The following is a 43,494-nucleotide window of genomic DNA, read 5'->3' on the forward strand; positions in this document are numbered from 1 at the left end:
GGGTGGGGGCGGGGGGGGGGCCCCGGCCGCCCCCCCCCCCCCCCCCACGTCCGGGCTCAGTTCCCCGTACGCAGCCCGGCCAGGAGCTGGTAGACGGTCTCGGTGCCCTGCCGCAGCGCCTCGACCCCGATGTGCTCGTCGGTGCCGTGCATGCGCTTGAGCATGTCCCGGTTCACGGTGAACGGGTACATGCCGTACACGGGCACCCGCTGTTCCCGGAACGGCACGGCGCTGGTGACGGCCTCGAACTGGCAGGGGGTGGCCCGTACCCCGGGATGGGTCCGGCGCACGGCGTCCTGCCAGGCACGGAAGACGTCCGTGTCGTGGTCGGAGTCGGGCGTGGCCAGATAGCCGCGCAGCCGGTCCAGGGCCTGCTGCTCGCTCTCGCCCGGGTTCCCGACGACGGTCAGCGTCGCCCGGTTGCCGATCAGCGAACGCAGTTCGGCGACGGTGCGTCCGGGGTCCTCGGCCCCCGGCAGGAAGGCGGCCCGGAAGTCCGCGGTCGCGGTGCCCGGCACGATGCTCGGGTAGTACCCGGACTGCGCCGCGGTGAAGGCGAGCGTGGTCCGCAGCATCGCGTTGTGCAGCTCCGGGGTCTCGCTGAGCCGCACCACCGCCTCGCCCGCCCGGTCCCGCTGCTGCTCCGTGCGGGCGTCGAGCATCTCCCTCAGCGCCTCGGCGAAGGGCCGGTCGGTGGTGGCCTCGGCAAGCTCCGCGAAGTACCGCCGGGACAGTGCATTGGGGCGGATGTGGGCGCGCCACTCCCCCAGCAGGTCGAGCACCTCGCCCAGCCGGACCACCGCCTGTCCGGTGAACGGCTTGGAGGTGTGGGTGGCGTAGGAGGAGGTCTCCAGGCGCAGCAGCAGGGAGCGTTTGTCGTTGCAGGTGAGCGAGGCGATCATGGGCGTCGTGCCGTCGCGCTGGTTGAGCACCCAGCCGCCCTCGGTGACGACCGCGCCCGCCGTCACCCGGCCGGGGTGCTCGGTGAGGAACCAGCGCACGCCGTAGGGGCCCTGTTCCTCGTCGCAGTCGGACCAGAAGACGATGTCGCGGTCGAAGGCCGTGCCCTCGCGGACGTGGCGCAGCAGGGCGGCGACGAAGGCGGCGTTGACGCCCTTCATGTCGAGCGAGCCGCGGCCGTACAGCTTGCCGTCCTCGATCGCACCGGCGAAGGGGTCGGTCCTCCAGGTGTCGCCGATGGCGGGCACCACGTCGGAGTGGCCGAGCAGGACCAGCGGCTCCTTGCGGGCCGGGCCGCCGGCGGGCACGCGGGCGAAGAAGTGGACGTTGCCCTCCTTCGGGGTGGGCACGATCTCGGTGTCGACGCCGGCGGCCCGGAAGAGGTCCTGGAGCATCCGGGCGAGCGGCAGGGTGACCGCGCCGTCACCGGGGTTGCTGGTGTTCTGCCGGATCATGGCCACGGCCAGGTCCACGGGGTCGGTGGGGTCGCCGTCGAAGGCGGCGCCGCCCGTCGTGGTGGCGGTGGCGGCCCGTGCCCCGGACGGCACCGACGCCACCGCGCCGATTCCCAGCACGGTGCCCGCCACCGCCGTCGCCCCGGCGCCGAGCACCGAGCGGCGTGACGGTCCGCCTCCCGGCAGGCCGTCCAGGCAGGCGGAGACGACCGCCGCCGGGTTCTCCCGGTGGGCGTAGTGGCCGCCCTCGACGGATGCCATGGTGCACGTGCCGCGGGTCCACTCGGCCCAGCGGCGCACGGTGACCTCGGGCACGTGCGGGTCCTCGGTGGCCCACACCGCGCGCAGGTCGACCTGCGGCTGGGGGCCCCGGCGGCCGTCGTACCCCGCGGCCAGCCGGAGGTCGGCGATCACCGGCGGCAGCAGCACCTCCTCGAACTCGGGGTCCGCCAGCAGCTCCGGGTCGGTCAGTCCGGTCCCGACGACGAAGGCGCGGGCGTCCTCGACGGTGACGTCGTGGCCGTGGCCGTCGAAGTCGCCGGGGCACTGCCCGGCCACCGCGCACAGCCGCGCGACGGGCACCCCGGCGTCGAGGAGCCGACGGCACGTCTCGTACGCCAGCAGCGCCCCGAGGCTGACGCCGATCAGCACCAGCCGCCGTCCGTCGCGCAGTTCGCGGATCCCGGCCGCCACGGCGTCCGCGTAGACCGTCATGTCGGTGACGGGTTCCTCGTCGACGCGGCTGCCGCGGCCCGGTGGTGTGACGAGCACGAGGGCGGTGTCCTCGGGGAGGCGGCCGTGCCATGGCGCGAACGAGGAGCCGTGGGCGCCGGTGGGTGCGAAGCAGACGGCGAGGGTGGTGGCCGGGGTGGACCGCGACCGCTCGTCCGGCATGCTCAGCCAGGGGTTGTTCATATCTGCTCCTCCTGCCGGATCTCGCGGCACAGGGCGGCGATGGCGGTGACGGTGGGCGCGCCGAGAATGCGGCGCAGCGGTACCCGGCGGCCCGCCGTGCCCGCGAGCCGGTTGGCCAGTCGCACGGCGAGCAGGGAGTGGCCCCCGGCGTCGAAGAAGTTCTGGTCCGCCGAGGCGGGCGGTGCGCCGAGCAGTTCCTGCCAGAGGGCGGCGACGGCGGCCTCGGTGTCGTCGGCCGGGGTGAATCCGCTCGCCCGTTCCTGTCCGATGCCCGCCACGAGCGTGCGCAGGGCGGCGCGGTCCAGTTTGCCGTTGGTGTTCAGCGGGAGGTGCGGGAGCTGCTGGACGCGGGCGGGCAGCATGTAGTCGGGCAGCCGGTCGCGCAGGTACGCGCGCAGGGCGGCGGGGTCGGTCTCCTCGTCGGAGGTGAGGCAGGCGACGATGCTCGTCCCGTCGTCCTCGCTCTGCGCGTACGCGCCCGCGTCGGTGACGCCGGGCGCCTTGCGCAGGGTGGCCTCGATCTCCTCCAGTTCGACCCGGTAGCCGCGGATCTTGATCTGGTTGTCGGTGCGGCCGGTGATCTCCAGTGCGGAGTCCGGGAGCAGGCGGCCCCGGTCGCCGGTGCGGTAGTGCGTCGTCCCGGTGTCGTCCGTGACGAACCGGCCGTCGCCGTCGCCGCCGACGTAGCCGAGGGCCAGGGGCGGTCCGGAGACCCACACCTCGCCGGTCACGCCGGGCGGCAGCCGCCGGCCGAGCCGGTCGCGGACCGAGAGCGAGGCGCCCGCGACGGGGCTGCCGACGGGGACGCGTTCGGCGTCGGCCGGCAGTGCGGCGGTGTCGTGGGCGGCGACGTTGGAGGCGGTCTCCGTCATGCCGTAGAGGTTGAGCAGGGTGGTGCCGGGCCAGACCTCGCGGAAGCGCAGGACGGTGGCCACGGGCAGGGTGTCGGCGCCGCTGGTGACCAGTACGGGCCGGTGTCCGCCGGGGCGTTTCGCGCTCTCCTCCAGGAGTCCGGCGATCAGTTGCGGGGTCAGGAAGAGGTGGGTGATCCGTTCCTCCTCGACGGCGGCGGCGAGCAGCACCGGGTCGAGGAGTTCGTCGGTGCCGAGCACCACGGACGGGACGCCCTTCAGCAGTCCGCCCAGCAGTTCCCAGGGCGAGGCGACCAGGGCGAGGGACTTCTGGACGGCGAGCACCGAATCCGCGGGGAAGGGATGGTCCCGCCACATCCACTCCAGCCGGCCGCGGACCGAACGGTGACTGATGCGCACGCCCTTGGGGTTCCCGGTCGTCCCCGACGTGTAGACGACGTGGAACAGCGCGTCGTCGTCGGGCTCCTGCTCGGGTGCCCGGTGCAGCGGCCCCTCGGTGACGGGGGCGAGGGTGACGCGGGGGGCGTCCAGGGTGGGGAACCGATCGAGTCCGGGTTCGGCCAGCACGCAGTGCGGTCCGGTCTCCTCCACCATCCGGCGCTGTCGTCGCACGGGGGTGGCGGGGTCCAGGCCGAGGTAGGCGGCGCCGGTCCTCAGCACGGCGAGGACTCCGGCGACGGCGGCGGGGCCGCGCTGGGCCGCGAGGGCCACCAGCGAGCCGGGGCCGGTGCCCCTGGCGACGAGCCGGGCGGCCAACCGGGCGCTCCACTCGTCGAGTTCGCGGTAGGTGAGGTCGGTTCCGGCGTGGCGCAGGGCCACGGCCCCGGGGCGGGCCTCGACCTGTTCGGCGAAGAGTTCCAGCAGGGTCGGCGGGGTCATCGGTGATCGTCTCCGGGCAGCAGATCGAGGGAACGGACGGTGGTGTGTCCCGCGCGCTCCGGGTCGGTGAGGGCCCGCAGCGCGATCAGGGTGGATTGCAGTACGTTGCGGGCGGCCGGGGCGTCGAGCAGTTCCCGCTGGTAGGCGTACTGCAGCAGCAGGCGGTCCGGGCCGTGCGGCTGGACGTAGAGGGCGCAGTCGTACTTGGTGTAGCCGGTGTCGAGTTCGACGAAGCGGAAGGTGACGTCCGACGCGGTGGTGGCGCGTGCGGGGTACGGCAGCATGTTGAGCATGGTCTGGAAGACCGGGGTCGCCGACGAGCTGCGCGTCGCGGCGGGCAGCCGTCGCAGCGTCCAGCCGAAGGGGTGGTCGGCCGCGGCGTACGCGTCGTACACCGTCTCCCGCACCTGTGCGGTGAACTCCGCCAGGGTCGCGGCCGGGTCGACGCGCAGCCGCAGCGGCAGCATGGCGAGCACGAAGGCCGGCACCTCGGCGGTCTCCGGCCGTTCCCGGCCCGCCATCGGGGCGCCGACGACCACCTCGTCGGTGTCGCCGTAGTAGCCCAGGGCGAGCGCGTAGGCGGCCAGCAGCGGTACGAACGCGGTGGCGGACGCGGCCAGCGCGGTGTCGCGCAGCCGCCGGGACAGGGGCTCGTCGAGGACCGCCTCGGTGATCTCGCCCCGGTAGGTGGGTGCGACGGGCCGCTGCTTCTGTGCGATCCGCAGCGCCGGGAGGTCCCCGGAGAGCCGGTCGAGCCAGTACTCCCCCGCCTCGGCCACCTCCTCGGTGGCCAGCAGCTCCGTCAGGTGGTCCAGGTAGCGGTCGTACCGGGTGGCGCGTTCGGGGTCGGGTCCGGCGGGAGGCCGTTCGTACAGCTCGGCGAGGCGCTGGAAGAGCACGGTGGCGCCCCAGCCGTCGAGGAGCAGTTCGTGCATGGTGACCAGGAGCCGGTGCTGTCCGCCGGGCAGGCGGAACAGTTCGGTCCGCAGGGCCGGTTCGGTGAGCAGGTCGAAGGGCCGGGCCGCTTCCCGGGCGGCCTCGGCGCGGAACTCGTCCGCGGTGACGTCCCGGGGGCGGTCGGGCAGCGGCACCTCCCAGTGCGGGTAGTGGTGCACCACTTCCTGCCCGTCCGCCCCGTCGGTCTCGTGGAACCGGGCGAGCAGCAGCGGGTTCTCGCCGAGCAGCAGGTGCCAGGCCCGTGCCAGCCGTGCCGTGTCGAGGGGGCCGTCGAGTTCCAGGGACCCCTGGTAGCTGTAGTAGGGACTGAGCGGGTCGAGCCGCCAGTGGAAGTAGACCCCGGCCTGCTGCGGGGTGAGCGGACGGGTCCGCGGCCGGTCCCGGAGCGGCCCGGTGGGAGCGTCGGCCGGTTGCCGCTCCTCGCGGCCGAGGGCGGCGAGCGCGGCGGGGCTGCCGTCGCGCAGCACGTCGCGCAGGCTCGCGGCCGATCCCGTCCGGCGCAGTGCCGCGACCAGGCGCATGGCCAGCAGCGAGTCGCCGCCCAGTTCCAGGAACCTGTCGTCCCGGCCGACCCGTCCGGTGCCCAGGAGTTCGGCGACGAGGTCCGCGACGGCGCTCTCCGCCGCGCCCCGCGGCGGTGTGTACGGCCGGGTTCCGGGGCGGTCGCGGCGCGGCGGTGCGGGCAGGGCCCGGTGGTCGGTCTTGCCGTTGCGGGTGAGCGGGATGCGGGGCAGGACGACGAAGGTGCGGGGCACCATCGGCGCGGGGAGCCGCTCGGCGAGGTGGGCGCGGAGCTTCTCCTGCGGCACCTCCTCGCCGGAGGGGGTGACGTAGGCGACCAGCCGCGGCGACCGTGCGGCCGCCGGGGTGTGGGCGCTCTCCCGGGCGACCAGGGCGCCGGCGTCGTCGGGGGTGTGGACGACGACGGCGCAGGCGGCGATGCCCGGGTGGGTGCCGAGCACCGCCTCGATCTCGGCGAGTTCCATGCGTACGCCGCCGAGCTTGACCTGTCGGTCGACCCGGCCCAGGTACTCCAACTGGCCGTCCGGCAGCACGCGTACGGCGTCGCCGGTGCGGTAGAGGCGTCCGGAGCCGTCACCGAAGGGGTCGGTGAAGAAGGCCCGGGCGGTGCGGGCCGGGTCGCCCAGGTAGCCGCGGCCCACGACGATTCCCCCGACGAACAGTTCGCCCGCCTCCCCGTGCTCACAGGCGTGCCACCGCCCGTCCTCCTCGCGCAGCACGTGGAGTTCGGCGTTCCCGACGGGTGATCCGATCGGCAGGTGGCGCACTCCGTCGGCGGGCGGGCCGAGCACGGCGTGGGTGACGTCGTCCGAGCACTCGGTGGGGCCGTACGCGTTGAGCAGCCGGACGTCCGGCAGGGTGTCGTGCCACCGCCGGGCCAGGGCGGGCGGCAGTTCCTCGCCGGTGGCGATCATCCAGCGCAGTGCGCCGGGCCCGGGGCCGGTGCTCTCCCGCGCGTCGAGGAGGAAGCGGATCAGGGTGGGCACGGTCTCCAGCACCGTGGTTCCGCGGTCGCGCAGTTCCTCCAGGAGCAGGGCGCCGTCCTGGGCCCGCTCGTCGTCGAAGATCTGCACCCGGCCTCCGACGAGCAGCGGGGCGAGCATCTGCCAGACGGAGATGTCGAAGCCCAGCGGTGCGGTCTGGGCCAGTCGGTCGTCCGCGGTCAGCCCGAGGTCGTCGACCTTGGCCCACAGGTGGTTGAGCATGCCCCGGTGCTCGACGATCGCGGCCTTGGGGCGGCCGGTCGACCCCGAGGTGTAGAGGACGTAGCGGATCTCGTCGGGGGCCACGGGGGTCGTCCGGGTGTACGGGACGTCCGCCGGTCGCGGCGCCGTGACGGGCACCCCGGCCGCGCGGGCGCCCTTGACGATCTCCCCGGTGTCCGCCGGTCCGCCGGTGACCAGGGTGAGGACCGCGCCGCTGTCGGTGAGCAGGGACTCGACGCGGGCGGCGGGCCAGCCCGCGTCGACCGGCAGGTAGACCGCGCCGAGCAGTTCCAGCGCGAGGAAGGCCGTGACGACGTCGATGCCGCGCCGTCCGCCGACGGCGACGATCCGCCCCGGCGAGACGCCCTCGGCCGCCAGTCGCGCGGCGGTGCGGCGCGCGCGGTCCGCCAGCTCGGCGTATCCGACGGCCGTCCGCCCGTCGTCGATCGCGGTCCTGGCCGGGTGCTCGGCGGCGTGCCGTTCGACGTGGGAGTGGACCCCTTCGTCCAGTTCGTACGGTTCGCTGCGGGTCAGTGCCGTGGCGCGGGCGCGTTCGCGCGCGCCTTCCGCCAGCGGGAGCACCGGGTACCGCTCGGGCACGCCGGTCACCGGTCCTCCTTCTTCTCCGCGACGACGAGCAGGTACTCGACGGGCACGCCGGTGCCCCGTTCGTCGGTGGTGTGGAAGTCCTCGGTCATCTCGGCCATCTCCGCCCGCAGTTCCTTCCACCGCGAGGGCGGCGAGATGGTGTTCCGTGCCGCTATGCAGGGGCCGAAGCAGTTCTCGAAGAAGGTGACCAGGTCGTCGGCCGTGCCGAACGGGTAGAAGAGTTCGCGGCGTTCGGCCGTGACGGTGAAGCCGGGGCCGAGGAGTTCGCCGAGGTAGTCCGGCGACCCCCACAGCATGGGCTGTCCCTGGTGTCCGTTGGGCGAGGCGAAGTAGGCGGAGAGGATCGCCTGGAAGTGCGCGGTCCAGCTGCGGGCCGTCCAGTTGCACATGCCGATCCGGCCGCCGGGCCGCAGCACCCGGGCCATCTCGCCGGCCGCCGCGGTGTGGTCGGGGGCGAACTGGATGCCGTAGGTGGAGGTCACCAGGTCGAACGAGGCGTCGGCGAAGGGGAGTTCCTGGGCGTCGCCGCGGTGCAGGTCCACCTGGACACCGGCCTGCACGAACCGTTCTCGGGCGTCGGGGAAGAACTCGTCGGTGAGGTCCAGCCCGGTGACCACGGAGCCGCACAGGGCGGACAGCAGCGCGACGTTGCCGTTGCCGGTGGCGACGTCGAGGTGGGCGGTGCCCGGGGCGGGGGCGAGCCGCTCGACCAGTTCGACGGCGCCGGGCCGCAGCAGGTCGGCGACGTGCCGGTACTCGCCGTACGACCACATGGTGCGGTTGATCTCCTGGATGTTCGGATCGATCGTCACGGTTCCCCCTCAGAGTGTGAGCCGGGCGCCGATGCCGGCGGCTTCGGCGTGGGCGTGGATGCGGTCGGCCACGGCGACGTCCAGGACCGACATCCCGAACGGGTTGCTGATCACGATCTCGTCCGGGTCGCGGCGGCCCGGGTGCCCTCCGGTGAGCACGTCGCCGAGCGTGCCGTCGACGCGGCGGGCCCCGGGGCGGGCGGTGACTCCTTCCCTGGGGGTGCCGTCGGGGCCGAGCAGGGTGCCCGCCCGGTGCATCCGGCCGAGCAGCCGGCGCGGGTCGTCCCGGACCAGGCTCCAGTCGTCGACGAGCACCGTGCCGGCCGCGAGCACCGCCGCCTCGGTGAGGTCGTCCAGCGAGACGTGGCAGACGAGCGTGCCGGGCCGCAGCCAGTCCGGTTCGATGTAGCCCCGGGTCACGGTGGTGACGGGTACGACGATCTCGGCGTCCCGGACCGCCTCCCGCGGGCCGTCGGCGACCACCGTCCCGACGTCCGCCGCGCCGGGCAGCGAGGCGATGCGGTGGGCGGCGGACTTCGCGCGGTCGGGCGCCACGTCGTACAGCGTGATGCGGCGCAGGGTGGGCACGGTGCGCAGCAGCAGCGCCGCGTGTGCCTGGGCGAGCGCGCCGCAGCCCAGGAGCGCCAGCCACTGCGGGCGTTCCACCGCGAGGTGGCGCACGGCGAGCGCGGTGACCGCGGCGGTGCGCATCGCGCTGATGTAGGCGGCCTCCATCAGGGCGAGGGGGCGGGCGGTCTCGGGGTCGAGGAGCAGGGTGAAGCCCTGGGCGCGGGGCATTCCGCGTTCCGGGTTGCCGATCGAGGCGTTGATCGTCTTCATCCCGACGACCGGGGGCCGCCCGTCCCTGGTCAGGGCGCCGGGCATGGCCAGCAGCCTGGCCGGGTCGCCCTGCGGGGTGGTCCAGCCGAGGTATGCCTCCTCGGGGAGGACCGACTGTCCGGCGGCGTGCAGCCGGAGCGCCTGTGCCACCGCGTCCACGATGTCCACGTCGCGGGCGGCCTCGATGACGTCCGCGCGGGTCAGGTAGCGGAAGTGGCTGTCGGGGTAGTGCTCGAAGTCCATGGCGGGCGGAACTCCTTGGCGAGAGGGGCGGTCGGGATGGTGCGGGGGTGGTCAGCGGCCGGTGCCGTGCGGCTCCCGGAGCATCACGAAGGGGACGAGCGCGCCGAGCAGCAGCACCAGGGCGAGCGCGATCCAGCCGGCCGTGCCCAGGGCGAGGACGACCCCGGTCATCAGCACCGGGCCGGCGACCCGGTTGGCCACGGTCCGGCTGGTGTTGAACAGCACCAGGTACGCGCTGCGCGCCTCTTCCGGTGCCAGGTCGAAGGAGAGGGTCCACGAGGCACCGACCTGGAGCAGTTCGGCGAACGTCAGCAGGACGACGGCGGCGGCGAGCACCAGCAGCGCCTCCCGGGTCGCGAGACCGGGCGCGGCGGCGAAGGCCAGGGCGCCGCCGCAGAGCAGCAGTGCCGCGGCCGCGTACGAGAACCAGGCCCGGCGCGGTGTGCCGTAGCAGCGGTTGAGCGGGTACTGGAGGGCGATGCACAGCACGGTGTTGACGGCGTAGAGGATGCCCACGTAGCGCTCCGGCACGTCCGTCTCGGTGACGAGCCACAGCGGGAAGGCCACGTTGAGCACCGGCATCCAGAGCGACACCAGCGCGTTGTACGCGGTGAAGCCCAGCAGGCGGCGGTCCTTCAGCAGCGCCGCCACCCCGGTGCCGCGGGTGATCTCCCCGGCCTCCTCGCGCCGTGCGGTGGCGTACACCGCTGCCACCAGCACGTAGGCGAGCGCGCCGCCGATCAGCAGCGGCCGGAAGGCCCCGGGGGCGCCGGAGCCCAGGGCGACTCCGGCGATGAGCCCGCCCAGGCTGATGCCGAGGTTGACGACGGTGCGCTGGACGGCCATCACCTTCGCGCGCAGGCTCTGCGGGGTCCGTGCGCCCACGTACGCCTGCACCAGCGGGGGCGAGGACTGTTCGGTGACGGCGACGACGGCGACCACGAGGAGGAAGCTCCACCAGCCGTCGACCCACAGGTAGCCGACGGTGGCCAGGGCGCGCAGCAGCATCACGCCGATCAGCACCGGCTTCGGTCCGAAGCGTCCGGCCAGCCGGGCGACGGGCACGGCGGTGGCGACGGCGACGGCACCGCCGATGGTGAGGCCGGTGCCGACGGCCGAGGTGCTGAGGTGGGCGACCTTGACGAAGTAGATGGTCGAGACGGCGAGGAACAGTCCCGTTCCGGTCCACTCGATCAGCGTGGCGCCCTGCACCAGCGGCAGGTACTGCCGGTGGCCGCGGTCCGTCCGCTGTCGGTCGAGGGTGGTGCTGGTGCCCATGTTTCAGTGCTCCTGGTGCTTTCGGTCGAAGAAGAGACCTTCACTGCGCAGGTGTTCCACAGCGGCGGTGATCTCCTTTGCCACGCCCTGTTCTGTCGCCCAGTCGTCGGAGTAGAAGGTGTCGCGGTACTTGTCGCCGCCGTCGGCCGCCAGGCACACCGAGAGCCGGTCGTCGGGGCCGTCGTCCTCCCGGTCGGCCAGCATGGCCCGCACGGCGCAGCCGCTGGAGCCGCCGAGGGCGAGCCCCACGTCCTCGACGAGGATCCGGCAGACGGCGATCGCCTCGATGTCGTCGACGTGCACGGCGCGGTCGTAACTGTGCGGCGCGGCCAGGAAGGCGGACGGCCGGCTGGCCCCGATGCCCGGTATCAGGCGGCGCCCCGCGCTGCCCGCGACGGCCAGTGAGCCGCGTACGTCCACGGCGACCGCTGCGACGTCGGGCCGGTGCTCGCGCAGGTGCGCGCCGATGCCGGCGAGGGTGCCGCCGGTGGAGACCGGTACGTACACGGCATCGAGGTCCGCTCCGGCCTGTCCGGTGAGCTCGGGCCCCGTGACGCGGCGGTGGATGTCGGGGGCGGCCCAGTTCTCGTACTGGTCGGGCCAGCGGTAGCCGGGGTTGTCCTCGCACAGTTCGCGCACCCGGCGCAGCCGGCTGAGCAGGTAGCCGCCCCGGCCGTCGGGTTCGTCGACGACGAGGACCCGGGCACCCCGGTCGGTGAGCATGCGGCGGGTGGTGTGCGGGGTCTTCGGGTCGATCACCGCGAGGAAGTCGCAGCCGAGTGCGGGCAGCATCCGGGCCAGTGCCAGGCCGAGGTTGCCGGAGGTGGATTCCACCACCACCGTGCCCGGGGTGAGCGGTCGTTCGTCGTGCAGCGCCCGCAGCAGTCCGACGGCGCTGCGGTCCTTCACCGATCCGGTGGGGCCGCGCGATTCGAGTTTCAGTCCCAGACGTCGCACCCGGCCCCGGTGGGCGACGTCCAGGCGGAGTAATGGGGTCCGGCAAAGAGCCCGCGCCAGGACGGGTTCGACACGTGACACTGCTTCTCCCTGTACGGGGCGTCGTTGACCATTCCGATGGACCGGCCGGGCTCGCTGCGCGCTCCAGACCTTATGCGCGAGGTCCCGGTGCCACCACGGCACCGTCGGCACACCTCAACACTCTTGGCCAGAAGCTGGCTTGACGCTTCATCAGTCCAATTCGCCGGACCGTCGCAGGCCCGGCGCGGACACCGGCGCCAAACGGTTTCCCACCGGACGGGGCCAGGGCGCGCCCGAGGGTGGGGCCGGGGCGGGGCCGCCGAATTGGCCGGTTCGAGCGCCATGGCGCCGTGCTGCCGCCGGAGGCGTGCGGCGGCCGTGCGGCACCCGTCGTCGACGGAGGGAACGCGGAACCGTACGCCCCCTCTCCCGAGGGCCTGTTATCTTTACGTGACTTCGCGACGCAACTCTCGGTCACGCTTTGGCCCTTGCTGTGGCGGAGTCACGGGGCGCAACACACGACCACTGCACGTGCACAGGCGCCGTCGCGACGCGCGACGGGCCCGTACTGCCATGGCTGGACGGAATGACGCAGCAGAACATGTGGGGCAGGACGAGACGGGCCGCGCGAGCGGCACTGGCTCCGGGAACGGGGCGCCGCAAGCAGGCGAGACGTCCACGCGGCCGCCTGGTACGCAGGCCGGACTACCCACGTGCGGGCCGTCACGGCTGGCGGCGCTGGGTGCCCTCGTGGCGGCTGACCGTGGGTTCGTTGCTGACGTTCGTCGCGACGCTGGTGACCGTGGTGGGCATCGCCTACGCCCGTACGGAGATCCCCGAGGACCTCAACGCGTTCGCCACCCAGCAGGACACGGTCTACTACTGGGCCGACGGCACCCCCATGGCCCGCACCGGCTGGGTGAGCCGCCAGGAGATGCCCCTGTCGAAGATCCCCGACCACGTGCGGTGGGCCGTGCTCGCGGCGGAGAACGCGGACTTCTACTCCGATCACGGCATATCGACCCAGGGACTCACCCGCGCGCTGTGGCGCACGCTCGGCGACGGGGAGACCCAGGGCGGCTCCACCATCACCCAGCAGTACGTCAAGAACGTCTATCTGACGCAGGACCGCTCCTTCTCGCGGAAGTTCACCGAGATGCTGCTGGCGGTCAAGCTGGACCGCAACATGAGCAAGGACAAGATCCTCCAGGAGTACCTGAACACCAGCTGGTTCGGCCGCGGCACCTACGGTCTCCAGCGTGCCGCGCAGGCGTACTACGGCAAGGAGGTCACCCAGCTCGACGCCAGCGAGGGCGCCTTCCTCGCCTCCCTGCTCAAGGGGGCCTCGCTCTACGATCCGGCGGTCAACCCCCGCAACCGCGCGCGGGCCGTCGAACGGTGGCGGTGGACCCTGGACCGCATGGTGGAGATCGGCAGGCTGAGCCGGGCCGAACGCGCGAAGTACACCACCTTCCCCGACCCGAAGCCCCCGCACGGCCCCAGCGGCACGAGCGGGCAGAACGGCTATCTCGTCCAGCTCGCCGAGTCGTACGCCAAACGGGCCGGGCACATCTCCGACGCACGCTTCGACCTCGGCGGCTACCAGATCTACACGACGTTCGAGAAGCCCCGGACGACCGCGCTGGCCCGGTCCGTGCGCGAGGCGCGCGACGCGCTCGACCCGAAACGGCGCAAGGAGGACCGGCACGTCCGGTTCGGGGCCGCGTCCGTCGCCCCGGACGGCCGCATCCTCGCCGTGTACGGCGGGCCCGACTTCGAGCGCCAGGCCTTCAACGAGTCCAACGCGAGCACCGTCCCGGCCGGTTCGGCGTTCACCCCGTTCGTCTACGCCGCCGGCCTCCAGCACGGGATCACGCGCGATCGCAACGGTCCGCGCGTCACCATCGCCCCGTCGACGGTGTACGACGGCGACGACGACATCCCGGTCACGACCCCCGAGGGCCCCTACTGGGACCGCAGCGGGAAGACGGTCAAGGGCGAGAACGACGGCGACCGCTCCTACGGCCGCATCAGCCTGCACGATGCCATGGCCAAGTCCGTCAACTCCCCCTTCCTCCAGCTCGGCATGGACACGGGCCTGAAGCAGGTCCGCAGCACCGCGGAGGCGTCGGGGCTCCTCCCGTCGAGCTTCGGCCCGCCCGTCCCGGCGTTCGCGATGGGCAACTCGACGCCCAGCGCCATCCGCATGGCCGGCGCGTACGGCACGTTCGCGGCCCACGGCCTGCACACGGACCCGTACTCGGTCAGCAGGGTCACCCGCAACGGCACGAAGGTCCGGCTCGACCTGCCGCAGCCCAGGCGCGCCGTCCGGTCCGACGTCGCCGACGAGGTGACCGCGGCGCTCACCGGGGCCGCCGGCGGGAAGGACGGCGTCGCCACCGGACCGGTCGCGGTCAAGAACGGCACCACCGGGGACGACACCGCGCGCTGGCGCGTCGGGTACACCCCGGCCGCGTCCACCGCCGTCGTCGTGTACCGCATGGACCTGAACCGGAGCCTCGCGCCCCTGCCGCTCAAGGGGCTGGGCGGTGCCTCGGCGGGCGACCGGGACTTTCCGGCCCGGATCTGGAAAACCTACACGGAAGCCGTGACGAAGTGACAAGAGCCAGAGCGAAATCCGCGTCCCGTCGCAAACGGGACCGCCTCACCCCCCGCGTCGCCCTGGGAGTCGCCGTCTGCCTCGTGGTGGCGGGCTCCGCGGCCCTCGTCCCGCTGCTGTCCGACGACGACGGGGACGACCGGAACCCGGAACGGGACACCCGCACCGTCGCCGCACCGACCCCCACCAGCCGGGACGTCCGCGACGCCAAGAAGGAGGAGCAGGCCGAGAAGTGGGACGGCAAGGTCAGGATCCTGGGGGACGGCTCCACGTCCTACACCGGACCGCAGCCGGGCCGGCTGAAGGCGAAGCGCCTGAAGCCGGGCGAACGGCCGCCCCAGTTCGTGGTGTTCTCCTGGGACGGCGCGCTGGAGGGCGACGACCGGATGTTCTCCCGATTCCGCCGTGCGGCGAAGGAGAGCAACGCGCACATGACGTTCTTCCTCACCGGCATCTACCTGCTCCCGAAGGAGAAGCGGAACCTCTACCGGCCGCCCCGGCACGAGGCCGGGGCCGCCGCGATCTCGTACCCGACGCGCGAGCACATACGCACCACGCTGGAGCAGCTCGGCGGCGCCTGGAAGGAGGGGAACGAGATCGGGTCCCACTTCAACGGCCACTTCTGCGAGAAGAAGGGCGGCGGGGACTGGAACAAGGACGAATGGACCAGCGAGATCAGCCAGTTCTACTCCTTCGTCCAGAACTGGAAGACGAACACCGGCTTCACCGACCTCGATCCGCTGCCGTTCGACCCCACCCGTGAGGTCGTCGGCGGCCGGGCCCCCTGCCTGGAGGGCCAGAAGACCCTGCTGTCCGCCCTCAAGCCCTTCGGCTGGCGCTACGACGCGAGCTCCCCCGGGGACTTCCAGATCTGGCCGTCGAAGAAGAACGGCATCTGGGACCTGCCGCTGCAGATGCTGCCGTTCCCCGGCAAGGACTTCCAGGTGCTGTCCATGGACTTCAACTTCCTCTACAACCAGTCGAAGGGCAGCACCGAGGGCGACCCGGCGAAGTACCCGGCATGGCGCAAGGAGGCCCGTGACTCGTACGTCGCGGGCTTCGAGCGGGTGTTCCACGGAAGCCGCGCGCCGATGTTCATCGGGAACCACTTCGAGGACTGGAACGGGGGGATCTACATGGACGCCGTGGAGGACACGATGCGCGAGATCTGCCCCCGCAAGGAGGTCCGCTGCGTCTCCTTCCGCGAGCTGACCGACTGGCTCGACGCCCAGGACCCCGAGGTCCTCGCCCACTGGCGCACGCTCGACCCCGGCCAGCCCGCGAGCTGGAAGCAGTGACCGACGGGTGCGGCCGGGTGCGATCGCGCCCGGCCGCACCCGCACCTTCTACCCGGCGAGCGTCCTCTCCGCGAGCGTGCGCAGGGCCGACTTGATCTCCTCCACGCCACGGCCCCGGCCTCGCTGGTACGCGAAGAGCTCGGGCGCCAGGGGGGCCAGCAGGACGTCGACGAGGGCGTCGGGACCCGGCACCCCCGCCTCCCTGACGAGCATGCGGACATGCGCGTGCCAGAAACCGTAAGCACCGGTGGCGAACCGGGCGGAACCGGACTCGGCACCCAGCGTGAGATGGACGTGCTGCTCCAGCAGGTCGGTCATCGCGGCGTAGAAAGCGGCCAGCCGCTGCGGGGGCGGGGCCCCCGGCCCCAGGGGCGGCTCCCCGCCCAGCAACTTCTCCTGGAGCGAGCGTTCGTGCTCGTCGAGGAGCGCCGTGGCGATGGAGGGGATGTCGGGGTAACGCCGGTAGAGCGTGCCCCGCCCCACACCGGCCTCCCGGGCGATGGCATCCATCGTCACCCTGCGCGGATCCCCCGCGGCAAAGAGCCGGTCGGCCGCGGCGAGCACCTTGGCACGATTCCTTGCCGCGTCCGCGCGTTCCATGGATCCACCGTACAGGAATAAGCGGACACGATGTCCGGTTACCCTGGTCGAGACAAGCGGACACACTGTCCACTTAACGCTTCCCAGGGGGTACCCATGTCCGTACTGCTGCACATCGCCGCCAGCGCCCGGCGCGACTCCCACAGCCGCGAGCTCGGCGACGCCTTCACCGACGCCTGGCGGGCCGCGCATCCCGACGGCACGTACGTGCTCCGCGACCTGCGCACCGACCCGGTGCCGCAGATCGACGAGGCATGGACCGAGCTCTGCGACCACGTCCTGCGGCACGGCATCACCGACATCGACCGGTACGAGGAGGCGGTGCGCACCCCGGCCCAGGCACGGGCCTGGGAGGTCCTGCAGCCGCTGCTGGCCGAGCTCGTCGCCGCCGACGTCGTGCTGATCTCGACCCCGATGTACAACTTCTCCGTCCCCGCCTCCCTGAAGGCGTGGATCGACCAGGTGACGTTCCCCCGGATGTCGCTGGCGGGGCGCCGCTTCGTGATCGCCTCCGCCCGGGGCGGGGCCTACGGTCCGGGCACCCCGCGCGAGCCGTACGACCACCAGGAGCGCTACCTGCGGGACTTCCTGTCGGGGCACTTCGCGATCGACGACCCGGTCTTCCTGGCGACCGAACTCGTGAACTCCCGGATCGATCCCGCGCTCGCCGCGCGCCGCGCACAGCACGACGAGTCGCGGGCGACCGCCCTGGCGGCCGCCCGCGAGCTGGGCGGAGGTCCGCGATGAGCTGGCTGCTGCTGATCCTGGCCGGACTGGTCGAGGTCGCCTGGTCGCAGAGCATCAAGCCGACGCAGGGCTTCACCCGGCCGCTGCCGACCCTGGTGTGCGCCCTGCTCATGATCGGCGCGGTGTACCTGCTCGCCCGGTCCATGGAGGGGCTGCCCGTGGGCACGGCGTACGCGGTGTTCACCGGCATCGGGGCGATCGGGGCGATCACCCTGGGGGTCCTCGTCCATCACGACCCGGTGAGCCCGGGACGGCTGGCCGCGGTCGCCCTGATCGTCGGCGGCGTGGCCCTGGCACGGGTGACGACACCCGCCGGGTGACCGCGCGGGGCGCGTCGGAGGCGGTGAGACCCCGCCGCGCCCGGGACCTCCCGTCCGGTTCGCGCCGGGTCCCGGGTCGTCACACGATCCGGGGCCCGGCGCCGCTCAGGGATTGAGGCTGCTGACGACGTCGGCCGTGGCCGCCAGGCTGTCCTGGATGGCCGGCGCCATGCTCGTGCTCGCGAGGAAGAACCCGAGCAGGGCGCAGACCAGTGCGTGCGAGACCTTCAAGCCGTTGCGGAGAAAGATCACCGCGAGGATCAGCAGTAGCAGCACCAGTGAGATCGAAATGGCCATGGCCAACCTCCTCCGCCGCGCCGGAATGCGGCATTCGGCCGCCAGTGTGGCGCAGCGGAGGAGCCGTCCGGACCACCGGCGTGTCCGCCATCCGGGTGTTGACTGAACGTCACGTCCGGGGCGGCGCGTCCGGTGTGCCGCCGGGGCGGGCAACCCCGGTCCGGCCGTCCCGGCCATGGGTGCGCGGGAAACGCTCCGGGCCCGTCGGGTCATCGGTGTCGAGGCGGTCGGCCCCGGCGGCCGGCGGCTCCGTCCGGGCCGCCGACCGCTCCGGTCCCGGCGCGTCGGGAGCGGCCCGGAAACGGACGCGCCGGCCCTCGCGGTGGGCCGCGGCGAGGGGTGCGCACGGTTTGTCCCGCCCGGCCGCGGGGAAAGAGGTCCACCCCCGACACCCGCCTGCTGCTGCCGCTGCGGAGTCACCCGGTGGGGCCCACGGCCTCCTGCGGTACGCCCGGCCCGAAGCACTCCCGCCAGCCGACCGTGCGGTCGCACCAGCGCTCCAGCAGTACCCGGTCGTGGCCGACGGCCAGCAGTCCGGCCCCGGCCTCCCTCCGGTAGGACTCGACGACCGCCACCAGCGCGGCGGTCGTCGACGCGTCGAGCATCGCGGTCATCTCGTCGCAGATCAGCCAGCGCGGCCGCAGCACCAGCGCCCTCGCCAGGCAGGCGCGCTGCAACTGCCCGTCGCTCACCTCGTGCGGGCGGCGGCCGAGCAGTTCGGCCGTGAGACCGACGGCGGGCGCCAGTTCGGCCACCCGGTCCGGCACCTGCGCGCGACGGCCGGTGGCCCGCAGCGGCTGGGCGATGATCTCGCGCAGGGTGAGCCGGGGGTCGGCGGCGAGCCGGGGCTGCTGGAAGACGACGCCGACGGCGGTGCGCTGCGTACGCGGGGCGGCGTGCCGCCAGCCGCGTACCGGTTCGCCGTCGAGCACAACCGTGCCCGCGTACGGGCGGTGCAGCAGTGCGGCGACCCTCGCCAGGGTGGACTTGCCGCAGCCGCTCGGGCCCAGCAGTCCGACCGATTCCCCCGCCGCGATGCTCAGCGACGCCTCGCGGACGACGGGGTCGCGGGGGTCGTATCCGGCGGTGATGCGGGTGAGTTCAAGCACGGTCCGGCTCCTTCTCCTCCGCCCGCACGCCGTGGTGGCAGGCCAGAGCGCCGTCGAACGGGGGCAGTACGGCGCACCGGTCGTCGGCGCGACCGCAGCGGGCGGCGAACGCGCACCCCTTGGGAAGCGCCCCGAGCTCCGGCGGCATGCCGGGGATCGGTTCGAAGGCGCGCTCCGGCAGGGCGTCCAGGAGGCCGCGCGCGTACGGGTGGCGCGGTCCCGGCCCGCCGAAGAACCGGGCGGCGTCGGCGAGTTCGACGATGCGGCCCGCGTACATCACGGCGACCCGGTCGGCGATCCGCTCGGCCGCCGCGAGGTCGTGGGTGATGAACAGGAGCGCCCGGTCGCCGTCGGTGTGGCGGCGCAGTTCGTCGACGGTCCGCTCGACGAGGTCGCGGTCGAGGCCGGTGGTGGGTTCGTCGGCGAGGAGCAGGGGCGCGTCGCCGATCAGGGCGAGCGCGGTCGCGGCCCGCTGGGCGAGGCCGCCGGAGAGTTCGTGCGGGTACCGGTCGAGGTGCCCGGTCGGGAACGAGGCGCGTTCGGCGGCCCGTTCCGCGGCCTGGCGCAGGCCGGGCCCGCGGGTGTCGGTCAGTTCGCGCAGGGTCTCCTCGATCTGGGCGCGCACGGTGCGGACCGGGGTGAGGTGGGCGGCGGGGCTCTGCGGTACGAGGCCGATGCGGCGGCCCCGCACCGTGCGGGCGAGGGTTCGTTCGTCGGCGGCGACGAGTTCGGTGCCGTCGCCGAGCAGCGCCGATCCAGAGGTCCGTGCGTTGCCGGGAAGCAGTCCCAGCAGCGCGGAGGCCAGCACGGATTTGCCGCAGCCGCTCTCGCCGACCAGGGCCAGGCACTCCCCCGCCGCCAGGTCGAAGCGCGCGTCGTCGACGGCGGCGATGTGCCGCCCGCCGCGCATCCGGAAGCGTACGGACAGGCCGCGGACGGAGAGCACCGGCGCCTTCGGTCCGGAGGGGGTCGTCACAGCATCAGCTCCGATCGGCGACGCGGGTTGATCCGCTCCCGCCAGGCCCCGGCGAGGCCCGCCAGCGCGAGGGTCGGAACGATCAGGAACAGGCCGGGGAAGAGGGTCGGCCACCAGTCCCCCGCGAGCAGCGAACCGCGGGCCGTCTGCACGAGGTTGCCCAGGCTCGCCTGATGGGTGGGCAGTCCGAGTCCCAGGAAGGACAGGGCCGACTCGTGCCACATGGCGTGCGGCACCATGAGCACCGCGGCGAGGCCGGCCTGCGGGAGCACTGCGGGCAGCAGGTGGCGGACGACGACCCGGCCGCGCGAGGCGCCGCCGGAGATCGCCGCGTCGATGAACGGGCGGGAGCGCAGCGACAGCACCTCGGCGCGGACGATCCTGGCGGTCGAGAGCCAGTGCGTGAGGGCGACGGACACGATCACCGGGCCGACGCCGGGCCGGAACATCGCGACGATGAAGATGCCCAGCAGCAGATGCGGCACGGACGAGAAGGTGTCCACGAGCCGCATGACGACGCGGTCGGTCCAGCCGCCGAACGCCGCCGCCAGCGCGCCGACCGCGGTCCCGATGACGGTGGCGGTGAGCCCCGCGACGATACCGACGAGCAGCGAGACCCGGAGCCCGTAGACGCAGCGCAGCAGCAGGTCGCGCCCGACGTCGTCGGTGCCGAACGGGTGCTCCCAGGACGGCGGCCGGAGCTTGGCGGAGAGGTCGACGGCCTGCTGGTCGAGCTGGACCAGTGGCGGCACCAGGAGGACCGCGAGCAGTACCGCGCCGACGATCACGGCGGAAGCGGCCACCCGGACACGGCGGGTGGTCCGACGGCTGGTCCGGCGAGTGGTCCGGCGGGCGGATGCCTGGGCGGTGTCAGCCATCGAATCCCACCCTCGGGTCGGCGATCGCGTACAGCAGATCGGAGAGGAGGTTGCCGAGCACGACGGCCGCGGTGGCGAGCACCGTGAGCGCGGCGAGCAGCGGGAAGTCGACCGAGGTGGCGGCCTGCACGGTGGCGGCGGCGATGCCCGGCCAGCTGAAGACCGTCTCGACGAGCAGGGCGCCGGTGATGAGCTCGGGGACGCGGGAGCCGATGAGGGTGAGCATCGGCAGCATTCCGGACCGCAGGGCGTGGCCGAGCAGCACGGTGCGTTCGCTCAGTCCGCGGGCGCGGGCGCCGCGCACCGGATCCTCGTCGAGCGCGTCCGCGACGCCCTGGCGCACGTAGAGGAAGAACCACGGCAGCTGGGAGATGCCGAGCACGGCCGCGGGGAGCACCAGGTGGATGGCGACCTGTCCGGGGGTGACGGTGTCGCTGGCCGCGTCGGTGAGTCCGCCGGCCGGAAGCACGTCGAGCTCCAGGGCGAAGACCCAGATGGCGAGCAGTCCGAGCCAGAAGGCCGGGGCGGCTTCGAGGGTGTACGCGGCGGAGCTGACGCACCGGTCGAGCAGGCGGCCGGGCCTGCGTGCGGCCAGCACGCCGAGGGCCGTGCCGAGGACCACGGCGACGGCGAAGGCGGTCGCGGCGAGCAGTACGGACCAGCCCAGGCGTTCGCCGATGACGTCGGCGACCGGCTGGCGCATCACGGCGGATTCGCCGAGGTCGCCGCCGAGTGCGGAGGTCAGCCAGTTCCACCAGCGGCTGACGAGTGGCTGGTCGACGCCGAGGTTGGCCCGCAGCTGGTCGAGGTTCTCCTGCGAGGCGGTGAGGCCGGCGGTGCCCGCGTACGCCTTGACCGGGTCGAAGGGGGAGGCGGCGGCGACGGCGAAGACGCCGAACGTCACGGCGGCCAGGACGGGGACGGCGAGCAGGGCCCGCCGTCCCGCCATCCTGCCCATCGGCCCCCAGGGGAGGCGGTGGTTCACTTCTTCGGCGTCCAGTCCTCGACGTTCCACCACGGGCCGGATGCCAGTCCGTGGTCGTGCGGTTCGACCTGGGTGGTGAGGGGGCCGAAGCGGTCCTTCACGACGTAGAGGTGGTCGATGTGGGTGAGGAAGGTGTAGCCGGGGTTCTTCACCAGTTCGCGCTGGACGGTGTCGTAGGCGGACTTGCGTTCGGCGTCGTCACCGCTCCTGCGGCCCGCTTCGAGGGCCCGGTCCACGGTCTTGTTGTCGTACCACGCCATGTTGTTGAAGCCGTCGCCCGCGAGCGAGGACTTCAGCAGCGTGTACTGGTCGAAGTCGGGGTCGGCGGGCGATCCGCCGCCCGCGAGGACGGCGTCCTGCTTCATCCGGGGCTCGATGACCTCCCAGGTCCCGGCCTCGGTGGTGATGTCGATGCCGGCCTTCTTGGCGTCGGAGGCGTAGGCGAGCGCGTGGTCCTGGCGCAGTTTGTCGCCGGTGAGGTACCAGAGCGGGAAGGCGGCGCGCACTCCGTTCCTGGTGCGGATGCCGTCCTTGCCGGGCTTCCATCCGGCGTCGTCGAGGATCTTCTTCGCGGCGGCGAGGTCGTGGGGGCGTTCGGTGCCCTTGGTGAACCATGCGCTGTCGGTGGGCACGGGTCCATAGGCGGGCCTGCCCTCGCCGTTGAGGAGGGAGTCGACCATGGCCTTCCGGTCGACGGCGACGTCGAGGGCGCGCCGGACGGCGATGTCGCCGGTGACCTCGTTGTGGGTGGGCAGGGTCACGGTGCGGTAGTCGTACGTCGTGGCGGCGTACGTCCGGGTGCCGCCGTCGCGGGCGAAGCCCTTGGCCAGGTTGGGCGGCAGGATCGCGCCGTCGAGTTCGCCGGAGCGCAGCCGGGTGGCGCGCACGTCGTCGTCCTTGATGATCGCCATGGTGAACTTCTTCACCTTCGGCGCGCCGCCCCAGTAGTCGGGGTTGGCCCTGAAGGCGATCTTCTCGCCCTTGGACCACTTGGTGAGCAGGTACGGCCCGGTGCCTATGGGGTGGGTGGTGAAGGCGCCGGTGTTGACGTCCTGCCTGCCCGCGACGTGTTCGGGTGCGATGGGCAGGACGGTGCGCTGGGCGAAGGGCGCGTAGGGGTATTTGAGGGTGAAGACGACGGTGTCGTCACCGGCCGCCTCGACGCTCTTCACCGCGTCGAGTTCGGTGCGGGAGGCGTTGTTGGTCTTCTCGTCGAGGATGGTCCGGTAGGTGAAGACCACGTCCTTCGCACCGAACGGCTCGCCGTCGCTGAACTTCACGCCCTTGCGGAGGCGGTACGTGTACGTCAGCCCGTCGTCGCTCACCTCGGGCAGGGCGGTGGCGAGCGCGGGCCGCAGCTTCATGCCGGCGTCGAGGGTGAGCAGCCCGTCGAAGATCTTGGAGTTGCCGTCCTTGCCGTAGCCGAGCAGCGGGCTGAGGCTGTCGGGCTCGTAGGCGATGCCGACCACCGCCGAGTCCCCCGCGCCCGATGCGGAGCCGCTGCCGTCCGGACCCCCCGGTTGCGAACAGGCCGTCGCGGTCGACAGCAGCACCGCCGCCAGTGCGGCGGCGGCTCCCCGTATCGATCGGGCCGTCATACCCTGCACCCCTTATTGAAGATCGAATATTATTGCGAACCGTTCGCAATTAAACAGCAGGTAAAGGGGTGCTCGGTACCCCGCCGGGTGGCGGAGCAAGGAAGCGGAGGCGCGTATTCACGCGCCTCCGCTCCAAGTGCCCTGCCCCGGCGGGCCGTTCCTTCCTCTTCCGTTACGGCGCGGGCAGCTCCATGAGCTCGGCGACGGTTTCCCGGTGGTGTCCGGCGCTGCCGTACGCGGTCGAGTCGGCCTTGGCGCGCTTGAGGTACAGGTGCGCCGGGTGTTCCCAGGTCATGCCGATGCCGCCGTGCAGCTGGACACACTCCTCCGCGGCGTGCACGGCGACCTTCGAGCAGTACGCCTGCGCGACGGCCACCGCCAGCGGCGTGTCGGGGCTCGCGGTCGCGAGGGCGTCCGCGGCGTTGCGCGCGGCGGCGCGGGCCGACACGATCTCCAGCCAGAGCTGCGCCATGCGGTGCTTGAGCGCCTGGAACGAGCCGACGGGCCGGTTGAACTGGTGCCGTTCGCGGGTGTGCCGGACCGTCTCGGTCAGACACCACTCGGCGAGTCCGAGCTGTTCGGAGGCGAGCAGCCCGGCGCCCGCCAGCAGCCCCCGCTCCACGGCCCGTACCGCGGACGCTCCGTCGGCCAGGCGGGTTCCGGCCGCCGGGGCGAGGGTCACGGTGGCGAGCGGGCGGGTGAGGTCGAGCGGTACGAGCGGCTCGACCACGACCCCCTCGGCGCCGGTCTCCACCGCGTACAGGCCGTCGGTCGTGGGCACCAGCAGCACATCGGCGGCGGGCGCGTCGGCGACGGCGGTCACCGTGCCCTCCAGCGTGTCGCCCGCCACTCCGACTGGTCGCACGGCGCCGGGTCGCGCGGCGGAGAACGGCACGGCGAGGACCGCGACCCGGCGGCCCGCGGCGAGGTCGCCCAGGAGCGCGGCGGCGGGCCCGTCCTGCACGTCCAGGGCGAGGAGCGTCTCGGTGGCCACGACCGCGCTGGTCAGGTACGGCACGGGGGCAACGCTGCGGCCCAGTTCCTCCAGGACCACCGCGGCCTCGCGATGGGTCGCGCCCTGTCCGCCCAGCCATTCGGGCACCAGCAGCCCGGCGGTGCCGATGTCGGCGGCGAGGCCCTGCCAGAGCCGTGGATCGTACGGTGTGTCGGACTCGACGCGGCCGAGGACCGTCGGCGCGTCGCACCGGTCGGCGAGCAGTGCGCGCACCGCCGCCCGCAGGTCTTCCTCGGTCTCGGAGTACAGCAGGTCGGGTGCCGGGGTCTCCCCGGTCGGTGCCGCGGTCATCGGGCCAGGTCCTTCCAGGCGACGTCCTTGTCGTTGCGCGGCTCGGCGGGCAGGCCGAGGACGCGCTCGGCGACGATGTTGAGCAGCACCTCGCTGGTGCCTCCCTCGATGGAGTTGCCCTTGGAGCGGAGGTAGCGGTAACCGGCGTCGCGTCCGGTGAAGTCGACCAGTTCCGGGCGGCGCATGGTCCAGTCGCCGTACAGCAGCCCCTCGTCGCCGAGGAGCTCGACCTCCAGTCCGCTGATCTCCTGGTTGAGCCGGGCGAAGGAGAGCTTCATGCCGGAGCCCTCGGGGCCGGGCTGTCCGGCGACGAGCTGCTGGCGCAGCCGCAGGCCGGTGAGCCTGGCCACCTCGGCCTCGACCCAGAGGTTCAGCAGACGCTGGTGGAGGTCGTGGGTGCGCAGTTCGGGGCGTTCGCGCCAGGTGCGGGCGACCGTGCCGATCATGCCGCCCTCACGCGGGACGGAGGCACCTCCGATGGAGACCCGCTCGTTCATCAGCGTGGTCTGCGCGACCTTCCAGCCCTCTCCGACGGGGCCCAGGCGCCTGCTGTCCGGGATGCGCACACCGGTCAGGAAGACCTCGTTGAACTCGGCCTCGCCGGTGATCTGGCGCAGCGGCCTGACCTCGACGCCGGGGTCGGTCATGTCGCAGATGAAGTAGCTGATGCCGCGGTGCTTGGGCAGGTCCGGGTCGGTGCGGGCGATGAGGATCGCCCAGCGGGCCAGGTGGGCGCTGGACGTCCAGACCTTCTGTCCGTCGACCACCCAGTCGTCGCCGTCGCGGACGGCGCGGGTGGCCAGTGCCGCGAGGTCGGAGCCCGCGCCCGGTTCGCTGAAGAGCTGGCACCAGACCTCCTCGCCGACCCACAGCGGACGCAGGAAGCGCCGCTTCTGCTCCTCGGTGCCGTAGCCGAGGACGGTGGGGGCGGCCATGCCGAGGCCGATGCCGATCCGGCGCGGGTCGTTGTCGGGGGCGCCCGCGGCGGCGAGTTCGGCGTCCACGACGGACTGCAGGGAGCGCGGCGCGTCGAGGCCGCCGAGGCCCACCGGGTAGTGCACCCAGGCGAGTCCGGCGTCGAAGCGGGCCCTGAGGAAGTCGGTGCGGTCGGTGGTGGCCGGAGGGTGCGCGGCGAGCAGGTCATGGGTGCGGCGGCGCAGTCCGGCCGCGTCGGGGGCGGTCATCGGGCGGCCCCCTCCGGGAGGACGACGATCCGGCCGGTACTGGCGCCGTCGGCGACGCGCTGGACGGCCTTCGCGGCCCCGGCCGGTTCGACCCGCTCGCTGATCAGCGGCTTGACGGTGCCCTGTGCCGCGAGCCGGGTCAGCTCGTCGTGGCAGGCGCGGACCGCGGCCGGGTCCTTGGTGTTGTACAGGCCCCAGTGGAGGCCGAGGATCGAGTAGTTCTTGACCAGGGCGTGGTTCAGCGCCGGGGTGGGGATGACGCCGCTCGCGAAGCCGACGACGACCACCCGGCCCTCGAAGGCGACGCACTTGACGGACTTGGCGTACGCGTCGCCGCCGACCGGGTCGTACACCACGTCGGCGCCACGTCCGCCGGTGGCCTCCTTGACGGCGGCGACGATGTCCTGGGTGTGCCGGTCGACGACCAGGTCGCAGCCGAGCTCCGTGGCGGTCCTCGCCTTCTCCGCGCCGCCGACGACGCCGATGACGGTGGCGCCCGCGGCCTTGCCGAGCTGCACGGCCGCGCTGCCGACGCCGCCGGCCGCCGCGTGGACGAGGAGGGTCTCGCCGGCCCGGAGGTTCGCCCTGCGGTGCAGGCCGAACCAGCCGGTCTGGTAACCGATGTGCAGGGCGGCGGCCTCGGCGTCGTCCAGGGCCTCGGGCGCGGGCAGCAGGGCCGCCTCGTCCGCGACGACGTACTCGGCGAACCCGCCGTTCGGCAGCGCGGGAGTGGCGAGCACCCGGCGCCCGTCCGGCGTCCTGCCGCAGACCTCCACACCGGGTGTGAAGGGCAGCGGCGGCCGTACCTGGTACTGGCCGCGGCAGAGCAGCGCGTCGGGGAAGTTGACGTTCGCCGCGAGCACCTCGATGAGCACCTGGCCGTCACCGGGCGTGGGCCGGTCGATCTCCTCCAGTCTCATCACCTCGCTCGGCTCGCCGTTTCGGTGCACTCGCCATGCCTGCATGAGGGCCTCCACAACACTGTCGGCATTACCACTGCTCCGGCGCATACTAAGCGGTCGCTTGCCTCCATGGGAACAACCCGCGGGATCCACCCCGCCCACCGGGCTCAACCCCGACCGGCCACCCCCACCTCGGCGATCCGCGACGCAGTTCCAGCCGGTGCGACTGCTGCCGTCGAGCCGAGCGGCACGGTGAGGGCACCACCCGGCTCATGGCTGGTCGACCTGTCCCACGTGTTGCGACCCCTCGTAGAGGCGATGAGGGCCCCGGGGTCCGGCGGCGTTCACCGCGTACGCCGAGGGTTACGACCCCTCGTAGGAGCAATGAGGGCCGACTGCAGCACCCGCATCATCTACCGCCAGGAAACGTTGCGACTCCTCGCAGGAGCGATGACGATAAGGGCCTCCCGACCTGGCCCTACGCCTGCGACCCACGGTGCGAGCTGCGCCCTTTCTCAAGGACGACGAAGACAGAAATCCCGCGGCCGTCACACGGTCGCGGGACTATGGATTGCGACCCCTCGTAGGGGCGATGAGGACGCACACCGAAGCGACCGGCCGGCCCCGGTACGAGGTGTTGCGACCCCTCGTAGGGGCGATGAGGACTCCAGATCGAGGCGCACGACCAGGCCGTGATGGTCGTTGCGACCCCTCGTAGGGGCGATGAGGACGCGGAGGCCGGCCGCAGCCCGCGGTCGGCTCCGCCCATGTTGCGACCCCTCGTAGGGGCGATGAGGACCCGGGTCGTAGTGCCCGGCATTGAGCGTGCAGACGAGTTGCGACCCCTCGTAGGGGCGATGAGGACCAGCGTGGTCCGCACGCTCACCCGCCGCAGGCTCACGTTGCGACCCCTCGTAGGGGCGATGAGGACCGCCCACGACATCCCGTCGATCGACTCACCCTACTTGTTGCGACCCCTCGTAGGGGCGATGAGGACCGCCGAACCGTGGGTTCATGAGCTGACGATCTACCGGTTGCGACCCCTCGTAGGGGCGATGAGGACGCGGGGGGTGAACGCGCGGCGGACGGCCGTCCAGAGGTTGCGACCCCTCGTAGGGGCGATGAGGACCCCACGGTAAAAGCCCTGGTGGCAATGGGTCTCGCAGAGCGTCTGTTCCCCCATTTTGCAGCAGACCTCCGGTAGCGTTCTCCGTTCCGGTGTGGCGCTGCAGATTTGTGTGCGCTGCCATGTTCATCGTTCGGTCTCGCCCTGGTCAGAGCACGTCGGTGGGAGCCGGTTCGACCATGCCCCACTCAAGGCGTTGTGGTTGGGCGCCGGGCGGGAAGGTGTAGACGAGGACGTTGTCGTACGTCAGGTCGAGGACGGATTCGACGGCAGCTTGGAAGCGGCGGAGTTGGGCCTCGCTGAGTTGGCCTTCGAAGACGCTGCGTTGTACGTGGTGGAGGTACTGACGGCAGGTTCGCAGGATGCGGGAGTTGCGTTTTGCGAGGGTGTCGTAGACGACGACAACGTACATGGCTTGGTCACCACCAGATCCTGAAGGGTTTGTAGGTGATGCCTTCCAGGCAGTACCGGGTCAGGGCGAGAGCATCGAGGTAGAGGAGTTCGTCGTAGGCAACGTTCCGGCCGAGGCTTCGGTGAGCGATGGTGACGGCGAACTCGTCACGGACACTTTGCACAACGAATTTACGGCCGGCTTCGCTGAGCATTGCCTGGTTGGTCTCGCGGTCGAAGTGGTGTTCCTTCAACTGCTTACGGCTGGCCATGCGCAGCAGGAGGCGTTCCGCGAAGAGTGGCTTGAACATTTCGGCGAGGTCCAGGACCAAGGAGTGCCGCTGACGTTCCATGCTGCTGTGCAGGAAGGCGATACCGCTGTGGAGCGGGGTGAGACGTACAGCGGTGAGAATTCGTGCGTACGTGATTCCGTTGACGTAGCTGATGAAGGCGTTGCCCGCGTTCTTCGGTGGACGGCGGCTGCGTCCGCCGAGTTGCAGCCAGTCGGGGAGCTTCGTGTCAATGACTTCCCAGGCAGAGCGGCGGAAGGTCCCTTCTGCTCCCATGAGTTGAGAGGGAGTCCTGGCATCGGTGATGGATTCCTGGAGGACGGTATAGGGGCGGGTGAGGAGTTTGCGGTCGACTACGCGTTTCACGTTGAAGGCGGTGGCGTCGACGATGCCCCGGGCAATTTTCAGGCTGGTTTCGGAGTCTTCGGCGATACGTGCCTGGGCAAGTACGGTCTGGCCCGAGGTGCTGGTCTCGGAGGTGAGGAGGGAACCGGCGTAATCACCGTAGTAACTGAGGAAGTGGACGTTGATGCGGTGCCTGTTGAGGAGGGAGACGACTGCTGTGTTGATGTCGGTCTCGGCGCAAGCGACGATGTCACGGACGTCGGTGACGGGGATGTGGACGTTGTCGGCGTTCTCGCGTTCGATGATGAGGGATTCGTCCTTGCGGCGGATCCGGCACGGGCTGGTGAGCCAGTATGTTCGAGCGGTGGCGGGCATTCATTCCGTCCAGCAGTAGTCGGTGTAGCTGCAGCTGCGGCAGGCGGACCGTGCGAGTCGTCCCGGCGAGTTGGGCCGGGCAGCGATCGCGAGGACTTCGGCGATGTCTTTTTCGGCCTGGATTGCAGTTGCTGGGGTGTAGGGGAAGCGTTGCGTTCGCCGGGTTTTGGGGTAGTGCAGCACGGCGCCTTGCGCCTCGATGCCGACGCGGTGGAGCCGGTGGCAGTAGTGGCGTCCTTGTGCCTGGTCGGCCGGACTGGGGCGGGAGGAGGATTTGACTTCGTGCACCCAATGGCCGCCATCGATGAAGTCCAGTCGGGCGGCGCCGAGATCGACGGGAGTGTTGCGGGTGTAGGAGGTTTCGTGCACGGCTTCACCCAGTCGGACGGTGGCGCTGAGGTGCTCGGGGCGGATGCCGTGCAGGTAGAGCCAGAGTTGGCGGGGGCAGTGGTAGAGATACTTGATGTGGACGCCGCCGACGTCTTCCGTTTCGATCACAGGACTTCCCCTGGATGGTAGGTCTGTTGAGGCAGGCCGCTGACAGCACGCAGTCCGAGAACGGGGTCGTAATCCGCATCGACAACACGAACCTTGAGCTGCCGTTCGTAGCGGGTGAGGGACCCTGCCCAATGCGGCATGGGAATCAGGTACTCGTCCGCGAGAAGTCTGCCGTTGCTGGGGCTTCCTGCAGCCTCTTCGAGGGCTGCGGCGTATGCGTCGCAGTCGGAGGCGAGGATCGCTTCGGTACCGTCGAACTGGGCGTCAAAGCTTTCGGCGAGAGCAGAACGGTCGTCGAAAGGGAGCTCGAACGACAGGAAGGCTTCCTCGAAGTCCCGCTGATGGCTCTTCACCGCCGTGTGCCACTGCCGGCCCCAGGCACTGGCGTATACCTGGTCGAGCCATGCGGTGGTCATGCGTTCATCAACGGTTTCTCCTTCGTGCCGGGTGAGGATGTTCCAGGCGAGGCGCGAGGGCTCTTCCTCGTAGACTCCGTCGGCCCACAGAGTGGAGCCTGCGCCCCGACGGGGCGCGTAGGCGGGCTGGTGGACGATGACCGGGGCGGCCGGCAGGGCACCGAGACGGTTGGTACGGCCAAAGCGTTGCAGGAGCGCCTCGAGGTCGGCGGCGGAGGTATGACACAGGTCCAGGTCGATGTTCAGGGAGACTTCCAACGCTTGGGTGCCGACCAGGAGCCCGGGGAGTCTGGGGCGGCCCGCTTCGAAGCGTTTCAGAATGCCGGCCTCGATGGTGGATCGGTCCATGCGCCGGTAGCGGGAGTGCAGGAGGTGGGCCGATCCTTCGCCGTGCAACTGCGTACACAAAGGGGCCAGCGCTTCGTACAGGAAGATGGCGTCCTTGACGTTGTTGGCGATGACCAGAACGGAGCGGCCTTCGGTGAGACGGTCTCGTATCTCCGCGAGGGATACCTCGTCGGTGAGGTGAGCGAGGCGGGTGTGGATCCGGTGGCGGGCGGGGGCGGCCACTGTGGGGGGCGGCTCGACCAGGGTGACCGGCTGCTTCAGAGCTTCGCTGGCGAGTTCTGCCAGAACGGTGGGCAGGGTGGCGGAGAGAACCGCGACCCTGCCGCCGGTACGTGTCCACAGACGCATCATGGCGAGGATCATGCCGAGGCGACGGGCATCGAAGGCATGCAGTTCGTCCATGATGAAGACGGAGTTGGCACTGTCGAGCAGGATGCTGGAATGAACCGGTCCCGCAAGTGCTCCGCGCAGAAGTTGGTAAGGGGTGCCGACGCGCAGCAGTTCGAGGAAGTTCTTCGTCGCGGCAGCGCGGGAGTGGGCTTTGCCGGCCGCGGCGGCGCGATCCTGGTCGCAGCTGTCGAGGGAGCGGGCCAGGTGGTAGGAGGCGGCCCTGGAGTGGGCGACTCCGATGCCGAGCGGTGCTCGGAGTTCTTCACGTAGGCGGTCAGTCATCGCGTTGATGCTGGCCAGGTACGGAAGGATGTAGAAGACCCGGGGCGTGCCGCCGGTGTGGTCGGCGAGGTCGTCGATCTGGGTTCTGGCCCACAGCAGGGACCCTTCGGTCTTGCCACTGGCGGTCCATGACCTCAGCAACATGTGCCCATGGGTGTCGCCGGCGGTTTCCTGCTGGGGCCGGAGAGTGTGGCCTTTCGCCGCCAGCCGACCGACGAGACGGGCGTGGTAGTCCGTCGGCAGTGGGTGTCGCTGGTGGAGCGGGGCGTGGGCGGAGGAGAGATGGTCCGCCATGGTGACCGCTCCGAGGAGAAGAACAGCGAGCATGCCTGTGCTTTCGGCTTCCTCGAAGTCCAGGGGATATGCCCAACGGTCCATCAGTTCTTCGAAGAGCTGATGGGCGTGCCTGGTCAGTTCGCCCAGGTCGGCAGGGGGCACTGCCGTGTCGACGGGCAGGCCATTGGTTCGGGCGGTGGTGTGCAGCCACAGCATCAGGAGGCGGAATCGATCCTGGCTCGCGGGGTGGAACCGCATGGCGAACTCTGCGGGGCCGTCCGCGCCGTACTGGGTGAAGAGAGGCAGTTTTCGTGCGTCGCCTCCCCCGGTGAAGGCGCGGTGGTGGCCGGCTACGGCCGCGGCGATCCACCGGCGTTCGTCAACGGGAAGTTCACCGAGCAGTAGGCCGACGAAGCCCAGGGAGAGAACTTCGTGGCGCTCGCCCCACACCCGGGGCGGGCCGGGGGCGTTGCCGATCATCTGTTGGAAGCCACGTGGCAACTTGCCCGTGTCGTGGAACAGGGCCGCAAGCGCCACCCATGTCCAGAAGGCATCCGGAAGCCCGGGAATGCGCCCCACACGCGCCTGGACATGACGCGCGGCGCGCAGAGTGTTCTCCAGGTGGCTGGTCAACAGCTCGCCGGGGAGCGCAGGTTGCCCGTTTCCGGTGGGAGTCGGGCTCTTCGCCCGCAGATCAGTCATGTGTGGTCCATACGGAGCGAGCCTCACCGCGCTGTCGACGGCTCGGTCGGCGGCGGTGGCCGAGGGGTCAGGAAACTGTGGCGAGACAGAAGGGATGCACCGGCGGCAGCAGGGCGACCGCCTGGCCGGTGGCTGTCGACATCCCGGTGTCGAGCCGGGCGGTGGCACCGCGCGCTGCGTAGCGGTAGCCGCTCCACCAGGTGCGAGAGCGGTCGAAGGAAACGGCAGTGGTCAGTCGCATACGGGTACCGGTGGCACCGGGCAGGTCGTCGGGGACGACGGCATGGCCTTGTGTTCCAGGATGCGAGGACAGTTCCACCCGTCGGGTCCGGGCATTGGCCAGGTCCTGGCTTCGGCCCAGTCGCAGCGGCCACACCGGGCGCCTCAGAACCCGCTCCCAGAGGTCGAGGTCGTCGACCAGCCAGAGGGTGAGAGTGATCAGGGCAAGGAAGTCCCGGTCCTTGATGGTGGTGTTCGTGGACGTGCCCGGGCTCCCGAGAGGGTGGTAGGTCTCCAGATCGGTACCGGTCCCCGCAGCAAGAAAAGTCATGGCGAAACGGGTGCGTTCCGGAACCTGCTCCCAACCTCCGGCAGCGGCGGCCAGCAGACCTCCGGCGGTGGAAGGCGGAGGGCAGGGAAGCCCAACTTGCAGCCCTGAGTAGAGCGGGTTGCGGAAGCTGACGATAGGAGCGGTGACGACGATTTCCAGAGCGTGGGTCATGGGTCGCTTTCCTGTGCCAGGGTGCGGGGAGGGTGCCCCTCGAAGGGGCGATGCTCGTCCTAGCGGGCGGGGAAGTCGTCGAACCAATCGTCGCGGACGCCGTCGGTGAACTCCTGGGCGAGGGTCGTCAGGACCGTGCGCGGGTGACCCAGGATGATCTTGTCCGCCTTGACCAGGTCCTCCAGGTCGGTACGAGCGCGATCGCGTTGGTCACCGAGGAAGCCGGGCGCCCAGCCGATGCGGACAGGGCCGTCCAGCTCGTCCTCCCACGCCTCCAGCTCCTCGCGGAGAATTCCGGCGTCGAAGTACGTCTTGCGGTCGCGTTCACGGACAGTACGGGTGAACGGGTTCACTCCTCCCTTGACCGGCGCAAGGATGATGAGTCCCGGTGTGCGGTCGCCGTAGTGGGCGGACTGCTTGGCCCCGCCCTTCACCTCGGCCATCGTCCGCAGCAGAACCGCGACCCTGCGTCGCCGCTCACCGATCGGCAGCCGGACGCACTGCACCCCCCGCAACACGGTCTCTTCCGCGTCTCCCGCAAGGAGCTCAGCAGCGAGAGAAGGAGCGAGCGCCGCTTTGATGGTCTTCCCAGCAGTCTCGAACGTTCCCACACGGGGCAGGTCCAGCAGCAGGTCGCCGGCCAGATCCGCGGTATACATCTCGTGTTCGTGGATGACCGGGTTGGTCCCCGGGCCGAAATCCCGGCTCATCGTCCCGAAGTCCATCACCGGCCGGTTCGGGACGACGGCCACCAGTGTCCCGGTGGCCAGCACCGTGTCCCGCATGAATGTCTTGGGTTCCCCCTTCTTCGCGCCCTTGTCGTCCGCCTTCACCGCGATCATGTATCCGAACAAGTCGTCGTCGAGGAACTGATCGGGCCGGCCTTTGGTGTACGCCTGCTGCTTCTTGCCCTCGCCGCTGCGAATCACCGGCGACAACGGCTCCCCGCTGGGAATCGAGTCACGCAACCAGCGTCGAGCGGCCTGGGCGGACACGTACGGAAACACCTCACGACCAGCGGTGAACTGCTTCACCATGCCGCGGTTGTCCTCGCCACGCCCGTTGTTCGGAGCACCGGCCTTGATCTGCAGAACGCTCTGCCCCACCAGGTACGTCATCGCTCTCCCCCTTTTCCTTTTCTCAGTTGGTTTCTTCGTCGACGAGGCTCTCGGCCACGTCCGCGATGTCCTCGAGTTCTTCGGCTGACCCCTTGGGCTGCCAACCGGCCTCCACCAATGCCTCCATCACCGCGAAGACCAACAGGCGACGATGCGACCAGGCTCTCTCGTCGTCGAAGAGCAGCCGATAGTCCTCCACCGGCAGCAAGGTCCTCGGCATGTCCTTCGGGCGCGTCTTGAGAAGCCACTGCACGCTCTGCGAGCGGAACCACCCGTACAGGTCGCCCCCTTTCGCGTTCGCCCGCATGAACCCACCGAAAGGTCCCGGCCTGGAGTCCTGCCCGAGCAGAGCGGCAAGCCGGGATGCCAGGTCCTTGATCCGGGCGACGTCCTTCTCGTCCATGTTCAGCACCTCGATGCAGTAGGAGTAAACGAGCGGGGCCAGCCCTGGCGCCTCTGCCGGAAGAACCCCCTCGGCGGAAACCCGCCCCAGCAGATGAGCGGCCGTACGGTGAAGTACGGCGGCGGGATCACTGAAAGCGCGCTTGGCCAGAAACGCCTCACCCGGCACGGTCTTGGACGCCTGTGCGGCAACCAGAACCCGGTAACCGGCACGGCGGTCCGTCCTGGTCGTCGTGGAGCGCAGCCACTCCGCGATCGGCTGCCCCATCTCCTGCACCCGCAGGAACTGCTCCTTGTTGGAGTTCGACAGAACGATCAGCTCCACACCGGAATGGATCCGCCGGTCGTAGGAACGGGCCGCTTCAAGTACCGCGAGTTCGCGGGCGTACCAGAGGGGCTGGGCCTTCGTCTTCACCGGAAGTGCCTGCGCCTTGGCCAAGGTGCGCTTGACGGCCAGCCGGGTAACGGGAGCCAGGAAGGCGTCGTCCCAGGAATGGATCACCGCAGCCCGCCCACCGGAAAGCGAGGCGCCGTAGGGGAAGGCCCACAGACTGGCCACGCACGAGTAGCACAACGGAGTGCCCTCATGCCCCGGAGCAGTGGTGTTACGGTGCTCGACGCTGGCCCCGAGCGGGATATCGACCTTGCCGAACCACTTGCACGCCGGGCGGTCGCAGTAAGCACATGGAACAGCAGGCCAGGCAGCGGGCTCGGGCAAACCCCGCCAGTCCCTCCACTCCCTGATCAGCTGACGCCGTTGGTCCGGAAGCTGCTTGCCCCGGGCCGTGGGGTTCATCTTGGAATTTGGCCAGAGCATGTAACTGGCGCCGAGCCAGAAGCCGCCGGGGTCAGCGGACTTGGCGACTTCTGCGGTGGCCAGCAAGTGCCGGGTCATTTTATCTACAGCCGATTTGAATAAATCCACGGTCAGCTGATCGGGATGCGGGACGCCGGCCAGAGAAGCGAGCGCAAAAGCCCCCACCCTCTGCAAGGGACTCGAGGTGAGCAGCACCTGGTACTGCTGGTCGAGGACGTCAGCCATCTTTCCTCCCTTCTGGAAATTTGCGTGAAGACGAAGGAAAACTCGGACACGTTCATGAAAAGTGGCAGCGACAGAGACGGTGCACGGCGAACCGCCGGGTTTTCATCACCATCGGCTACAGGCTGACCCAGCCCATGCCTGCTGAATTAGCCTGCCCCAGCCCCCAGCTATGAAGAGCGGAGAGCGTCTGCGGGGACCCGGAAAGGGAAACCTCGACGCAGGCGCCAGGCTTCTTCCCGCCGGGGCCGTTCGCACTGCCCACCGCGAAGGAACGCTTTGGACCGGCCCACGTCACCCTGTCCAGGGTCACGTCCCGGTCCAGCCCGAGCGTCTCGGCTTTACGCCGCAGGTTCCCCTCGACGTAGACATCCCATTCGGGCTCCCCCGGAAGGCACCATGCCTGCCGGGTCGTACGGACGCCGGAATCGTCCATGCCCGATGCCTTCATCACAACGGGGGTAGTGGTACGGAACACCGCACGCCCGGAGGAGAAGGAAGGCGACTCGACCGCCTCGATCCTGTCGATGATGAAGGCTGTCGGTCCCCACGCGACAACAGGCATGGAGGACAGAGCAGCAGCCCATCCCTCGATGACTTCGGGCAGAGGACTACCGAGCTCGAGGACTCCGGGGCCACCCACCGAGTAAACACCCCGCCGCTTCTTCGCCGCAGGAAAGGTCGGCGCCGAGTACCCGAACGGCACCATCCCGTAAGGACCATGGCCTCGAGCGTGCAAAGACACCCCAAGCGCAGGTGCACCACGTTCCAACAGGGAGTACACGAGAGCCCGCCCAGGGCTCAGGACATTGCTCCAGTCCAACTCGCGAGCCATCGTGTGAAAATTCAACCGTAATCGCATGCCTCATCACCTGTGCTCAGAAAACTCGACCAACGACTCAAAGCACGCCGGCCCCGGCTCGTCAGTGGCCCTCTCGACAGTTCCCATGAAGGAGCCCCGCTGCGTCAGCGCTGAATATGGCGAGAGCCTACAGCCGCTTCCGCGGCACCATCTTTGTTTCAACGGAAGTTGCTGAAACGTCAGTTAAGAGAGCACAACATGGTGCATGATGCCCGCCAACAACTGACTCTTCTATGCTGAAGGAGCTTCATCGCCCTGCCTGCGTCGCCCTGTCACGACTCGCCAACGGGGTTGCAACTAACTCACGTTCCAGCAAGTAGCGATGCGAACCAGAGGTCATCACCCTCCGAGGGGGACCCAGAATTTCAGCACCACGCCGCACTACCGGAGGTTCACTGCAAAACCTGCATGAAGAAGTCCCGAAATACCCCCACTCACCTGCACCTTTACTGTGGGGTTCCTCATCGCCCCTACGAGGGGTCGCAACATGCAGCGGGCGTCCGGCTACCAGCTGGCCACCGAGTTCCTCATCGCCCCTACGAGGGGTCGCAACGCATGAACGCCGGACGGACCTGGCGACAGGCGAAGAAGGTTCCTCATCGCCCCTACGAGGGGTCGCAACACGCCCCGGACCGTGGCGAGTCCGGCACGTTGGCCCGTTCCTCATCGCCCCTACGAGGGGTCGCAACACGTGGCCAAAGGGGGGGAGGGGAGCGGCCGGCACGGAGTTCCTCATCGCCCCTACGAGGGGTCGCAACTGGCAGCAGCCCGCCCGGCGGGCGATCGAGCGCGACGGTTCCTCATCGCCCCTACGAGGGGTCGCAACTACCAGCAGGCCCAGTTCTCCGGGTCGGGGACGCCGTTCCTCATCGCCCCTACGAGGGGTCGCAACATGGGGGCGCCGTGGTGGAGGTCGGAGTGGAGCTGGGTTCCTCATCGCCCCTACGAGGGGTCGCAACACGCGATCGCGCGGCGCGGTCACCCGTCCAGAGCGGCTTGTTCCTCATCGCCCCTACGAGGGGTCGCAACGCGGCTGTCGCGTCGGGGCCACCCCGTGGGAGCGGGTGGGGCGCACCCCGATCTGCCATCTCGCGAAGGTGGCCGGGCCATCGAGCCCGGCCACGTTCGCGGGGGCGTCCTGGAACGCTTCGTGCTACGCGCGCCCGGGCTTACGTACGCTCGCCGAGGAAGCGGCCCTCGGCCGCCGGCCGCGTGTGTGCATGGAGCACGGCACCATGCGAGCCGAACCCCGGCCGGGGCAGAGTCCGGCCCGCCGCACCTCAGTAACCCTGGTTGTTCGGGGCGTACGGGGGCTGGCCGCCGTAGCCCGGGGTGGCGCCGGACGCGACTGCCGGGGCGGCAGGCTTGCGGCCCGCGCCGATGGCCACCGACGCGGAGGCGACCAGCAGGCCGACACCGGCGAGAGAGATGGTGATGCCGGTGTTCTCCGCACCGTTGGACCAGGTGTAGTTGTCCGGACCGTCGCTCGAACACCGCTGCGTGGTCTTGGAACCGCCGTCGGGCCCACAGATCCATTCCAGAGTGTGTTCCTTCTTGGCCTTCTCTTCGTCCTCCTCGATGAAGCCGTAGAGGAGCAGGCTCAGTCCGGCAATCATGAAGAGGACTTGGAGGGTTCTGGCAACCGGGTGCATGGGAAGTAATCGCCTCATTGGGGCCGTTCGCGGACAGGGCGGGTTCGCCGCGCCCGTAACGGCGCGCACCGGCAGTCCGGTGCGCGCTCCCCCGTGCCACGCTTCCCCCGGCCCGTATCCTACGCAACGACCCTGTCCGAGCAAGGGACTACAGCCGAGTCACCCCACTCGGGGCTCACCGATGAAGGGCTCGCCGGCTCCCGTACCGCTCGCACGGTTCGGCCTTGCGAACCTTGCCGCCGACGACGAGCGGGAAGAACTCCACGACGCAGGCCAGAACCTCCTCGCCGTACCGTTCGCCGGGGACGCCGACGACCTGCATCCGCTGCCTTCGGGCGTCCGTGCAGGAACTCCTCGATCTCGCGCGGGAAGCTGTTCTCGCCGCTCCCGCCGCGCGGCAGGGTGATCCCGACCGACGGGCCGACGACCTTGACCTCCAGGTGCGGCATGCCCCGTCCGACGGCGCCGGTCCGCCGCCGCACCCGATCCGCCCACTGCTCCCGCTCGCACGACGGGGCGCACCGTCATGCCCGCGGGGCCGGCCCTCCGCGACCGGCCCCGCGCCGCGTTCCGTCGGCGCCCTCCGGCGTAGCGCACGTCTCACCGAGGACGGAGATACCCCCCGGGGTATTGGTGTTAATCTGGGTCAGAGATACCCCCCGGGGTAAAGCACCACAGAAGGAGCCGTGTCGTGTTCTTCGTCGATCCCGTCGAGACAGCGGGCCCCGGCGACCGCCGCCACCCGACCGCAGGACCCGCCGGCCGGGCCGTCGGCGCCGGCGGCTGCCGCCCCGGCGGGAATCCGCCCGCGCACGACCGGTGCGGAGCGGCGGGCGGCACCTCATGACCGCGCTGATAGTGGCCCTGGTCGCCGGTACGGTGGTCGGGCTGGCGCTCGGCGGGCTGGGCGGCGGCGGGAGCGTGCTCGCCGTTCCCGCGCTGATCTACCTGCTCGGATTCACCCCGGCCGAGGCCACCACCGCCGGGCTGCTCATCGTCATCGTGACCTCCCTCACCGCACTGGTCGCCCACGCCCGGGAGGGCCGGGTCCGCTGGCGCACGGGAGGACTCTTCGCCGCGGCCGGGATCGTTCCGGCCGCGGTCACCGGGGCACTGTCGGTGCGGATTCCGTCCGGAGTGCTGACCGCGGGGTTCGCCGTGCTCGCGGTGGTCGCCGCGACGCGAATGCTGCGCCCTCGGGCCGAACCGGCGGAGACCGGGGAGGGCGCGACCCCCGCGCCCGCCGGACGGGTCGCGCGGACGGGTGCCGGGCTCGGCGCGGTGACCGGCTTCCTCGGCGTGGGCGGCGGGTTCCTCGTGGTACCCGCACTGGTCGCCGTGGTCGCCGTCCCGATGGCCTCGGCGGTCGGCACCAGCCTGCTGGTCATCACGGTGAACTCCGTGGCCGCGCTCGCCACCCGCCTCGCCACGCCCACCGCGCTGCACTGGGCGACGATCGCCCCGTTCACGGCCGCGGCGGTGCTCGGCGCCTGGGACGGGAAGCGGCTCGCCGCGAAAGTCTCCACGGCCGCCCTGCAACGGATCTTCGGCGCGGTACTGCTGGCCGTGGCCGTGTTCATGCTCATCGACTCCGTGGCATGACCCCCGCCCCCGATCGACTCGGCCACACCGGCCACACCGCCCGCCCGGCCGCACCGACCGGCTCGGGGCGAGGCCGCCCCGGCCGGCCCGATCCCGCTCAGGCCAGCGAGAGAAAGAGCTTCTCCAGCCTGGCCCGCATCTGCTCGCGGTCCTCTGGGCCGTGGCCGCCGTCGGCCATGCAGTGCTGCAGCCCCGTCGCGATGATCGCGAAACCGGCCCGGTCCAGCGCCCGGGACACGGCCGCCATCTGCGTGATCACGTCCTCGCAGTCCCGGCCCTCCTCGATCATCTTGATGATCCCGGTGAGCTGGCCCTGCGCACGGCGAAGGCGATTGAGGACCGACTTCAGTTCGTCGGCCGCCATGTCAAGTTCCACATCATCCTCCTGATACCCCAAGGGGTATTCTAGCCCGACCGGGGAAGGAAGGACCGCGTCCATCCCGAGCCCCGGTGGACGAAAGGAAACACTGCTCGTGACCAGCCCCGCTTCCCTCTCCCCCGCCCAGGCCGCGGCCCGTCTCGCGGAGTTCACCGTCATCGACGTGCGGGCTCCGGGCGAGTACGCCTCCGGGCACGTCCCCGGCGCGCTGAACATCCCGCTGGACCGCCTCCAGGAGGCCGTGCCCGCGCTGAAGTCCGCCGCGGCCCGCGGCTCGCTGCTCATGGTGTGCGCCTCCGGCGTGCGCTCCACCCGGGCCTGCGACATCCTCGCCGCGGCCGACATCGACGCCCTGACCCTGTCCGGCGGCACCTCCGCCTGGGAGGGCGAGGGCCGTGCGCTCGACCGCCCCGCCGGGGCCCGCGCGACCTGGCCGATGGAGCGGCAGGTGCGGCTCGCCGCCGGTTCGCTCGTGGTGGCCGGACTGCTCGCCGGAGCGCGCTTCCCGGCCGCGCGGTGGATCTCCGCCGGCGTCGGCTCCGGCCTGGTGTTCTCCGCCGTCACCAACACCTGCGGCATGGCGGCGGCCCTGTCGCGGCTGCCGTACAACCGTGCGCCGCGCACGGCCACCGATCTGGGCGCGACACTGGCCGCCCTCCAGCGCTGAACCCCGGCTCGCCGGGAACGGCTCGGCACACCGAGGCGGTGGGGCAGGTCACGCGGGCCGCGTGACCTGCCCCACTGTTTCGCGTGGGCCCCATCGTTTCGGGCAGACCCCACCGTTTCCCCGTGCCCGGACCCGGCGCCGTCGGTCAGACCTCGTCCCGGACCATGGCGAGCAGCCGGTCCAGCACCCGCGGACCGCCCGCGCGCAGCCCGTCGTGCTCGTACTCGTTGGTCACCCAGGTGCGCAGCCCGCGGATCGACGCCGCCGTGCGCAGCGAGTGCCCGGTGTCGACGTACATGTCGTCGTGGTAGACGGCGGCGACGACCGGCACCTGGTTGGCCGCCAGGCGCTCGGTGTCGTACAGCGGCGCCCAGTCGGTGCGGGCGGCCAGCAGTTCGGCGGTCTCGCGCAGCGGGCGCAGCGCCGGGTCCACCTCGAAGTGCCAGGGGTGGATGGTCTCGCCGGTGAAGAGCACCGGTCCCTCGCCCTTGAGCGCCTCGGCCGCGTCGAACTGCGGGAACTCGGCGCGGACCCGCTCGGCGGACCAGGCGGTGGGCCGGTCGTCCTGGCCGTAGATCGCCTCGTGCATCAGCGCGTACAGCGGGTGTCCGGCGAACGAGCTGGCCGTGCGCACGGCCTCCTGGAAGGTGTCGGAGAGCTCGGTGCCGTGCGGGGTGCGGACGAACGCGTTCTCCAGCAGGTAGTGCAGCTGGTGGCTGCCGCTGCCGCCGCCCAGCATGATGCCCAGGGACTGGAATCCCTCGGGCGTCAGCAGGTGCCCGGCGCTGTCGGTGGGGTGTTCCAGCAGGTGGGCGGCGATCTGCCGGGCACGCTCGACGTCCTGCGGATAGCGGGCGTAGTGCGCGGCGACCTTGCGCTCGACGCGCGGGTAGGCGGCCCGGTAGACGTCGTCGGCGTGTGCGTCGAGCGAGGGTAGCCCGCCGGTGATCAGGACGGCCTTGAGCCCCTCGGGGGCGGCCGACAGGTAGCGGACGGCGCAGAAGCCGCCGAAGGACTGGCCGAGGACCGTCCACGGCTCGCCGCCGGTCAGCTGCGGGCGGATCAGCTCGCAGTCGCGCACGATGTTGTCGGCACGGAAGTGGGCCAGGTAGTCGGCCTGCTCGCGCGGACCGCCGCGCAGCGGCAGGGTCTGCCGGTTGGCCGGGGTGGAGAGGCCGGTGCCGCGCTGGTCGAGCAGCAGCACCCGGAACTCCCGCACGGCCCGCCCCAGCCACGCCTCCGTGCCCACGAAGCGCCGGGCGCCGAAGCCGGGGCCGCCCTCCAGATAGAGCAGCCACGGCAGCTCCTCGTCTGCCCGGCCGCTCGCCACGGCCTCCCTGCCGAAGACCTCGATCTGCTCGCCGTCCGGGTCGTCGTGGTCGAGCGGGACCGTGAAACGGCGGTCGGTGAAGACGATGCCGGGGTGCCGGTAACTGCTCACAAAATGCTCCTGAATCGTCAGATGTGCCTCGGACAGTTCAGCACACGGCGGTGACACGGACGGTCGCGGCCCGTGTGCGCGGCGCCCGGGCGGCTCCTACCGTGCAGGCATGATCCGGTTCGAGCAGGTCGGCAAGGTGTATCCGGACGGCACGACCGCGGTGGACGGCCTGTCCTTCGAGGTCGCCGAGGGGGAACTGGTCACCCTGGTCGGACCGTCCGGCTGCGGCAAGACCACCACGATGATGATGGTGAACCGGCTGATCGAGTCGTCGTCGGGCCGGATCCTGGTGGACGGCGAGGACATCTCCGGGGTCGACCCGGTGAGGCTCCGCCGCCGGATCGGCTACGTCATCCAGCAGGTGGGGCTCTTCCCGCACCGCACGGTCCTCGACAACACCGCGACCGTGCCCGCGCTGATCGGCTGGAAGCGGGCCAGGGCCCGGGAGCGGGCGGCCGAGCTGCTGGATCTGGTGGGCCTCGACCCGAGGACGTACGGCTCCCGCTACCCCGCACAGCTCTCCGGCGGGCAGCGTCAACGGGTGGGCGTGGCACGGGCATTGGCCGCCGATCCGCCGGTGCTGCTGATGGACGAGCCGTTCGGCGCGGTCGATCCGGTGGTGCGCGAACGGCTGCAGAACGAGTTCCTGGGGTTGCAGGCCACGGTCAGGAAGACGGTCCTGATGGTCACCCACGACATCGAGGAGGCGGTCCGGATGGGCGACCGGATCGCGGTGTACGGGGCGGGGCGCATCGAGCAGTTCGACAGCCCGGGGGCCGTGCTGGGAACCCCCGCGACCCCGTACGTGGCCCGGTTCGTGGGTGCCGACCGGGGGCTGAAGCGGCTCTCGGTCACGGCGATCGAGCCGGACGACCTGGAGGAGCCGCCGGTGGCCCGGCTCGACGAGCCGGCCGGTTCGGCGGCGGCCCGGCTGGACGGGGCGGGGGCCCGCTGGGCGGTGGTGCTGAACGGCGGGGGCGAGCTGCACGGCTGGGTGTCGGCGGACGCGCTGCGGGCCGCGGGCGGGCACGGCACCGTGGGTGCCCTGGCCCGGCGGATGGACGCCTGGGTGCCGGTCGGCGCCCCGTTGAAGCAGGCGTTCAGCGAGATGCTCCAGCACGACGCCGGGTGGGTCGCGGTGCTGGACGGGCCGCGGTTCCTCGGTGTGCTGACCCCGGCCCGGCTCCACGAGGCGCTGCGCCGCTCGGTGGACGCGGACGCGCGGGGCGTGGGCCGGGACGAGGTGCGGTTCGACTCGATCGCGGACGCGTAGGGCGCGCCGCGCACCGGACCGGTTCGCGCTACCGCCCGCGCCGGTAGCTGCCGCCGTCCCTGGAGCGGACCAGCAGACCGGCGACGACCGTGCAACGGCGCAGCGCGGCGCAGTCCTCGTGCACCGTGAGCAGTGCCTCGTTGACCTCGCGCTCGGTGTAGGTCCGGTCCCGCTCGAACAGCGTCCCCCCGAGGTGGACCAGCGACTGCTCGCGGCGGGCCGCCTTGCGGGGTATCGCCGTCAGACGGCCGTGCGAGAAGAGCGCCTCGACCTGGTGCGCGTTCCTCGAATCGTTCTCGGGCATGGGAGGGAGACCTTCACCTGCCCCAGCAGTTCGAGAGTCGTGGCGTCGACGGCGTCGGTGAAGGTTCCGCCCACTCGATACCGACGCGGATGCGGTGGGTGGTCATGGCCGGGCACCTCCTTGTGCGGGTGGGTTGATGCGCGGGCGGGCCGGGTGGGGCAGGTGGGGGCCTCCCACCCGGCGTCTCACGGGTTAGGCGTCCGTGGTGAGTATCCGCGTACGGCGGGCCCGTGGGGCGGGACCGATCGGGA

At 71.2% G+C, this 43,494-nt stretch carries 36 protein-coding genes, 1 pseudogene and 2 CRISPR repeat arrays; of the genes and pseudogenes, 7 read left to right on the plus strand and 30 right to left on the minus strand.

All coding sequences use genetic code 11. The features are described from left to right. Nucleotides 1–56: 56 nt before the first annotated feature. Genes ABZZ04_RS35435 through ABZZ04_RS35465 form a run of 7 tightly spaced genes read right to left on the minus strand, consistent with a single transcriptional unit; the run spans nucleotide 57 to nucleotide 11,696 of the window. Nucleotides 57–2,330 carry a M20/M25/M40 family metallo-hydrolase gene (locus ABZZ04_RS35435; RefSeq protein ID WP_356936344.1) on the minus strand — a complete coding sequence of 758 codons (2,274 nt, stop codon included), beginning with the start codon at nucleotides 2,328–2,330 and terminating at the stop codon, nucleotides 57–59. Next, the gene (locus ABZZ04_RS35440) at nucleotides 2,327–4,081 is read right to left on the minus strand and encodes a non-ribosomal peptide synthetase (protein WP_356936345.1); all 1,755 of its coding nucleotides are present in this window, start codon (nucleotides 4,079–4,081) and stop codon (nucleotides 2,327–2,329) included. Before ABZZ04_RS35440 ends, ABZZ04_RS35435 begins: the two co-directional genes overlap by 4 nt. Further along, nucleotides 4,078–7,374, minus strand: coding sequence for an amino acid adenylation domain-containing protein (locus tag ABZZ04_RS35445; protein WP_356936346.1), 3,297 nt, complete (start codon nucleotides 7,372–7,374; stop codon nucleotides 4,078–4,080). Before ABZZ04_RS35445 ends, ABZZ04_RS35440 begins: the two co-directional genes overlap by 4 nt. Beyond that, the gene (locus tag ABZZ04_RS35450) at nucleotides 7,371–8,186 is read right to left on the minus strand and encodes a methyltransferase domain-containing protein (RefSeq protein WP_356936347.1); all 816 of its coding nucleotides are present in this window, start codon (nucleotides 8,184–8,186) and stop codon (nucleotides 7,371–7,373) included. Before ABZZ04_RS35450 ends, ABZZ04_RS35445 begins: the two co-directional genes overlap by 4 nt. Before the next feature lie 9 nt (nucleotides 8,187–8,195). After that, nucleotides 8,196–9,269 (minus strand): ornithine cyclodeaminase family protein, encoded by a 1,074-nt coding sequence (locus ABZZ04_RS35455; RefSeq protein ID WP_356936348.1) that lies wholly within the window; start codon nucleotides 9,267–9,269, stop codon nucleotides 8,196–8,198. A gap of 51 nt (nucleotides 9,270–9,320) precedes the next feature. Further along, the gene (locus tag ABZZ04_RS35460; protein ID WP_356936349.1) at nucleotides 9,321–10,547 is read right to left on the minus strand and encodes an MFS transporter; all 1,227 of its coding nucleotides are present in this window, start codon (nucleotides 10,545–10,547) and stop codon (nucleotides 9,321–9,323) included. A gap of 3 nt (nucleotides 10,548–10,550) precedes the next feature. Then, on the minus strand, nucleotides 10,551–11,696 hold the full coding sequence (locus ABZZ04_RS35465) for a pyridoxal-phosphate dependent enzyme (protein WP_356936350.1): 1,146 nt from the start codon (nucleotides 11,694–11,696) through the stop codon (nucleotides 10,551–10,553). 415 nt (nucleotides 11,697–12,111) lie between these two features. Between ABZZ04_RS35465 and ABZZ04_RS35470 the strand changes: the two genes are divergently transcribed. Next, complete coding sequence (locus ABZZ04_RS35470; RefSeq protein ID WP_356936351.1) at nucleotides 12,112–14,145, plus strand: transglycosylase domain-containing protein; 2,034 nt, start codon at nucleotides 12,112–12,114, stop codon at nucleotides 14,143–14,145. Beyond that, the gene (locus ABZZ04_RS35475; RefSeq protein ID WP_356936352.1) at nucleotides 14,142–15,443 is read left to right on the plus strand and encodes a hypothetical protein; all 1,302 of its coding nucleotides are present in this window, start codon (nucleotides 14,142–14,144) and stop codon (nucleotides 15,441–15,443) included. Before ABZZ04_RS35470 ends, ABZZ04_RS35475 begins: the two co-directional genes overlap by 4 nt. 48 nt (nucleotides 15,444–15,491) lie before the next feature. On the opposite strand, the gene ABZZ04_RS35480 is transcribed toward ABZZ04_RS35475, so the two are convergent. Beyond that, a complete protein-coding gene (locus tag ABZZ04_RS35480; RefSeq protein ID WP_356936353.1) occupies nucleotides 15,492–16,043 on the minus strand; it encodes a helix-turn-helix domain-containing protein in 552 nt (183 codons plus the stop codon). A gap of 96 nt (nucleotides 16,044–16,139) precedes the next feature. On the opposite strand from ABZZ04_RS35480, the gene ABZZ04_RS35485 reads away from it, so the two are divergent. Both ABZZ04_RS35485 and ABZZ04_RS35490 read left to right on the plus strand, forming a co-directional pair. Beyond that, nucleotides 16,140–16,790, plus strand: coding sequence for an NAD(P)H-dependent oxidoreductase (locus ABZZ04_RS35485; RefSeq protein WP_356936354.1), 651 nt, complete (start codon nucleotides 16,140–16,142; stop codon nucleotides 16,788–16,790). Next, complete coding sequence (locus tag ABZZ04_RS35490; protein WP_356936355.1) at nucleotides 16,787–17,110, plus strand: multidrug efflux SMR transporter; 324 nt, start codon at nucleotides 16,787–16,789, stop codon at nucleotides 17,108–17,110. The genes ABZZ04_RS35485 and ABZZ04_RS35490 overlap by 4 nt, the downstream gene beginning before the upstream one ends. Nucleotides 17,111–17,215: 105 nt before the next feature. Here the strand turns inward: ABZZ04_RS35490 and ABZZ04_RS35495 are convergent, their stop codons facing one another. The 19 genes and pseudogenes from ABZZ04_RS35495 to ABZZ04_RS35585 form a co-directional block, all read right to left on the minus strand. Then, nucleotides 17,216–17,407 (minus strand): hypothetical protein, encoded by a 192-nt coding sequence (locus tag ABZZ04_RS35495; protein WP_356936356.1) that lies wholly within the window; start codon nucleotides 17,405–17,407, stop codon nucleotides 17,216–17,218. 416 nt (nucleotides 17,408–17,823) lie between these two features. Then, nucleotides 17,824–18,516, minus strand: a complete 693-nt coding sequence (locus tag ABZZ04_RS35500; protein ID WP_356936357.1) for an ATP-binding cassette domain-containing protein — start codon at nucleotides 18,514–18,516, stop codon at nucleotides 17,824–17,826. Further along, nucleotides 18,509–19,426, minus strand: a complete 918-nt coding sequence (locus tag ABZZ04_RS35505) for an ABC transporter ATP-binding protein (RefSeq protein ID WP_356936378.1) — start codon at nucleotides 19,424–19,426, stop codon at nucleotides 18,509–18,511. Before ABZZ04_RS35505 ends, ABZZ04_RS35500 begins: the two co-directional genes overlap by 8 nt. A gap of 62 nt (nucleotides 19,427–19,488) precedes the next feature. Further along, nucleotides 19,489–20,370: an ABC transporter permease gene (locus ABZZ04_RS35510; protein ID WP_356936358.1), complete on the minus strand. Its 882-nt coding sequence runs from the start codon at nucleotides 20,368–20,370 to the stop codon at nucleotides 19,489–19,491. Further along, the gene (locus ABZZ04_RS35515; RefSeq protein WP_356936379.1) at nucleotides 20,363–21,328 is read right to left on the minus strand and encodes an ABC transporter permease; all 966 of its coding nucleotides are present in this window, start codon (nucleotides 21,326–21,328) and stop codon (nucleotides 20,363–20,365) included. The genes ABZZ04_RS35510 and ABZZ04_RS35515 overlap by 8 nt, the downstream gene beginning before the upstream one ends. Before the next feature lie 23 nt (nucleotides 21,329–21,351). Next, nucleotides 21,352–22,953, minus strand: a complete 1,602-nt coding sequence (locus ABZZ04_RS35520; protein WP_356936359.1) for an ABC transporter substrate-binding protein — start codon at nucleotides 22,951–22,953, stop codon at nucleotides 21,352–21,354. A 172-nt stretch (nucleotides 22,954–23,125) separates the two neighbouring features. Next, nucleotides 23,126–24,259: an acyl-CoA dehydrogenase family protein gene (locus ABZZ04_RS35525; RefSeq protein WP_356936360.1), complete on the minus strand. Its 1,134-nt coding sequence runs from the start codon at nucleotides 24,257–24,259 to the stop codon at nucleotides 23,126–23,128. Next, nucleotides 24,256–25,443: an acyl-CoA dehydrogenase family protein gene (locus ABZZ04_RS35530; RefSeq protein WP_356936361.1), complete on the minus strand. Its 1,188-nt coding sequence runs from the start codon at nucleotides 25,441–25,443 to the stop codon at nucleotides 24,256–24,258. The genes ABZZ04_RS35525 and ABZZ04_RS35530 overlap by 4 nt, the downstream gene beginning before the upstream one ends. Beyond that, a complete protein-coding gene (locus ABZZ04_RS35535; protein WP_356936362.1) occupies nucleotides 25,440–26,408 on the minus strand; it encodes an NADPH:quinone oxidoreductase family protein in 969 nt (322 codons plus the stop codon). Before ABZZ04_RS35535 ends, ABZZ04_RS35530 begins: the two co-directional genes overlap by 4 nt. Nucleotides 26,409–26,915: 507 nt before the next feature. Then, a CRISPR array of direct repeats spans nucleotides 26,916–27,474; the repeat unit is 30 nt; unit sequence GTTGCGACCCCTCGTAGGGGCGATGAGGAC. Between the two features lie 145 nt (nucleotides 27,475–27,619). Next, the gene (gene cas2, locus ABZZ04_RS35540; RefSeq protein WP_356936363.1) at nucleotides 27,620–27,883 is read right to left on the minus strand and encodes a CRISPR-associated endonuclease Cas2; all 264 of its coding nucleotides are present in this window, start codon (nucleotides 27,881–27,883) and stop codon (nucleotides 27,620–27,622) included. Nucleotides 27,884–27,890: 7 nt separating this feature from the next. Then, complete coding sequence (cas1b, locus tag ABZZ04_RS35545) at nucleotides 27,891–28,871, minus strand: type I-B CRISPR-associated endonuclease Cas1b (protein WP_356936364.1); 981 nt, start codon at nucleotides 28,869–28,871, stop codon at nucleotides 27,891–27,893. Beyond that, on the minus strand, nucleotides 28,872–29,369 hold the full coding sequence (locus ABZZ04_RS35550) for a CRISPR-associated protein Cas4 (protein WP_356936365.1): 498 nt from the start codon (nucleotides 29,367–29,369) through the stop codon (nucleotides 28,872–28,874). Beyond that, on the minus strand, nucleotides 29,366–31,783 hold the full coding sequence (gene cas3, locus ABZZ04_RS35555; protein ID WP_356936366.1) for a CRISPR-associated helicase Cas3': 2,418 nt from the start codon (nucleotides 31,781–31,783) through the stop codon (nucleotides 29,366–29,368). Before cas3 ends, ABZZ04_RS35550 begins: the two co-directional genes overlap by 4 nt. 67 nt (nucleotides 31,784–31,850) lie before the next feature. Then, nucleotides 31,851–32,504, minus strand: coding sequence for a CRISPR-associated protein Cas5 (cas5, locus tag ABZZ04_RS35560; protein WP_356936367.1), 654 nt, complete (start codon nucleotides 32,502–32,504; stop codon nucleotides 31,851–31,853). 59 nt (nucleotides 32,505–32,563) lie between these two features. Next, nucleotides 32,564–33,622: a type I-B CRISPR-associated protein Cas7/Cst2/DevR gene (gene cas7i / locus ABZZ04_RS35565; RefSeq protein WP_356936368.1), complete on the minus strand. Its 1,059-nt coding sequence runs from the start codon at nucleotides 33,620–33,622 to the stop codon at nucleotides 32,564–32,566. A gap of 22 nt (nucleotides 33,623–33,644) precedes the next feature. After that, nucleotides 33,645–35,066, minus strand: coding sequence for a hypothetical protein (locus ABZZ04_RS35570; protein WP_356936369.1), 1,422 nt, complete (start codon nucleotides 35,064–35,066; stop codon nucleotides 33,645–33,647). A gap of 115 nt (nucleotides 35,067–35,181) precedes the next feature. Next, on the minus strand, nucleotides 35,182–35,628 hold the full coding sequence (locus tag ABZZ04_RS35575; RefSeq protein ID WP_356936370.1) for a CRISPR-associated endoribonuclease Cas6: 447 nt from the start codon (nucleotides 35,626–35,628) through the stop codon (nucleotides 35,182–35,184). A gap of 753 nt (nucleotides 35,629–36,381) precedes the next feature. Beyond that, nucleotides 36,382–36,954: a CRISPR direct-repeat array (repeat unit 31 nt; unit sequence GTTCCTCATCGCCCCTACGAGGGGTCGCAAC). A 251-nt stretch (nucleotides 36,955–37,205) separates the two neighbouring features. Further along, the gene (locus tag ABZZ04_RS35580) at nucleotides 37,206–37,541 is read right to left on the minus strand and encodes a hypothetical protein (RefSeq protein ID WP_356936371.1); all 336 of its coding nucleotides are present in this window, start codon (nucleotides 37,539–37,541) and stop codon (nucleotides 37,206–37,208) included. Between the two features lie 211 nt (nucleotides 37,542–37,752). Further along, nucleotides 37,753–38,065: pseudogene (locus ABZZ04_RS35585) on the minus strand (hypothetical protein); the annotation flags it as partial. A gap of 355 nt (nucleotides 38,066–38,420) precedes the next feature. Between ABZZ04_RS35585 and ABZZ04_RS35590 the strand changes: the two are divergent. Then, nucleotides 38,421–39,179 carry a sulfite exporter TauE/SafE family protein gene (locus tag ABZZ04_RS35590; protein WP_356936372.1) on the plus strand — a complete coding sequence of 253 codons (759 nt, stop codon included), beginning with the start codon at nucleotides 38,421–38,423 and terminating at the stop codon, nucleotides 39,177–39,179. 97 nt (nucleotides 39,180–39,276) lie between these two features. Here the strand turns inward: ABZZ04_RS35590 and ABZZ04_RS35595 are convergent, their stop codons facing one another. After that, nucleotides 39,277–39,555, minus strand: a complete 279-nt coding sequence (locus ABZZ04_RS35595; protein ID WP_356936373.1) for a metal-sensitive transcriptional regulator — start codon at nucleotides 39,553–39,555, stop codon at nucleotides 39,277–39,279. A 97-nt stretch (nucleotides 39,556–39,652) separates the two neighbouring features. On the opposite strand from ABZZ04_RS35595, the gene ABZZ04_RS35600 reads away from it, so the two are divergent. After that, nucleotides 39,653–40,225 (plus strand): rhodanese-like domain-containing protein, encoded by a 573-nt coding sequence (locus ABZZ04_RS35600; RefSeq protein ID WP_356936374.1) that lies wholly within the window; start codon nucleotides 39,653–39,655, stop codon nucleotides 40,223–40,225. A 145-nt stretch (nucleotides 40,226–40,370) separates the two neighbouring features. On the opposite strand, the gene ABZZ04_RS35605 is transcribed toward ABZZ04_RS35600, so the two are convergent. Continuing rightward, nucleotides 40,371–41,666 carry an alpha/beta fold hydrolase gene (locus ABZZ04_RS35605; RefSeq protein ID WP_356936375.1) on the minus strand — a complete coding sequence of 432 codons (1,296 nt, stop codon included), beginning with the start codon at nucleotides 41,664–41,666 and terminating at the stop codon, nucleotides 40,371–40,373. Nucleotides 41,667–41,775: 109 nt separating this feature from the next. Between ABZZ04_RS35605 and ABZZ04_RS35610 the strand changes: the two genes are divergently transcribed. Beyond that, on the plus strand, nucleotides 41,776–42,939 hold the full coding sequence (locus tag ABZZ04_RS35610; protein ID WP_356936376.1) for an ATP-binding cassette domain-containing protein: 1,164 nt from the start codon (nucleotides 41,776–41,778) through the stop codon (nucleotides 42,937–42,939). Nucleotides 42,940–42,967: 28 nt separating this feature from the next. Here the strand turns inward: ABZZ04_RS35610 and ABZZ04_RS35615 are convergent, their stop codons facing one another. Further along, nucleotides 42,968–43,243, minus strand: a complete 276-nt coding sequence (locus tag ABZZ04_RS35615) for a DUF2087 domain-containing protein (RefSeq protein ID WP_356936377.1) — start codon at nucleotides 43,241–43,243, stop codon at nucleotides 42,968–42,970. Between the last annotated feature and the right edge of the window lie 251 nt (nucleotides 43,244–43,494).

Origin of the sequence: Streptomyces sp. NPDC006435, from assembly GCF_040612315.1 — a bacterium.
Taxonomy (GTDB): domain Bacteria; phylum Actinomycetota; class Actinomycetes; order Streptomycetales; family Streptomycetaceae; genus Streptomyces.

What these genes read in the sequence shown, in the direction of transcription:
- ABZZ04_RS35590 (WP_356936372.1), top strand. Translation starts at nt 38,421, where the DNA reads ATGACCGCGCTGATAGTGGCCCTGGTCGCCGGTACGGTGGTCGGGCTG.
- cas7i (WP_356936368.1), bottom strand. Translation starts at nt 33,622, where the DNA reads ATGACGTACCTGGTGGGGCAGAGCGTTCTGCAGATCAAGGCCGGTGCT.
- ABZZ04_RS35580 (WP_356936371.1), bottom strand. Translation starts at nt 37,541, where the DNA reads ATGATTGCCGGACTGAGCCTGCTCCTCTACGGCTTCATCGAGGAGGAC.
- ABZZ04_RS35520 (WP_356936359.1), bottom strand. Translation starts at nt 22,953, where the DNA reads ATGACGGCCCGATCGATACGGGGAGCCGCCGCCGCACTGGCGGCGGTG.
- ABZZ04_RS35440 (WP_356936345.1), bottom strand. Translation starts at nt 4,081, where the DNA reads ATGACCCCGCCGACCCTGCTGGAACTCTTCGCCGAACAGGTCGAGGCC.
- ABZZ04_RS35530 (WP_356936361.1), bottom strand. Translation starts at nt 25,443, where the DNA reads ATGACCGCCCCCGACGCGGCCGGACTGCGCCGCCGCACCCATGACCTG.
- ABZZ04_RS35525 (WP_356936360.1), bottom strand. Translation starts at nt 24,259, where the DNA reads ATGACCGCGGCACCGACCGGGGAGACCCCGGCACCCGACCTGCTGTAC.
- cas3 (WP_356936366.1), bottom strand. Translation starts at nt 31,783, where the DNA reads ATGACTGATCTGCGGGCGAAGAGCCCGACTCCCACCGGAAACGGGCAA.
- ABZZ04_RS35490 (WP_356936355.1), top strand. Translation starts at nt 16,787, where the DNA reads ATGAGCTGGCTGCTGCTGATCCTGGCCGGACTGGTCGAGGTCGCCTGG.
- ABZZ04_RS35505 (WP_356936378.1), bottom strand. Translation starts at nt 19,426, where the DNA reads ATGCGCGGCGGGCGGCACATCGCCGCCGTCGACGACGCGCGCTTCGAC.
- ABZZ04_RS35480 (WP_356936353.1), bottom strand. Translation starts at nt 16,043, where the DNA reads ATGGAACGCGCGGACGCGGCAAGGAATCGTGCCAAGGTGCTCGCCGCG.
- ABZZ04_RS35485 (WP_356936354.1), top strand. Translation starts at nt 16,140, where the DNA reads ATGTCCGTACTGCTGCACATCGCCGCCAGCGCCCGGCGCGACTCCCAC.
- ABZZ04_RS35495 (WP_356936356.1), bottom strand. Translation starts at nt 17,407, where the DNA reads ATGGCCATTTCGATCTCACTGGTGCTGCTACTGCTGATCCTCGCGGTG.
- ABZZ04_RS35610 (WP_356936376.1), top strand. Translation starts at nt 41,776, where the DNA reads ATGATCCGGTTCGAGCAGGTCGGCAAGGTGTATCCGGACGGCACGACC.
- ABZZ04_RS35435 (WP_356936344.1), bottom strand. Translation starts at nt 2,330, where the DNA reads ATGAACAACCCCTGGCTGAGCATGCCGGACGAGCGGTCGCGGTCCACC.
- ABZZ04_RS35570 (WP_356936369.1), bottom strand. Translation starts at nt 35,066, where the DNA reads ATGGCTGACGTCCTCGACCAGCAGTACCAGGTGCTGCTCACCTCGAGT.
- ABZZ04_RS35470 (WP_356936351.1), top strand. Translation starts at nt 12,112, where the DNA reads ATGACGCAGCAGAACATGTGGGGCAGGACGAGACGGGCCGCGCGAGCG.
- ABZZ04_RS35575 (WP_356936370.1), bottom strand. Translation starts at nt 35,628, where the DNA reads ATGCCTGTTGTCGCGTGGGGACCGACAGCCTTCATCATCGACAGGATC.
- ABZZ04_RS35510 (WP_356936358.1), bottom strand. Translation starts at nt 20,370, where the DNA reads ATGGCTGACACCGCCCAGGCATCCGCCCGCCGGACCACTCGCCGGACC.
- ABZZ04_RS35515 (WP_356936379.1), bottom strand. Translation starts at nt 21,328, where the DNA reads ATGGGCAGGATGGCGGGACGGCGGGCCCTGCTCGCCGTCCCCGTCCTG.
- ABZZ04_RS35460 (WP_356936349.1), bottom strand. Translation starts at nt 10,547, where the DNA reads ATGGGCACCAGCACCACCCTCGACCGACAGCGGACGGACCGCGGCCAC.
- ABZZ04_RS35615 (WP_356936377.1), bottom strand. Translation starts at nt 43,243, where the DNA reads ATGCCCGAGAACGATTCGAGGAACGCGCACCAGGTCGAGGCGCTCTTC.
- cas5 (WP_356936367.1), bottom strand. Translation starts at nt 32,504, where the DNA reads ATGACCCACGCTCTGGAAATCGTCGTCACCGCTCCTATCGTCAGCTTC.
- cas1b (WP_356936364.1), bottom strand. Translation starts at nt 28,871, where the DNA reads ATGCCCGCCACCGCTCGAACATACTGGCTCACCAGCCCGTGCCGGATC.
- ABZZ04_RS35455 (WP_356936348.1), bottom strand. Translation starts at nt 9,269, where the DNA reads ATGGACTTCGAGCACTACCCCGACAGCCACTTCCGCTACCTGACCCGC.
- ABZZ04_RS35535 (WP_356936362.1), bottom strand. Translation starts at nt 26,408, where the DNA reads ATGCAGGCATGGCGAGTGCACCGAAACGGCGAGCCGAGCGAGGTGATG.
- cas2 (WP_356936363.1), bottom strand. Translation starts at nt 27,883, where the DNA reads ATGTACGTTGTCGTCGTCTACGACACCCTCGCAAAACGCAACTCCCGC.